General features: G+C 66.4%; 44 protein-coding genes and 2 pseudogenes (1 of these 46 cut by a window edge). 22 read left to right on the top strand and 24 right to left on the bottom strand.

Going from position 1 to position 53,769, the window contains the following annotated elements; genetic code table 11:
- Both bla and L810_RS03210 read right to left on the bottom strand, forming a co-directional pair.
- On the bottom strand, positions 1 to 726 hold a 726-nt coding region (gene bla / locus L810_RS03215), incomplete at its 3' end, for a class A beta-lactamase (protein WP_042973028.1).
- Positions 727 to 945: 219 nt separating this feature from the next.
- On the bottom strand, positions 946 to 1,803 hold the full coding sequence (locus L810_RS03210) for a peptidoglycan DD-metalloendopeptidase family protein (RefSeq protein WP_021156945.1): 858 nt from the start codon (positions 1,801 to 1,803) through the stop codon (positions 946 to 948).
- Positions 1,804 to 2,324: 521 nt separating this feature from the next.
- Here L810_RS03210 and L810_RS03205 point away from each other — a divergent pair.
- The 3 genes from L810_RS03205 to L810_RS03195 all read left to right on the top strand — a co-directional run bounded on the left by L810_RS03205 (position 2,325) and on the right by L810_RS03195 (position 6,318).
- Complete coding sequence (locus tag L810_RS03205; RefSeq protein ID WP_021156943.1) at positions 2,325 to 3,221, top strand: LysR substrate-binding domain-containing protein; 897 nt, start codon at positions 2,325 to 2,327, stop codon at positions 3,219 to 3,221.
- A gap of 46 nt (positions 3,222 to 3,267) precedes the next feature.
- Positions 3,268 to 3,654 carry an ester cyclase gene (locus L810_RS03200; RefSeq protein WP_021156942.1) on the top strand — a complete coding sequence of 129 codons (387 nt, stop codon included), beginning with the start codon at positions 3,268 to 3,270 and terminating at the stop codon, positions 3,652 to 3,654.
- A 501-nt stretch (positions 3,655 to 4,155) separates the two neighbouring features.
- Complete coding sequence (locus L810_RS03195; RefSeq protein ID WP_021156941.1) at positions 4,156 to 6,318, top strand: hypothetical protein; 2,163 nt, start codon at positions 4,156 to 4,158, stop codon at positions 6,316 to 6,318.
- A gap of 102 nt (positions 6,319 to 6,420) precedes the next feature.
- On the opposite strand, the gene L810_RS03190 is transcribed toward L810_RS03195, so the two are convergent.
- Entirely contained in the window at positions 6,421 to 7,161 is a 741-nt protein-coding gene (locus L810_RS03190) for a sulfite exporter TauE/SafE family protein (protein WP_021156940.1), read from the bottom strand.
- A 235-nt stretch (positions 7,162 to 7,396) separates the two neighbouring features.
- A complete protein-coding gene (locus L810_RS03185; RefSeq protein WP_042973001.1) occupies positions 7,397 to 8,389 on the bottom strand; it encodes an aldo/keto reductase in 993 nt (330 codons plus the stop codon).
- A gap of 138 nt (positions 8,390 to 8,527) precedes the next feature.
- Between L810_RS03185 and L810_RS03180 the strand changes: the two genes are divergently transcribed.
- Positions 8,528 to 9,439, top strand: a complete 912-nt coding sequence (locus tag L810_RS03180; protein WP_042973000.1) for a LysR family transcriptional regulator — start codon at positions 8,528 to 8,530, stop codon at positions 9,437 to 9,439.
- A 43-nt stretch (positions 9,440 to 9,482) separates the two neighbouring features.
- On the opposite strand, the gene L810_RS03175 is transcribed toward L810_RS03180, so the two are convergent.
- Complete coding sequence (locus tag L810_RS03175; RefSeq protein ID WP_021156938.1) at positions 9,483 to 10,637, bottom strand: porin; 1,155 nt, start codon at positions 10,635 to 10,637, stop codon at positions 9,483 to 9,485.
- Between the two features lie 380 nt (positions 10,638 to 11,017).
- On the opposite strand from L810_RS03175, the gene L810_RS03170 reads away from it, so the two are divergent.
- Together L810_RS03170 and L810_RS03165 are read left to right on the top strand one after the other, a co-directional pair.
- A complete protein-coding gene (locus L810_RS03170; RefSeq protein ID WP_042973026.1) occupies positions 11,018 to 12,115 on the top strand; it encodes an OpgC domain-containing protein in 1,098 nt (365 codons plus the stop codon).
- A 61-nt stretch (positions 12,116 to 12,176) separates the two neighbouring features.
- Positions 12,177 to 13,109: an alpha/beta hydrolase gene (locus L810_RS03165; protein WP_021156936.1), complete on the top strand. Its 933-nt coding sequence runs from the start codon at positions 12,177 to 12,179 to the stop codon at positions 13,107 to 13,109.
- A 123-nt stretch (positions 13,110 to 13,232) separates the two neighbouring features.
- Here the strand turns inward: L810_RS03165 and L810_RS03160 are convergent, their stop codons facing one another.
- Complete coding sequence (locus tag L810_RS03160; protein WP_042972998.1) at positions 13,233 to 14,447, bottom strand: FAD-dependent oxidoreductase; 1,215 nt, start codon at positions 14,445 to 14,447, stop codon at positions 13,233 to 13,235.
- Between the two features lie 166 nt (positions 14,448 to 14,613).
- On the opposite strand from L810_RS03160, the gene L810_RS03155 reads away from it, so the two are divergent.
- Together L810_RS03155 and L810_RS03150 are read left to right on the top strand one after the other, a co-directional pair.
- Positions 14,614 to 15,558: a LysR family transcriptional regulator gene (locus L810_RS03155; RefSeq protein ID WP_021156934.1), complete on the top strand. Its 945-nt coding sequence runs from the start codon at positions 14,614 to 14,616 to the stop codon at positions 15,556 to 15,558.
- A gap of 127 nt (positions 15,559 to 15,685) precedes the next feature.
- Positions 15,686 to 16,447 (top strand): SDR family oxidoreductase, encoded by a 762-nt coding sequence (locus L810_RS03150; RefSeq protein ID WP_042972997.1) that lies wholly within the window; start codon positions 15,686 to 15,688, stop codon positions 16,445 to 16,447.
- A 77-nt stretch (positions 16,448 to 16,524) separates the two neighbouring features.
- Here the strand turns inward: L810_RS03150 and L810_RS03145 are convergent, their stop codons facing one another.
- Positions 16,525 to 17,310, bottom strand: a complete 786-nt coding sequence (locus L810_RS03145; RefSeq protein WP_042972995.1) for an AraC family transcriptional regulator — start codon at positions 17,308 to 17,310, stop codon at positions 16,525 to 16,527.
- A gap of 219 nt (positions 17,311 to 17,529) precedes the next feature.
- Between L810_RS03145 and L810_RS03140 the strand changes: the two genes are divergently transcribed.
- The 6 genes and pseudogenes from L810_RS03140 to L810_RS44605 all read left to right on the top strand — a co-directional run.
- Positions 17,530 to 19,206 carry a cyclic peptide export ABC transporter gene (locus L810_RS03140; RefSeq protein WP_042972993.1) on the top strand — a complete coding sequence of 559 codons (1,677 nt, stop codon included), beginning with the start codon at positions 17,530 to 17,532 and terminating at the stop codon, positions 19,204 to 19,206.
- On the top strand, positions 19,203 to 20,033 hold the full coding sequence (locus tag L810_RS03135; protein ID WP_021156930.1) for an ABC transporter ATP-binding protein: 831 nt from the start codon (positions 19,203 to 19,205) through the stop codon (positions 20,031 to 20,033). The genes L810_RS03140 and L810_RS03135 overlap by 4 nt, the downstream gene beginning before the upstream one ends.
- The gene (locus L810_RS03130; RefSeq protein ID WP_021156929.1) at positions 20,030 to 21,004 is read left to right on the top strand and encodes an ABC transporter substrate-binding protein; all 975 of its coding nucleotides are present in this window, start codon (positions 20,030 to 20,032) and stop codon (positions 21,002 to 21,004) included. Before L810_RS03135 ends, L810_RS03130 begins: the two co-directional genes overlap by 4 nt.
- Entirely contained in the window at positions 20,997 to 23,021 is a 2,025-nt protein-coding gene (gene fhuB, locus L810_RS03125) for a Fe(3+)-hydroxamate ABC transporter permease FhuB (protein WP_021156928.1), read from the top strand. The genes L810_RS03130 and fhuB overlap by 8 nt, the downstream gene beginning before the upstream one ends.
- A gap of 191 nt (positions 23,022 to 23,212) precedes the next feature.
- Entirely contained in the window at positions 23,213 to 25,375 is a 2,163-nt protein-coding gene (locus L810_RS03120; RefSeq protein ID WP_021156927.1) for a TonB-dependent siderophore receptor, read from the top strand.
- Positions 25,376 to 25,438: 63 nt separating this feature from the next.
- Positions 25,439 to 25,684, top strand: a pseudogene (locus L810_RS44605) (IS3-like element ISBcen23 family transposase); the annotation flags it as partial.
- A gap of 196 nt (positions 25,685 to 25,880) precedes the next feature.
- Here the strand turns inward: L810_RS44605 and L810_RS03115 are convergent.
- The 3 genes from L810_RS03115 to L810_RS03105 all read right to left on the bottom strand — a co-directional run bounded on the left by L810_RS03115 (position 25,881) and on the right by L810_RS03105 (position 30,791).
- A complete protein-coding gene (locus L810_RS03115) occupies positions 25,881 to 28,979 on the bottom strand; it encodes an efflux RND transporter permease subunit (protein ID WP_021156925.1) in 3,099 nt (1,032 codons plus the stop codon).
- A complete protein-coding gene (locus L810_RS03110) occupies positions 28,976 to 30,097 on the bottom strand; it encodes an efflux RND transporter periplasmic adaptor subunit (RefSeq protein ID WP_021156924.1) in 1,122 nt (373 codons plus the stop codon). The genes L810_RS03115 and L810_RS03110 overlap by 4 nt, the downstream gene beginning before the upstream one ends.
- Positions 30,098 to 30,173: 76 nt before the next feature.
- Positions 30,174 to 30,791, bottom strand: a complete 618-nt coding sequence (locus tag L810_RS03105; RefSeq protein WP_021156923.1) for a TetR/AcrR family transcriptional regulator — start codon at positions 30,789 to 30,791, stop codon at positions 30,174 to 30,176.
- Positions 30,792 to 30,887: 96 nt separating this feature from the next.
- On the opposite strand from L810_RS03105, the gene L810_RS03100 reads away from it, so the two are divergent.
- The 5 genes from L810_RS03100 to L810_RS03080 all read left to right on the top strand — a co-directional run bounded on the left by L810_RS03100 (position 30,888) and on the right by L810_RS03080 (position 36,983).
- The gene (locus L810_RS03100; RefSeq protein WP_042973023.1) at positions 30,888 to 32,354 is read left to right on the top strand and encodes an efflux transporter outer membrane subunit; all 1,467 of its coding nucleotides are present in this window, start codon (positions 30,888 to 30,890) and stop codon (positions 32,352 to 32,354) included.
- A gap of 236 nt (positions 32,355 to 32,590) precedes the next feature.
- Positions 32,591 to 33,523: a helix-turn-helix domain-containing protein gene (locus tag L810_RS03095; RefSeq protein ID WP_021156921.1), complete on the top strand. Its 933-nt coding sequence runs from the start codon at positions 32,591 to 32,593 to the stop codon at positions 33,521 to 33,523.
- A gap of 376 nt (positions 33,524 to 33,899) precedes the next feature.
- Positions 33,900 to 35,369 carry a catalase gene (locus L810_RS03090; protein ID WP_021156919.1) on the top strand — a complete coding sequence of 490 codons (1,470 nt, stop codon included), beginning with the start codon at positions 33,900 to 33,902 and terminating at the stop codon, positions 35,367 to 35,369.
- A 66-nt stretch (positions 35,370 to 35,435) separates the two neighbouring features.
- Positions 35,436 to 36,077, top strand: coding sequence for an HD domain-containing protein (locus L810_RS03085; protein ID WP_021156918.1), 642 nt, complete (start codon positions 35,436 to 35,438; stop codon positions 36,075 to 36,077).
- A 159-nt stretch (positions 36,078 to 36,236) separates the two neighbouring features.
- Positions 36,237 to 36,983, top strand: a complete 747-nt coding sequence (locus L810_RS03080; protein ID WP_021156917.1) for an SDR family NAD(P)-dependent oxidoreductase — start codon at positions 36,237 to 36,239, stop codon at positions 36,981 to 36,983.
- Positions 36,984 to 37,366: 383 nt separating this feature from the next.
- On the opposite strand, the gene L810_RS43865 is transcribed toward L810_RS03080, so the two are convergent.
- Entirely contained in the window at positions 37,367 to 38,389 is a 1,023-nt protein-coding gene (locus tag L810_RS43865; RefSeq protein WP_155836104.1) for a hypothetical protein, read from the bottom strand.
- Between the two features lie 502 nt (positions 38,390 to 38,891).
- Between L810_RS43865 and L810_RS03070 the strand changes: the two genes are divergently transcribed.
- Positions 38,892 to 39,812: a LysR family transcriptional regulator gene (locus tag L810_RS03070; protein WP_021156915.1), complete on the top strand. Its 921-nt coding sequence runs from the start codon at positions 38,892 to 38,894 to the stop codon at positions 39,810 to 39,812.
- Between the two features lie 38 nt (positions 39,813 to 39,850).
- A pseudogene (locus tag L810_RS48885) lies at positions 39,851 to 40,106 on the top strand (integrase arm-type DNA-binding domain-containing protein); the annotation flags it as partial.
- A gap of 114 nt (positions 40,107 to 40,220) precedes the next feature.
- Here L810_RS48885 and L810_RS03065 read toward each other — a convergent pair.
- The 5 genes from L810_RS03065 to L810_RS03045 form a co-directional block, all read right to left on the bottom strand.
- Positions 40,221 to 41,600, bottom strand: a complete 1,380-nt coding sequence (locus L810_RS03065; RefSeq protein ID WP_021156914.1) for an LLM class flavin-dependent oxidoreductase — start codon at positions 41,598 to 41,600, stop codon at positions 40,221 to 40,223.
- A gap of 26 nt (positions 41,601 to 41,626) precedes the next feature.
- Positions 41,627 to 42,397 (bottom strand): ABC transporter permease, encoded by a 771-nt coding sequence (locus tag L810_RS03060; protein WP_021156913.1) that lies wholly within the window; start codon positions 42,395 to 42,397, stop codon positions 41,627 to 41,629.
- On the bottom strand, positions 42,394 to 43,128 hold the full coding sequence (locus L810_RS03055; RefSeq protein ID WP_021156912.1) for an ABC transporter permease: 735 nt from the start codon (positions 43,126 to 43,128) through the stop codon (positions 42,394 to 42,396). Before L810_RS03055 ends, L810_RS03060 begins: the two co-directional genes overlap by 4 nt.
- Before the next feature lie 4 nt (positions 43,129 to 43,132).
- Complete coding sequence (locus L810_RS03050; RefSeq protein ID WP_042972990.1) at positions 43,133 to 43,936, bottom strand: transporter substrate-binding domain-containing protein; 804 nt, start codon at positions 43,934 to 43,936, stop codon at positions 43,133 to 43,135.
- 175 nt (positions 43,937 to 44,111) lie between these two features.
- Positions 44,112 to 45,419, bottom strand: coding sequence for an NtaA/DmoA family FMN-dependent monooxygenase (locus L810_RS03045; protein ID WP_021156910.1), 1,308 nt, complete (start codon positions 45,417 to 45,419; stop codon positions 44,112 to 44,114).
- A gap of 333 nt (positions 45,420 to 45,752) precedes the next feature.
- On the opposite strand from L810_RS03045, the gene L810_RS48880 reads away from it, so the two are divergent.
- A complete protein-coding gene (locus tag L810_RS48880) occupies positions 45,753 to 45,875 on the top strand; it encodes a hypothetical protein (RefSeq protein WP_021156908.1) in 123 nt (40 codons plus the stop codon).
- Between the two features lie 110 nt (positions 45,876 to 45,985).
- Here the strand turns inward: L810_RS48880 and scpA are convergent, their stop codons facing one another.
- The 8 genes in view from scpA to L810_RS03005 are tightly spaced (at most 56 nt apart) and all read right to left on the bottom strand, a layout consistent with a single transcriptional unit that may run on beyond the window.
- On the bottom strand, positions 45,986 to 48,127 hold the full coding sequence (gene scpA, locus L810_RS03040) for a methylmalonyl-CoA mutase (protein WP_021156906.1): 2,142 nt from the start codon (positions 48,125 to 48,127) through the stop codon (positions 45,986 to 45,988).
- Positions 48,124 to 48,957: a Pnap_2097 family protein gene (locus L810_RS03035; RefSeq protein WP_021156905.1), complete on the bottom strand. Its 834-nt coding sequence runs from the start codon at positions 48,955 to 48,957 to the stop codon at positions 48,124 to 48,126. The genes scpA and L810_RS03035 overlap by 4 nt, the downstream gene beginning before the upstream one ends.
- A gap of 5 nt (positions 48,958 to 48,962) precedes the next feature.
- Positions 48,963 to 50,264, bottom strand: coding sequence for an MSMEG_0569 family flavin-dependent oxidoreductase (locus L810_RS03030; protein WP_042972986.1), 1,302 nt, complete (start codon positions 50,262 to 50,264; stop codon positions 48,963 to 48,965).
- A 56-nt stretch (positions 50,265 to 50,320) separates the two neighbouring features.
- The gene (locus tag L810_RS03025; RefSeq protein WP_021156903.1) at positions 50,321 to 50,605 is read right to left on the bottom strand and encodes an MSMEG_0570 family nitrogen starvation response protein; all 285 of its coding nucleotides are present in this window, start codon (positions 50,603 to 50,605) and stop codon (positions 50,321 to 50,323) included.
- 9 nt (positions 50,606 to 50,614) lie between these two features.
- On the bottom strand, positions 50,615 to 51,799 hold the full coding sequence (locus L810_RS03020) for an MSMEG_0565 family glycosyltransferase (RefSeq protein ID WP_021156902.1): 1,185 nt from the start codon (positions 51,797 to 51,799) through the stop codon (positions 50,615 to 50,617).
- The gene (locus L810_RS03015) at positions 51,796 to 52,779 is read right to left on the bottom strand and encodes a sll0787 family AIR synthase-like protein (protein ID WP_021156901.1); all 984 of its coding nucleotides are present in this window, start codon (positions 52,777 to 52,779) and stop codon (positions 51,796 to 51,798) included. Before L810_RS03015 ends, L810_RS03020 begins: the two co-directional genes overlap by 4 nt.
- On the bottom strand, positions 52,776 to 53,336 hold the full coding sequence (locus tag L810_RS03010) for an MSMEG_0567/Sll0786 family nitrogen starvation N-acetyltransferase (protein WP_021156900.1): 561 nt from the start codon (positions 53,334 to 53,336) through the stop codon (positions 52,776 to 52,778). Before L810_RS03010 ends, L810_RS03015 begins: the two co-directional genes overlap by 4 nt.
- Before the next feature lie 2 nt (positions 53,337 to 53,338).
- Positions 53,339 to 53,769, bottom strand: the 3' portion of a protein-coding gene (locus tag L810_RS03005) for an MSMEG_0568 family radical SAM protein (RefSeq protein WP_042973019.1). 640 nt of this gene lie beyond the right edge of the window; the window shows 431 of its 1,071 coding nt (coding positions 641-1,071); the start codon falls outside the window, past its right edge; its stop codon occupies positions 53,339 to 53,341.

Below are 53,769 nucleotides of genomic sequence, written 5' to 3'. Positions count from 1 at the left end.
GGCCTTGTCCGCGATGCGCCAGCCGGGCGGCACGCCGGCCGCGATGCCGGTCGCGCCGCGCGCGCCGCCGACCATCCATTCCGTCAGCTGCGCGCGCTGCGGGTCGGGCAGCGTGTTGCCGAGCAGCAGCCGCTGCAGCGTGTCGATCATTTCGACCGGTGTCGACGTGTCCCGCTCGTCGCCGGGCGCCGCGTGATTCAGTTCGGGTTCCCAGTGATCGAGGCGGAACGACGTGTCGCCGCTCGCGCGCGCGAACGACGTGACGGCCTGCGGGCCGCCCAGCACACCCATCAGCAGGTTGCCGGCCCCCTTGTCGCCCGACTGCAGCATCGCCACGCACAGCTGCTCGATCGTCATGCCCGTGTCGACGTGGCTTTCCGTGACCGGCGAGCCCGACACGATTTCATAGCGGCGGTAAAGAATTCGGCGCGGCAGCAGCGAAGCGTCGAGCGAGCCGCGCGCGAGCATCGCGGCAGCCGCGACGACCGCATATGTGCCGCACAGCGGGAAGCGTTCGCGCGCATGGTGAGCGATGCGCACGCCGTTCGACGTATCGAGCGCGGCGACACCGAGCCGGCCGTTCGACGCCTTCTCGAGCGCGGTCAATTCGGCCTGGGCGGTATGGGCGCGCCCCTGGTCGGCGACCGGCGCGGACGTGCACGCGGCGACGAACGGCGCGGCCACGGCGGCAAGCAACAGCGAGCGGCGTGTCGGAGAGTGTTCCATGGATGAGGTGTGTTCTGTCTTCTGTCGGAAACGGTGGCACGAAGCAACGCGGGCGCGCTTCAACGAAGCGCCCGCGTTCGCGCCGGCGGCCGGCCCGCGACGGCATTCACCGCGCATCCCCTGAAGATGGCCGTCGGCCCCGCGTGAAGCACGGGATTCGCATGAACAGGCCCTAGCGTAGCAGCGACCGCCGCCACGTTCCAGCGAAACGACCCTGCCTCACCCTTGCGACGAAGGCAGGTACGGCATCGGATTGACCGGCTTGCCGTCGCGCCGCACTTCGAACAGCAACGCGACACGCGAGTTGTCGAGGTCGCCCATCTCGGCGATCTCGTCGCCCTGGCGCACGATGTCGCCTGTCTTCACGAGCAGCCTGCGGTTATGCGCATAGGCGGTCAGGAAATCCGCGTTGTGCTGGACGATGATCAGGCTGCCGTAATCGTTCAGGCCGGTGCCGGCGTACATTACGCGGCCGTCGGCCGCCGCGCGGACCGGGTCGCCCGGCCGGCCGGCGATCTGGATGCCGCGGTTCTGCCCCGGCCGGAACCCGTCGACGATCTTGCCGTTGGCGGGCCACTTGAGCGCGACACCGCCTGCATGCCGCTTCGTTTCCTTGACGACCTGACGGTCGCTCGCGGTCGACGCGGTGGCCTGCGCCGATGCCGGGCTGCTCCCCGCGCCATTGCTCGCAGCCGACGACGCGGCCTGCATGCCGGCTGCGCCCGGCGGCGGCAACGGCTGCTGCCTGACGATGCGCAGCACCTGCCCCATGCGCAGCCTGCCGTTCGCGCCCAGCTTGTTCCAGGTGCGCAGGTCGGCAATGCTGCAGCCGTTCGCGGACGCGATGCCCGTCAGCGTGTCGCCGCGCTTCACGATGTACTTCTGCGCAACGAGAATCGGCGCGGGAGGCGGGGTGACGGCCGCCGGCGCAACGGCCGGCGGGCTCGACGGTAATGACTGTGCCGCCAGCGTATCGCTCGGCGGAACGGACTGCGTGCTTGCACAACCGGCCATGACGAGCACGGCGGCCAGGCCCGGCAGCCACGCCGCGTGACGGTGAATCTCGCGCGATTTCATGGACGATCCGACTCCGGTTTGACAATCTTTCAAGCATCTCAAAAACGGAACGGCCGACGTGTAACCGGATGAAAACAATGATGACAAACGATCACGAACCGGATGCCGGCCGGCATTCGCTACCGGTAATACGGTCCGATTCGGAAAAACTTGATGGTCTTTTCGCGCGGAAGCGGAAGAATTTTCGTTCTGTAAAACTATGGCGAACTTATTTTGATAGGCGTCGCAGCGTACCACTGCGGCGCGCCGCGACGCTCAACGCAGCCACGCGGCCAGTTCGGAACAGGCCCACGCGATGCCGATGCACAGGAACAGCACGTGCAGCGCGATCTTGAACGACACGCCCCACGATGGATCGATTCGCATGACAGGCTCCCCCGGTTGAAGTGCGGCCATGATCCGTCATCGATCGCGCCCCGAAAATTCGGAACCGGCGAATCGGGCCTCAGGCCAAGCCTGAGACCCCGGCCGCGGTTCCCTGCTAACTTATCGGCCATTCCAACACGATCGCCCCCACCCTCATGCGCTTCGACCTGACCGACCTGCGGCTCTTCCTGAACATCTGCGAGGCCGGCACGATCACGAGCGGGGCCGAGCGGACCCACATCACGCTGCAGGCCGCAAGCGAACGCATCCGCGGCATGGAGGACGAGCTCGGCGTACCGCTGCTGCACCGGACCAAGGCGGGCGCGCAGGCCACCGACGCAGGCCGCGCGCTCGAACACCACGCGCGCACCGTGCTGCAGCAGATCGACCACATGCGCGGCGAACTGCAGCAATTCGGCCAGGGGCTGCGCGGGCATATCCGGCTGCTGTGCAACACGGCGTCGCTGAGCGAATACCTGCCCGACGCGCTGGCCGACTACCTGCCGCATCACCCGAAGCTGTCGATCAGCGTCGAGGAGCGCTCGAGCCAGGAGATCGTGCATGCGATCCGCAACAAGACGGCCGAGGTCGGCATCGTCGCCGATTCGGTCGGGCTCGGCGGGCTCGAACAGAAGCCGTTCCGCGAGGACTGGCTGATCGTCGTCGTGCCGGCCGCGCATCCGCTCGCGTCACACGACAAGGTTGCGTTCGACACGATCGCCGACGCCGACTTCATCGGCCTCACCGACGGCAGCGCGCTGCAGGTGCATCTCGCCGACCAGGCGCGCGCGCTCGGCAAGCGGATCCGCTACCGCGTGCAGCTGAAGAGCTTCGACGCGATCTGCCGCGTGATCGCCAGCGGCGTGGGCATCGGCATCGTGTCGCGCCATGCGGCCGAGCGCGCGATGCAGACGATGGACGTGCGGCTCGTCGAGCTGTCCGATCCGTGGAGCCACCGCCGCCTGAAGCTGTGCGCGCGGTCGTTCGACGCGCTGCCGAAGTACACACGCGAGTTCGTCGCGTTCCTGTCGGGCGACGCACCGCCGCCGTAACGCGCGCCGCGCCCGACTCGCCCCATCGACAGACGGAGACTTGGCCATGACCGATACCGATCTCGCCACCCGCTATCGCGCGTATATCGACTGCCTGAACCGGCAGGACTGGACGTCGCTCGGCGAGTACGTGTCCGACGACGTGATCCACAACGACCGGCCGCTCGGCCTCGCCGGTTACCGCGCGATGCTGGAACAGGATTTCCGCGACATTCCCGATCTGCGTTTCGAGATCCGGCTGCTCGTGTGCGAGCCGCCGCGCGTCGCGTGCCGCCTTCGCTTCGCGTGTTCGCCGAAAGGGACGTTCATGGGGCTCGCCGTCGACGGCCGCAAGGTCACGTTCGCCGAGAACGTGTTCTACGAGTTTCACGCAGGCAAGATCCGCCAGGTGTGGTCGGTGATCGACAAGGCGGCGATCGAAAAGCAGCTTTGAACGTCGTCGATACGACGGGTCGTGGCGTGCGGTGGCCGGTGGTCAGGGGTGACTCCATGCACTTCGATTCTTATGGATAACGTTTTCTCTCATTACGTGTCGAGAACCCGTTTCCGTGTCATGCTCCGCCCGCCACGCCAACGCGCGATCGCTCTCGCGCGATGACCGCTCGACCATCAGGAAAATCCCGGCGATTCACGCGTCATTCCGATTCCCCACCCACGCCCTCTGCTCCCGCCATCCGGGTTTCTACCGGCGCATCCGATGTGAAAGTTCATTGACATCACGCCGGTCGATGCCTAAATTTGGAAAACGTTTTCCATTGCTTGCGCGCGAGGCCGGCCACGGCCCGTGCAGGGGAAACGCTTGCCCGCTCGACCGTGAATCAAGGCCGTCCGTCCCCAGGGAATCAGGTGGCAGGACGACGGCCGGGTACGGGCATCGAGCGCGGTATCGGCCACACGTGCCCGTGCTTCACCACTATTCAAAACTGGAGACACCATGCATTCGCGCAGCAGATTCGCGCTCGGCGCCGCGCTCAGCGCCCTTTCCGTCGTGCTCGTCAGCGCGTGCGGCGGCAACGACGTGACCGCCACGCCGTCGCCGCCCGCTTCGTCCACCCCGCCCGCGCTCGCGGCGAACTCGCTGCAGGCGCTCGTCTACGGCGCGGCCGACACGAGCGTGCCGGCCGGCACGGACACGCCGATCACGATGATGGGCCAGATGCGCGCGCTGTTCGACCTGATCCGGAAGTCGCCCGACTTCACGCAGGTCGTGATGGATCTCGGCGACGGCACGCCCGTCCACGTGCTCGACACGAACACCGGCGACAAATTCCTGCCCGGCAAGCTCGCGCTCGGCCTGTCGTACATCCTGATCGACATGAAGTCGAAGAACGATCCGCAATACGCGAGCTACCTCGCGACCTACCAGAAGATCACGACCGCGATGATGGCGCAGTCGGGCGGCAACTATACGTATGCGAATACATCGTGGGGCGAGTACTACTATCTCGTCGCGCTGAACAACCTCCAGGCGCACGGGATGCTCAACGAAGTCTTCAGCGACGCGATGCTCGCGACGCTGCAGCAGCGGCTGCGGTTCTGCGACATGTTCGGCCCCGACGCGAGCGGCAAGGTCGACACGTGCCCGGCCGCCGGCACGCCGATCGACATCGCGTCGCTCAACACCGCACAGAACTACTATGCGGTGTCCTACGGAATCGCCGGGCTGCGCCAGAAGCTCGGCTGGAGCAGCCCGTCGTTCGCATCGAAGACCGATCCGTCGGTCGCGACGATGGGCGCGCGCGACGCGTTGCTGTACACGCTCACGAACCATATCCGCAACGACTCGTCGGGCGGGTTCTCGGACGAAGCGTCGAACACGCACACGACCTACTACGACCAGGCGCGCTTCGACCGCTACAGCACGCTGCTGATCGGCGAAGTGACCGAGCGCACGTTCGAGATGGGCAACGAAGCGAATTTCACGCCGGAACTGAAGGGGTATCTGCGCAAGTCCGTCGACCTGATCCTGCCGCAGCTGAACGGCGACGGCGAAGGCTTCAACTACGGCCGCTCGATCGGCCCGTACGGCGATTCCGCGTTCATGGAAGTGCTGACGGCCGCGGCCAACGCAGGCGTGCTGTCCGACCAGGAGAAGCAGGTCGCCTACACGTTCATCACGAAGGCGGCGCATCGCTTCGATACGTTCTGGTACGACCCGTCGCTGCCGACGCCTTCGGTGAACATGTGGGTCAAGGGTCGCGGCACGGACGCGTATCGCGGCAAGCCGCGCGTGATGGGCGAAAACTTCAGCCTGCTGCACCAGTACCTGTACGTAAACGCATGGTGGAACAAGCTCGGCTTCGGCGGCAAGGCACCGATGGCCGACGCCGACTACAACACATGGCTCGACGCGCGCCCGCACTACACGCTCACCTGGTACAACCAGCCGAACGACCCCGCGCATCCGTACAGCGCGGCGCTGGTAACCGTGCGCGACGGCCGGCGCGTGATCAACCTGAACCTCAGCCAGGCGCCCGACTACAACTCGTTCACGCCGTACTACCCGGTGCCGTCCTCCGACAAGCTCACCTACGGCACGACCGATCTCGGCTACGCGTTGCTGATTCCGCAGGTGTCGTACAACGGCAAGACCTACATTCCCGTCACGTACTACAAGAACCTGAATGTCCAGCAAGTCAACGGGCAGGTGATCGTGTCGTTCGATACCGCGAAGTTCCGGCTCGCATCGAAGAACGCGGCGTACACGACGGATCTCGACCTCCAGGTGCACACGGTGCTGACGTTCGCGCACGGCTCGGTGGCGCGCAGCGACACGCTGAGCACCGGCACGCTCACCGGCAACCTGTCGGTCGAAACGGACTTCACGTCGTTCGCGGATTTCGCGTCGACGCAGGCCAACGGCGACGGCGTGTCGGTCGCGTACGCGAACAGCCCCGCGACCGGTTATGCGGCGACCGGGTTCGACAACTGCGCGCTGTCCGCCTTCGATACGGTGAACGGCACGACGAATCCGCTGTCGACGACGCCGATCGGCCAGTTGCATTCGAACTTCGCGTGCACGACGAAGCCGTTCGCACTCGGCACGGGCGCGACCCGTACGTTCGGATGGACGCTGAAGTACGCCGACCCGGCCTGACCGGGGTGACCCGCGCCCGGTGAATGCGCCCGAAGCCGGTTTCGTCAGCCGGCTTCGGGATCGTCACGGACAGCGGGCATCACGCTCGCCGGCGATGCCCGCTCACCGCCACCCCGAAGCCGCCATGTACGCGCCGAGTGTGATCAGCCCGACGAAGAAGCAGCGCTTGAACGCCTTCTCGCTCATCACGCGCCGTGCATACTGCCCGCCGGCCATACCCGCCAGCGCCGGCACGAGCGCGAGCGCCGACACGCCGAGATCGACCGTCTCCAGCGCACCCGACACGCGCAACTGCAGGCCGAGCACGATCGTCGAGGCGGTGAACGACAGCCCGAGCGCCTGGATCAGGTCGTCCTTCGACAGCCGCAGCGCCTGCAGATACGGCACGGCCGGCACGACGAACACGCCGGTCGCGGCCGTCACGACACCCGTCAGGTAGCCGACCACGGCCGACAGCCATTTTTCGTGGCGCCCCGGCGCGGGCAGCCGCGCGGCGGCAAGCCCCCACAGTCCGTAGAGGATCAGCACCACGCCGAGCGCCGCATGCGTCCAGGTGCTGCCGGCCGCGAGCGCGGGCAGCCCGCCCGTCAGCGTGCCGATCGTCAGGCCGGCGAGCAGCGGCCACAGCCGGCGCAGCAACGGCCCGAACGACGGGCCGAGCCACAACTGCCACACGTTGGTGATGAACGACGGCACGAGCAGCAGGCTCGCGGCGGCCGACGGCGGCATCGCGAGCGTCAGCAAGCCCATCGCGATGGTCGGCAGGCCGAGCCCGATCATTCCCTTGACCGCGCCGGCCAGCAGGAAAACCACTGCGACGATCGTCAGCGTGTGAATGTGCATGAAAGGCATTCCGTCCGGTTGAGTACGGCGCCGATGGTGAACCCCGATCGCGCCGCCCGCCATCTGGCTTTGCCTGAGGCTGGCTCGGGCCTGCCGCGCGGAGCCGGCGCGGCCGGCGCACGCGCGCATTCGCATACCGCGCCGCCGCCGTCCGGCGCACGCCGGCCTTCGTTCAACGCAGGTCGCGTGCGCCGGCTACCGGCCCGACCGATCCGTCCCCGTGAAATGCCCCCCGTCACTGCTCGCTGTCGAGGTGAGCCATCTGTGCGGCCGGATAGCGCTCACCGGCAGCCGCCCCGGCGGGAACCGCCGCTTCGATGCGCATGATGTCATTGACCGTTAGTTGCATCTCTGCCGCCTGCAGCGCGTCCTGAAGCTGCGTGCGCTTGCGCGCGCCGATCAGCGGCACGATATCGCCGCCGCGCGACAGCACCCACGCGATCGCGACCTGCGCGGGATTGCTGCCCTTCTCGTCGGCGATGGCGCGCAGCGCATCGACGAGCGCGAGGTTGTGCGCGAGGTTCTCGCCCTGGAAGCGCGGGCTCGCCGCGCGGAAATCGCGCTCGCCCTGCCGCGCCGTGCTCCAGCGCCCGCCGAGCAGCCCGCGCGACAACACGCCGTAGGCCGTCACGCCGATCCCGAGTTCACGGCACGCGGGCAGGATCCCGGCCTCGATACCGCGCGACAGCAGCGAATATTCGATCTGCAGGTCGGAGATCGGTGCGACGGCCGCCGCGCGGCGGATCGTGTCGACGCCGGCTTCCGACAGGCCGATATGGCGCACGTACCCGGCCTTCACGAGATCGGCGATCGCGCCGATCGTCTCCTCGATCGGCACCGCCGGATCAACGCGCGCCGGCCGGTAGATGTCGATGTAGTCGGTGCCGAGCCGTTTCAGCGAGTACGCGACGAAGTTGCGGATCGCCGCCGGCCGCGCGTCGTAGCCCGCAAACCCGCCGGCCGGATCGCGCAGCGCGCCGAATTTCACGCTGATCAGCACCTGGTCGCGCGCCCGGCCGCGCAGCGCATCGCGGATCAGCATCTCGTTGTCGCCCATTCCGTAGAAATCGCCGGTGTCGAGCATCGTGATGCCGTGGTCGAGCGCCGCGTGCAGCGTCGCGATGCTCTCGGCGCGATCGGCCGGCCCGTAGAAGTCCGACATTCCCATGCAGCCCAGCGCGAGCGCCGATACCCGCGGGCCCGACCGGCCCAGTTCACGCCTATCCATGTCCGTTTCCTCGAGTGATGAATCAACAGGCAGGATTCTGGGCGCATCGCGACGCGCGATAAATGCGAAACACTCCACCAAACCATTCGACGCTGATTAACAATGGAGCCTGTCCATCCGCCCACACCCCCGCCCCGCATGGATCATCTGCATGCAATGCGCATCTTTGCGCGCGTCGCCCATCTCGGCAGCTTCACGAAGGCGGCCGAGCAGTTGCAACTGCCGCGCCCGACGGTCAGCAACGCCGTCCAGTATCTGGAAAAGCACCTGAAGGTCCGCCTGCTGCAGCGCACGACACGGCGCGTCGCGCTGACGGCCGAGGGTGCGACCTACTACGAGCGCTGCATGCGGTTGCTGGCCGATCTCGACGATGCGGAAACGCTGTTCGAGGACGCGGGCGCGACGCCGCGCGGCGCGATCCGCGTCGACCTCCCCGAGCGCTTCGCGGTGAACCAGATGATTCCGGCGCTACCGGATTTCCACGCACGCTACCCCGACCTGCGCGTCGTGATCGGCACGACCGACCGCTTCGTCGATCTCGTCGCCGACGGCATCGACTGCGCGGTGCGGGTCGGCACGATGTCCGACACGTCGCTCGTCGCGCGGCGCATCGGCGAGCTGGCGCAGATCAACTGCGCGGCGCCCGCGTATCTGGCGCGCCACGGCACGCCGCGCTCGCCGGACGAGCTGCCGGACCACGTCGCGGTCGGCTATTTCTCGAGCCGAACGGGCCGTGAGCTGGACTGGGAATATGCGGACATGGATACGGGCGAGCTGCACGCGGTCAAGATGCGCAGCATCGTGTCGGTCAACAGCTCGCAGGCGTATCTCGCGTGCTGTCTCGCGGGCCTCGGGCTGATCCAGGCGCCGCGCGAAGGGCTCGGGCCGCTGCTGGCGGACGGCTCGCTGGTCGAGGTGCTGCCGGAATGGAATGCCGAGCCGCTGCCCGTGTCGGTGGTGTTTCCGACCGGGCGGCATCTCGCGCCACGCGTGCGGATCTTCGTCGACTGGCTCGCGGAGACGCTCGGCGGCCCGTACCGGGCGGGCTGACGCGGGCTCGGGCCGGGGCGCCGGCCCCGGCCGGTCGAACCGCTCAGAACTTGTGGCGGATCGCGGCGCGCACCGCGAACTGGTTCGACGACGCCGACGGCCCGTCCGTCCCGACCACGTAGCCGCCGTCGGCCGCGGTGCCGGTCTTGTCGCCGGCAACCTTCTGCCATGCGCCCTGCAGGTAGACGTCGGTGCGCTTCGACAGACTGTAGTCGGCCATCAGGCCGACCGTGTGATATTTCGGCTTGAACGATCCGGCCGCGGCATCGAACTTGCCGTCCGTGTACACGTACTGCGCGCCGAGATAGAAATCGGGCGTGAGCTGGTACTTGCCGTTGATCTCGAAGTTCTGGAACTTCGTCGCGGTCAGCCCGAGGCCGGCGAACGTCGAAGCCGGCAGGTAGACCGTCGATACCGGATTCTTCACGTCCGTCTTCGTGTAGACGAAACCGACCGTGGCCTGGCCGAACGTGTAGTTGACGCCGCCGCCGAAGATCCGCAGGCGGTCGGCGACGAAGTTCGCGTCATCCGCGGCGATCGCGCCCGCGTTGCCGACCCCCGGGTTGTTCGCCTGCAGGTACGCGGCCGCGACCTGCAGCCCGGCCAGCGAATACTGCGCACCGAGGCTGTACTGCCGATTGTTCGAGAAGCCGGTGCTGTTGCTGAAGCTGTACGTGCCGCCGAACGTCAGGCCGTTCCAGTCGGCGCTCGCATACTTGACCGTGTTGTTGACGCGGAACGAGTTGTCCGTGTTGTCGTTGTCGAACGGGTGCGAGAACAGCGTGCCGCCCCAGTTGCCGTTGGCCGTGAGCGGCGCCAGGTAGTCGACGACGGAGTCGTACTGGCGGCCGAAGGTCAGCGTGCCGAAGCGCGACTCGGAGAGCCCGACGAACGCCTGGCGGCCGAACATGCGGCCGCCTTGCCCGAGCCGGCCGTTGTTGACGTCAAAACCGTTTTCCAGCGTGAAGATCGCCTTCAGCCCGCCGCCGAGATCCTCGCTGCCCTTCAGGCCCCAGCGGCTGCCCTGCGCATAACCGCTCGCGAGCTGGTAGTTCGACTTTCCGACCCCATTCACATTCACGTTGTTCGTGTAGTTGAAGCCTTCGTCGATCACACCGTACAGCGTCACGCTGTTCTGGGCGAAGACCGGCGCGGCGAAAGCGGCCAGCGCGGCGGCAAAAATGACGTGCTTCTTCATGACGGATCTCCGGAGCCGGGGCCGGGCGAGTCGCGCGCCCGGCGAATGTTTGATCTGTTGTATGGGTGGCCCGCAGGGCGGACGACGCGGTGTGCGGCCGCGTGAGGACAAAATGGTGTCACGTCGCAAACCGTCCGTCCATCGGGGCATGTGAACCCTGCGCAAAACGTTGCGCTCGTCCAACTGCCCCACCGCGCGGACGGCCTGACCCGGCTTATCGGCAGCGGCGGGACGCGCCGCCATCCGCGTAAACCCGGGGCCTGGCGCATCGGTGGCACAATGCGCATCCGTTCGTCATTTCTTCACGAAGTCATGCTTCACCCCGATTCATGCGCGGCGCGTACCGGCCGTGCACGCGGCCCGCGCCGGAAGGCGGCCCGATGACCGCGCCGGCCCGGGCCGGCCGCTACGCCGAGCTCGATTTCTTTCGCGGCCTCGTGCTGCTCGTCATCGTCGTCGACCACATCGGCGGCAGCATCCTGTCGCGCGTGACGCTGCACGCGTACGCGCTGTGCGACGCGGCCGAGGTGTTCGTGTTCCTCGGCGGCTTCGCGACCGCGATCGCGTACAACTCGCTCGCCGAGCGGCACGACGAAGCCGCCGCGCGCCAGCGCTTCATCCGGCGCGCGTTCGAGATCTACCGTGCATTCCTCGTGACGGCCGGCCTGATGCTGCTGATCACGGCCGTGCTGAACGCATTCGCGATCGACGGCCCGAACATGCCGACCAACGATCTCGACGGCCTGCTCCACAAGCCGCTCGCCGCGCTGCGCGACATCCTGCTGTTCCGCCGCCAGCCGTACCTCGCGTCGGTGCTGCCGATGTACGCGTTCTTCGCGCTGCTCGTCCCGCTCACGCTGCCGCTCGCACGCACGCAGCCGTGGCTGCTGCTCGCGTTCAGCGGCTCGCTGTGGTTCGCGGCGCCGCACGTCGCGCGCTTCCTGCCGACCGTCGAAGGCGCGCCGTGGGACTTCAACCCGTTCGCGTGGCAGTTCCTGTTCGTGCTCGGCGTGATCGCGCGCTGCCAGCCCGTCTACCAGACGCTCGCGCCCAAGCCGCAGGGCTGGCTGCTGACGGCCGTGTCGCTCGCGATCGTCGCGGCCGGCGCGTACTACCGGCTGCGCATCGAACCGTTCCCGACCGATCCGTCGATCAAGCAGAACCTCGGCGCGCTGCGGCTCGCGAACTTCCTCGCGATCGCGTGGCTCGCGGCCAAGCTCGTCCACCTCGGCTGGATGAAGAAGGTCGCGCACGCGATGCCGTGGATCGGCACGATCGGCCGGCAGGGGCTGCTGTGCTTCGTCGCGGGCACCGGCATCTCGCTCGCGGTCGATTCGCTGCTTTACCAGGCGACCGAGGGCTATCTCGACGTGAAACTCGGGCTGACCGCCGACGTCGTCGCGATGGGCCTGCTATATCTCGTCGCCAAACTCTACGGGCCGCTCGTCGCGCGGCTGCCGTTCCGATCGCGGCGATGACGCGCCGCGCCGTCATGCGCCGCTGCTACGATAGCCGGCGCCTCTCCTGAAACGATTCGACATGCGCCGACTCGCCCTTCCGTTCGCCCTCGCCCTGATCGCCGGCTCCATCGCCACCGCCCGCGCCACGCCGCCCGCGCAGGCGGCACCGCCCGCGCCGCCGCCGGCCGTCCAGACCGCGACGACCCCGTCGGCCGCCCAGGAGCCCGCGCTCAATCCGGGCAGCAGCGTCGTGCTGCGCACGTTCCGGTCGGCGTCGCTGAAGCGCGACTGGTCGTACACGGTCTACCTGCCGCCCGGCTACAACCCGGAAGGCGCGCGCTACCCGGTGATGTACCTGCTGCACGGCAATGCCGGCAACGCGAACGACTGGGTCACGCAGGGCCGGCTGCAGGCCACCGCCGACACGCTGATCGAGCGCCGCGAGATTCCGCCCGTCGTGATCGTGATGCCGCAGGGCGGCACCGACTGGTACGTCGACCGCAAGGAGAAGATGCAGAGCGCGTTCCTCAACGACCTGCTGCCCGAAGTCGAAGCGCACTTCGCGGTGTCGAACCAGCGCGCGGGCCGTGCGATCGGCGGCGTGTCGATGGGCGGCTTCGGCGCGCTGCGCTTCTCGCTGCTCGAGCCCGGGCTGTTCTGCGGCGCGATGCTGCTGAGCCCCGCGATCTACGCGAACGAGCCGCCGCTCAATTCCGCCGCGCGCTACGTCGGCGTGTTCGGCGACCGGCAGTTCGACCCGCGCGTGTGGCACGAACTCAACTACCCGGCGCTGATGCGCGGCTATTTCGCGCGCAGCTGGCGAATCCCGATGTTCATCGCGGCGGGCGACGACGACCTGACCATCCAGGCCGAATCGAGCGTGCTGTACACGCACCTGCGCCGCGCGCAGAACCCGGCCGAACTGCGCATCGTCGACGGCGGGCATACGTGGGACGTCTGGCGCGGGCTGCTCGGGACGGGGCTGAAGTACGCGCTCGAGTGCGTGAAGTGATCGCGCGCGGGCGCGACCCCGCTCGTTTTCACCCGGCCCGACGGTGACCGGCCGGCCGCAGGCCGTCGCCCCGTCCCATGCGCTGCGCACGCCGTCCCGGCGCGCCCGGGCCTGACGGCGGGCTCAAAGCCACGTGCCGCCCTGCCGCTCGTCCGGCTCCCCGGCGAGCGCATCGAAATCGTGAATCCAGTCCAGGTGATGCAGCACGCTGTCGCGCTCGGCCAGACGCGCGTTGCGTGCCTGCGCGGCCGGCCCGTCGGGCAGGTGAAGCACGTCAGCCACGGAAATCGACGCGTACTGCACCTTGCGCGTGCGGCCGCGACGCAGCCGCTCGTACGCTTCCTGCGCTTCGCGCCAGTTGCCCGGCCCGGCCTGCGCCAGTTGCGCCGCCAGCACCACCGCATCCTCGATCGACTGGTTCGCCCCCTGCCCGTGGTGCGGCACCAGCGCATGCGCGGCGTCGCCGATCAGCGTCACGCGCCCGCGGCTCCAGCGGCCGAGCGGCGGCCGATGGAACAAGCCCCAGCGCTGGCTGATCGGCACCGCGGTGATCATCTGCACCACCGCCGGATGCCAGTCCCTGAATACACGCAGTTGCTCGCCCTCTTCCGACGGCATCACCCAGTCGCGCGACGGCCACGGTGACGGATGACGCTCGACCAGCAGGAAATTCTGGTCGCCGTCGTCGCCGATCGGATAGTGCAGCAGGTGCCCGTGCGGCCCGATCCAGTACTGCAGCGTTTCGGGATCGGGCAGCAGGCTCAGCCGCGCGGCCGGCACCACGCCGCGAAACCCCGAACAGCCCGAATACAGCGCATCGTCGTAGCCGAGCATCCAGCGCCGCGTGATCGAGCGCGCGCCGTCGGCGCCGACCACGAGATCGGCGTCGATGCGCACGCCGTTGTCGAACGCCAGCGTGACGCGATCGGCGTGCTGCACGAGATCGGTCAGCCGGTGGCCAAGATGGATGCTGTCGAGGCCGACCGCCTTCGACAGCACGGCCTGCAGATCCGCGCGATGCACGCCCCAGTACGCGCCGCCGAATTGCCGGCGATAGTCGGGCTCGCCGCGATGATGGCCGATCACCGCGCCGCTGCGGCCGTCGCGATAGACGAGCCCCGGGATGTCCGCGCACACCGCGTCGAAGGCCGCACGCAGGCCCATGCGTTCGTAGAAGCGCGTCGCATTGGCCGACAGCGCGACGGCCGCGCCGACTTCGCGCAGCACCTCCGTCTGTTCGTAGATCTGCGCGTCGATGCCGTGCTCGCGCAGCGCGAGCGCGAGCGTCAGGCCGCCGATCCCGGCGCCGACGATCGCAATCTTCAGGTTCGTCTGCATGATGAAGGTGTCTCCGATATTCCGATGTGGGGTGTGCGACGTGCGCAGCGGCCATGCCGATTGCATGGGCCGTATCGGTATTCTCGGGAGCCGACTTTCATTCCACAATAAAATGAAATGAATCTGCATCATCACCGGATGCAATGAACCGGGCGAGGCAAAACCTATGGAACTGAGCGATATCGACCTCAACCTGCTGCTGCTTTTCCAGCGGCTGATGCAGGAACGGCGCGTGTCGAGCGTCGCCGAGCAGATGAACATGAGCCAGCCGGGCGTGAGCAACGCGCTCGCGAAGCTGCGCCGCCGGCTCGGCGATCCGCTGTTCGTGCGCGGGCCGGGCGGCGTGGTGCCGACGCCGTTCGCGCTGCGCCTGGCGGAACCCGTGTCGCACGCGCTCGCGACCCTGCACGCCGCGCTCAATCCCGAGACCGGTTTCGATCCGCTGCGCGCCACGCGCACGCTGACGATCGGCATGACCGACATCGGCGAAGTGGTGTTCCTGCCCGCGCTGCTCGAACACCTGTCGCACGCGGCGCCGGGCATCGCGCTCAATACCGTGCGCAACACGAGCATCAACCTCGGCGACGAAATGGCCGACGGCCGCGTCGATCTCGCGATCGGCCTGCTGCCGCAGCTCAAGGGCGGCTTCTATCAGCGCAGGCTGTTCGATCAGCGTTATGTGTGCCTGTTCCGGCGGGGGCATCCGCTCGAGGACGCGCCGCTGACGGTCGACGCATGGCGCAATGCCGAACATCTGGTCGTGGTGTCGGCCGGCACCGGTCACGGGCAGGTGGACGAATGGCTGAAGCGCCGTCGCGTGACGCGACAGGTGCGGCTGACGGTGCCGCATTTCATGAGCGTCGGCTACATCCTGCAGCGCACCGACCTGATCGCGACGGTGCCCGAGCATCTCGCGCAACAGCTCGCCGCACCGTTTTCGCTGGGCTGGCGCGCACTGCCCGTCGCGCTGCCGGGTACGCCGATTCACATGCTCTGGCATGCACGGGTCAACCAGGACGAGGGGAACCGGTGGCTGCGCGACGTCGTGGTCGATCTGTTTGCGCAGACCGGCACGCGGGCACGCAGGGCCGTGCCCGGCCGGACGAAGTAGTCAGCCGAGCGTGCGTTGCGATGTCGCCCGGACATGCGCGCCGCGCATTTCGACTACATTGCCGAATGCGGCGATGATCCCGGTCACCGGCCGCCTCGTCCTCTTTCAACCAGCAGGAAATCAAGCCATGTCTGTCTCGATGAAGAAATTCGCAGCCGTCACCGGCGCCGGCTCCGGCATCGGTCGCGCAGCGGCCGTCGCGCTCGCCCAGGCGGGATTCACCGTCGCGCTGCTCGGTCGCACGGAGGCCTCGTTGCGCGAAACGCAGGACGCGATCCGCGCCGCCGGCGGCGACGCGCACGCGTTTCCTGCGGACGTCACCGACGAAGCATCGGTCGACCGCGCGTTTGCGCAGATCGCGCAGCAGTTCGGCCGGCTCGACGTGCTGTTCAACAATGCCGGCCGCAACGCGCCGCCAGTTTCGCTCGACGAATACGAATTCGACGTGTGGAACGGCGTCGTCGCGACGAACTTGACCGGCGTCTTTCTGTGCGCGCGGGCCGCGTGGCGCCTGATGAAAGCGCAAACGCCGCAGGGCGGCCGCATCATCAACAACGGCTCGATCTCGGCGCATGCGCCGCGCCCCGATACGATCGCGTACACGGCCACCAAGCATGCGGTGACCGGCATCACCAAGGCGCTGGCGCTCGACGGCCGCCGGTACAACATCGCGTGCGGCCAGATCGACATCGGCAACGCCGCGACGTCGCTCACGGAACGGATGACGCAAGGCGTCCCGCAAGCCGACGGCAGCCTCGCGCCCGAAGCGCGGATGGACGTCACGCACGTCGCGAACGCGATCGTCCAGATGGCGAACCTGCCGCTCGACACCAACATCCTGAACATGACGATCATGGCGACGGCCATGCCGTTCGTCGGGCGGGGGTAAGCGCGCGGCGGGGAATCCCGATCGGGCCGCACGCGTCCGGAGCGCTGCATCGCCGGGCCGGCCCGAATCAGCCCTGCTCAGGTCGCCGCGAGATATCGCTGCGGCGATTCGCCCGTGATCCGTCGGAACATGACGATGAACGCGCTCGCGCTGCGATACCCGAGGTCTTTTGCCACCTGCGCAACCGACTGGCCGAGCGCGAGGCGCGTGATCGCTTCCGCGACGCGCATCTGCTGCCGCCAGGCCACGAACGTCAGCCCCGTCTCGGCATGCAGCCGGCGCGCGAGCGTACGGCCGCTCGCGCCGAATTGCTCGCCCCAGAAGTCCAGCGTGAGATCGCTCGCGGGGTCGTTCATCATGTGCTCGCACAGCTTGAGCAGGCGCTCGTCGCGCGGCAAGGGCACACCCGGCTCCGCGAGGCTCGGCGTTTCCGCCAGCACTTTCATCAGCAACGACGCGGCGAGCCCGGCACGGCTCGTGGCCGTATAAGTGTCCGCCCCGTCGACCACCGTGAGCGCGAGTTCCCGCAGCAACACCGACACGGCGATGACCGCCGGCTCTTCCCAAGGCCACGGAAACACTTCGGGTTCCACATAGACGCTGCATAGCGCGGTGTCGCCCACCGCGTGCAGTTCGTGATCGACGTCCGACGGCAGCCACACCGCCCGCGACGGCGGGAGCGTCCACGTTCGGGCCGGCGTGAGCACGCGGACGACGCCCTTGGCTGCAAAGACGAGCTGGCCATGGCGATGCTGATGCCAAGCCACGCGTTCGCCTTGACGGTAGTTCACGAGGGTCGCCGCCACTTGGCGCGGCAGCGGCACCCGCGCCAGCGGATAGCGCTTGAGCAGGAAGGCCTTCATCGGAGATGGTCGAAAGGAAGTGCGCCATGATATTTCAAATTCACCAAATTCTGTCAAAAATTCGATATCGCGTGTCTACCTTTCGGCTGCGCGAGGCATTAATCTCCTTATCCATCAATGGTTACGGCCAAACCCCGTTCCTCAAATTTAATACGTCTCATTCTTATCTATGAGACACAACACGTGCAGCCAGCACGTCCGCACGACCTCCGACGACTTATGCCTCCGATTGCCTCATTGCTCCGCTACTCACGCTGGTTGCTGCCGGTCGCGCTGCTCGCGAGTCTCGCGAGCGGCTTCGCGAACGCGGCGCTCGTGGCACTCATCAACCAGGCGTTGCAAGCATCGGGCGCACAGCTGACGCACCTGGGCATGCGCTTCGTACTGCTCGCCGCGCTGGTGCTCGTGACGCGCATCGGCTCGCAGGCGCTGTTCATGTATCTCGGTCAACGCGTCAAGGCTCAACTGCGCATGCAGACGATCGGACGCATTACCGCCGCGTCGTTCCGCGACCTGGAGCGGTGCGGCGCGGCCCGCGCGGTGGGCGCGCTGACCCAGGATCTCGACAGCATCGTCGTGTTCTTCGTGAGCCTGCCCTCCATTGCGATGCAGGGCGCCGTGATCGTCGGCTGTCTCGCGTACCTTGGCATGCTCTCGCTGCCGATCCTCGCGGTCGCGCTGGGCGTGCTCGGGGCCGGCACGCTCGGCACGCAGCTGGTGAGCGCCCGTGCGCTGCGTCATCTGCGCGCATCGCGCGACCGCGAGGACACGCTGCTGAACCAGTTTCGCGCGTTGTTCGACGGCGCCAAGGAACTCAAGCTGCATCGCGCACGCGCGAACGCGTTCGTCGGCAGCGAGCTCGCACCGCACGTGGAAGCGGTGCGCGTGCAGCGCACGCGCGGCTATGTGCTGCACGCGCTCGCGGCAAGCTGGGGCAATTTGCTGCTGTTCGGCTTCGTCGGCCTCACGACTTTCGTGCTCGCGCATCTGTTCGGCGCCGACGCACACGTCATGTCGGGCTACGCGCTCGTGTTCCTCTATCTGATCATGCCCGTCGAAGGGCTGCTCGCAGCGCTACCGTCGCTCAACTCGGCACGCGTTGCGTTCGAGCGCATCGGCGCGCTCGAAGCGGCGCTGCCTGCCGAACCTGGCAATCACGCCGATTCCGCCCCCGCCCCGGCCGAAGGATTCTCGCGCATCGCGTTCGAAGGTGTCGAACATCGCTATGTGCGCGAAAGCGACGACGGCCTGTTCACGCTCGGGCCCATCGATCTGACGTTCGACGCCGGAGAGCTCGTGTATCTCGTCGGTGGCAACGGCAGCGGCAAGACCACGCTCGCGAAGCTGCTCGTCGGCCTTTACGCGCCCGAGCGCGGCCGTCTGCTCGTCGACGGCGTCGCCGTGGACGACACGACGCGTGCCGCGTATCGACAGCGATTCTCGGTGGTCTTCAGCGATTTTCATCTGTTCGATTCGCTGCTCGGCCTGACCGGCGAACGCGAAGGGATGGCGCGTACGTTGCTCGTCGCGCTGCAACTCGACCACAAGGTGCGCATCGAGCGCGGCACGTTCTCCACGCTCGCCCTTTCGCAAGGTCAGCGCAAGCGCCTCGCGCTGCTGGTCGCATTCCTGGAGGATCGACCGTTCTACGTCTTCGACGAATGGGCGGCCGATCAGGACCCGGCCTTCAAGGACGTGTTCTATCGCACGCTGCTGCCCGCGCTGAAGGCGAACGGCAAGACCGTGCTGGTTATCACGCACGACGATCGCTACTTCGACCTCGCCGACCGGCTCATCAAACTCGAGAACGGACGCATCGCCGCGATGACCGCGGACACGGCCGGCGCGGACAACGCGCGGCGTACGGGCGGCAACGACATGGCGAGCGCGGCATGAGCGATATCGTGCGCGACGAAGCAGCCCGCTCCGCATGCGGCGACACCGGCAATGCCGCGACGTTCTCGCTCGAACGCGTGTCGTACGTCGCCAGCGGCCGTCCCCTGCTGCAATCGATCAATCTCGCGATCGAACCCGCATGCGTGACCGGGCTGGTCGGGCACAACGGTTCGGGCAAATCCACGCTCGTCAAATTGCTCGCTCGTCAGCTCGCCCCCACTGCCGGCACGATTCGCTATGCGGGCAAGCCGCTCGCCGACTGGGGCGCACGCCAGTTCGCGCGCGAGGTCGCGTATCTACCGCAGCAGACGCCGCCCACCGACGGCATGACCGTGCACGAACTGGTCGCCCTCGGGCGTTATCCGTGGCATGGCACGCTCGGACGCTTCGGAGACGAAGACGCCGCGCACGTCGAGCGCGCGATGCGTGCAGCGGATGTGCTCCGTCACGCCGATCGCCCCGTCGACGTACTGTCGGGCGGCGAGCGTCAACGTGCATGGCTGGCGATGCTGGTCGCACAGGACTGCCGCTGCATGCTGCTCGACGAACCGACGTCGGCGCTCGACCTCAACCATCAGCTCTCCGTGCTCGAACTCGTGCGCACGCTCTGCGCGACGAGGGCGATGAGCGCCGTCGTCGTCCTGCACGACGTGAACATGGCCGCGCGGTTCTGCGACCGTATCGTTGCGCTGCGCGAGGGCCGTCTGCTGATGCGCGAGCGCGCCGCCGACATCATGGACCCGGTACACCTCGAATCGATCTACGGCGTGCCGATGCGCGTGAGCGCCGATCCGGTCAGCGGACGGCGCCTGGGGTTTCCGGCATGAACCTGCTCGTCGCGAATCCGCGCCGCCGGCAACTGCTCGTCGCGCTCGCCGCGCTCGCCGGCTCAGGCCCATGGTTCTCCGCGCGATGCGCCGCTGCCGCGGTCGCACGATTCCCGCACCGCATCGTGGTGCTCAACTGGGAACTGACGGAAACGCTGCTCGCGCTCGGGCGCGCGCCCGTCGGCATTCCGTTGCCCGACTGGTATGCGAGCGGCATCGTGACGCCGCCGTTGCCGCCCGGCGTCGCCGATGTCGGCCTGCTCTATCAGCCGAATTTCGAGGTGCTGCTCGCGCTCGCGCCGGATCTCATCATCGTCACGCCGGCGCATGCGGCGCTGATGACGCCGCTCCGACGCATCGCGCCGACGCTCACGCTGGGCACATACATGAGCGCTGCACGGCCGCTCGAAGTGCTCTGCGACGAAACATCCGCGATGGGGCGCGCGATCGATGCGCCGCTATGCGCCGCCGAGCTGATCGCCGCCGCGCAACGGGAATTCGCGTCGGCGGCCACCCGGATCGCGAGCACCGGGGCTCACCCGGCGCGCGCCGTGATCGTCGCCGAAGCACTCGACGAGCGACATTTTCGCGTCTATGGCACGGGTAGCCTGTTCGACGACGTGCTCGCGCGCATCGGTGTCGACAATGCCGCCCATCCTCGCGACGCGGCGCGCCGCGCGTCCTCCACGCCATGGCGCACCTCCGTAACCGGCTCGGCCACCGTCGCGCTGGAACGCCTGTTCGATGTCCCGCATGCGGACATTCTGCGGATCGGGCCGCTGCGCGCCGACGTGCGTGCCGCGCTGAACCGGAGCCCGTTGTGGCGTGCGTTGCCTGCCGTGCGCGAGAAACGCGTCGCAGTACTGCCGGTGATCGCGGCCTTCGGCGGACTCGTGTCGATGCAGCGCTTCGCCGCGGCCGTCTCGATCGCCCTCACCACACTCGAGCACGGCGGAGGCGGCCTTGCGTAACCTCGTGCTGGCCGGACGCGTCGCGCGGACAAGCGATCGGCGCCTGGCGCTGGTCGGCGCCATGGCCGTACTCGCCGCCTGCCTCACCGCCACGGACGTGCATCGCGTATTCGCGGGCGCATCCTTTTGGCACGCGCTCGCGGCCACCGCCGATACGCAGGACGTGGGGGCCTTGCTCGTCCACTACAGCCTGCTGCCGCGCGTCGCGATGACGCTGCTGTGCGGCGCCGCACTCGGTCTCGCGGGCACGCTGATGCAACAGGTGCTGCGCAATCCGCTCGCCGAACCCATGACGCTCGGGGTGTTCCCGGGCGCGTATCTCACGCTGTCCGTCGCGACGATCTGGATGCCCGGCTGGTTGGCCATGGGTCGAAGCACGCTGGCGCTGGCGGGCGGCGCGGCCGCGATGCTCGTCGTGTTCGCGCTGGCATGGGCGCAACGTATGTCGCCGCTCGGCGTGATCCTCGGCGGCATGGTGGTGAACCTGTACTGCGGCGCAATCAGTCTCGCGATCTCGGTGGTGCATTTCGACAGGCTTGCGGGCTTGCAGATCTGGGGCGGCGGCGCGCTCGACCAGAACGGCTGGCAACCGACGCTGCATCTGGGCATGCAGCTCGCCGCCTGCGCGGGCGGCGCCGCACTGCTCTATCGTCCGCTGAATCTGTTCGACGCAGGCGACACGACGGCGCGCCATCTCGGTGTCGCGGTCGGATGGGTGCGCGGCGCCGCGTTGTTCGTCGCGGTCGCGCTCACGGCGTTCGTGGTCGCCGAAGTGGGCGTCATCGGCTTCATCGGCCTGGCCGCACCGTTGCTGGCCCGCCTGGCCGGCGCGCGGCAATTGCGCGCGCGGCTCCTGTGGTCACCGCTCACCGGCGCGGCGCTGCTGTGGCTCACCGATGAAATCGTGCGCACGGCCGCGCGGGCCGACCTGTTTTCCGCGCACGTGATCGCAACCGGAAGCGCGACCGCGATCGTGGGCGTGCCGCTGCTCGTCGGGTTGCTGCCGCGTTTGCGCACGCGGCCCGATGCGCATGCGGCAGCGGGCCCCCGGCAGGATCGCCGCGCGCCTCGTGCGATCGCGCTGGTGTGGGCCATGCTGCTGCCGCTCGCCTGCCTGCTGTCGCTGGCGGTCTCTCGCGGCCCCACCGGCACGAGCGTCGCAACGCTCGCGCAAATCGAAAGCCTGCTGTTCTGGCGCGGCCCCCACCTCGTCGCGGCGCTGGCGGCGGGCGCCCTGCTGGCAGTCGCGGGAACATTGCTGCAACGCATGAGCGCGAATCCGATGGCGAGTCCCGACGTGCTCGGTGTGGGTTCCGGCGGCATGTTCGGCATGGTCGCCGTGCTGTTTCTCGGTCACCGCCTCGTTCCCGCCGCGCTGGTGGCTGGCTGCGTGGCCGGCACGTTCGCGACGTTGGTGCTGCTCGTCTGGTTCGGACGGCGCGCGCGATTCGCGCCCGAGCGCCTGCTGCTCGTCGGGCTGTCGATCAGTGCGCTGTTCAACGCGGTAGTCGGCGCGCTGATGTCGAGCGGCGATCCGCGCGCGGGCGTGCTCGTCGATCTGCTGATCGGATCCACCTACTACGTCGCGCCTGGCATCGCATGGAGCGTCGCGGCACTGGCGCTCCTCACGCTCGCCGTTGCACCGCTGACCGGACGCTGGCTCGCCGCTCTGGCGCTCGGCACGGACGTCGCGGCGAGCGTCGGCGTGCCCGTGGGTCGCGCGCGCTTCGCATTGCTGCTGCTGGCGGCCATGTCAACGGCGGCGGCTACCGTGATTGTCGGGCCGTTGTCGTTCGTCGGGCTGATCGCCCCGCATATCGCACGGTTTTCCGGTGCGCGCCGCCCCGTGCCGCAGCTCTATCTGGCCGCAACCCTCGGCGCGCTGCTGATGGTGACGGCGGACTGGCTCGGGCGGCAGATCGCTTTTCCGCAGGAAATCGCGACCGGCCTCGTCGCCACGCTGCTTGGCGGACCGTGGCTCGTCGCGCTCGTGATGCTGCGCGGGTTGCGGCGGTAATTGCGTCACGGGTCGCGGGATCGACCACGATGTCGGTCCGGCGATTGTTCGGTAGTGCATGGATTCAAGACAGACGAGGCCGTCAGATGCCCGTCGATAAAGATCGTCCCCCCCATTTTTCAACCCGCCGCTGGCGGGAGGAAGCAGTTCGACGTTTTTCAACATCGGGATGATCAACCATGACAACGAGAATGGACCACCCTCGCGCGCGGCGCGTGACGACGGGACGATGCAGCGGTGCCCCGCTCGCCTTTTCGGCGCTGTGCCTCGCCTCCTCGTGGGCGAACGCGCAAGGCTCGCCCGCCCCGGTCGGCGACACGCTGCCCGTCTTGACGGTGGTGGGCACAAAGGACGCCGACGCGACAACCGAAGGCAGCGGCAACTACGCTGCAAAGTGGGCCACCATCGGCGGAAAAGTCGCGCAATCGATCAAGGAGACGCCGAACTCGGTCTCGGTACTCACGCGCGAGCGGATGGACGACCAGAACGTCACGACCATCCAGCAGGCGTTGCGCTCCGTGACCGGCGTCAGTTCGATCGACTACGGCGACGGTACCGCGTACTTCCGCGCGCGCGGCTCGCAGCTCGGCATTGAATTCGATGGGGTCCCGACACTGAGCGGCCTGCAGTACCAGTTGCAATTCGATCTGGCGATGTACGACCGCGTCGAAATCCTGCGCGGCCCGGCAGGCTCGATCGATGGCATGGGCGAGCCGGGCGGCGTCGTCAATCTCGTGCGCAAGCGCCCCCAGGATCAGTTCCACCTCGGCACGGAAACGCAGGTCGATTCGTTCGGCAGCGTGCGCCAGATGATCGACGTCACCGGGCCGCTGAACAAGGACGGCACGCTGCGCGGGCGCGCCGTTCTCGTGGGCGGCACCGGTACGCAATCCATAGAGCGCACGCGCAGCAAGGAGCTGATGGCCTATGGTGCGCTCGATTGGGACCTCACGCCGCGCACGACGCTGTCGTTCTCGGGCGGCTATCAGGTCTCGCCGATTTCCGGCATCGACTACGGTGCGGGCGGCGTGCTGAACAGCACGCGTACCGCGCTCACCGGGCGCGTGCCGAGCGAATATACGCGGAACTTCAGTCCGAGCTGGAACTACGCGTACACCTCGTTGCAGGAGGTCAACGCCAACCTCGTGCATCGGTTCGAAAACGCGTGGCAATCTTCGACCACGCTGTTCTACCGCCACGAACTCTCCAAGGCCTACTACGCGTACTCCGGCCCCGGTGCGACCGCAAACGGCCTCGCGCGCTTCGGAGACCAGCGGCAGCGCACGAGCTATGACTGGTTCGGCGCGGACACCAACGTATCCGGCCCGGTGCGCCTCTGGGGGCAGACGCATACGCTGACCATCGGCGCGAACTACGCCGTGATGACATCGGGCGCGCAGTCGGGTTACCGCGCGTTGAGCGGCCCGTACGGTGGCGCCTACAGTCTCTACGATCCCAATGCGGTCCCCGCCGTGGACGTACCGTACACGTTCGGCACCAATCACCGCACCGTTCAATACGGCGTCTATGCGCAGGCGCGTATCAAGCTCGCCACGCCGCTGACGCTCGTGCTCGGCGGCCGCGAGGCGTTCCTGCAGGACCGCACGCAGTCGACGTTGCCGAGCGTCGCGGACTGGACGACCAACGCACAGGTCAATCATCGCTTCCTGCCGTCCGCCGGCTTGCTGTGGGACATCGTGCCGTCGCTGACGGCCTATGCCAACTATGCGCGTTTCCTCGATGCGCAAACACAAGGCACGTACTCGGGGCCGGGCCTGCCGCCGCGCTCGGGTGAGCAGTACGAAGTAGGCGTAAAAAGCAGCCTGCTCGATGGCCGCCTGAATGCGAACGCCGCGCTGTTCCGCATCAACGACGACAACCGCGCCGTTGCCGATCCTGCCCATCAGTTCTATTACGTGGCCGCAGGCAAGGCACGCAATCAGGGTATCGAACTCGAACTCACTGGCCAGCCGACGCCGGACTGGAATCTCTATGCTGGCTACACGTATCTGAACGCCCACTACGAGAACGACTCGCCCGATCTCACCGACGGCACGGATCCGAAGCATTTGTTCAAGCTGTGGACCCGATATACGCTCTCGCAAGGCCCGTTACGCGGATTCTCGATCGGGGGCGGCATGCTCGCTCAAACGCGGATTTCGCGTGGCGTCGAACAGGGTGCCTATGCGGTTTTCGACGCACAAGCGGGATATCGTTTCAACAAGCACGTGACGGCGTCCTTGCAATTGAATAACGTGTTCAATCGCAGGTACTACATTCGTCCGCCCAGCACCTACTACAGCGTATTCGGCGATGCGCGCAACGTGATGTTGACCGTGCGTTCGGATTTCTAGGGGCCGCCGCGCGACGAATGCGTCGCGCGACGCATGGTGACCCTGCGCCCACGGAATAGTCTGACTTCTTCAAAAGTCACCCGCCTTCAAACATCCGGATCCGGACCGGTTCTTCGAAACGGATTCGTCGAAATCCTCAACGGCAAACTGCGAGCCGAATTGCCAAACCGCGAACGGTTTCGCAGTCGCGCCGAGGCCAAGGTGCTCATCGGACGCCGGCCCCACAGCGCTCATCGCTACCGACCTCCGGCCACGGTCCGTCGAGCGTGGCTGGATTCCGGCAATATCGACGCGAAACTCACTGCCTGATTGATCACGGAATTCCGCCGCAGGTCACATTGTTCGTGCACGGCATTTCGCGCCAAGCGGCGCGCGAAGCATGCGCCATTGCCCGGAAAAATGAATCGTGGCCATTGCGCGAAGTTGCTTTCCGGCCGGACGCGTCGTGTTGCTGCTTCACATCGACGGCCCCGGGCAAGACCATCATCGCCCGGGGCGCACATGTCTACGTAGTCACGCTGACGCTGGGTTCGAGCGCAGAGTGACTTTCCCCTGCCCCAGGCCGGATCTTGAACCAGATCGAGTACATGGCCGGCAAAAACACCAACGTAAGAATCGTTCCGGCGAACGTTCCTCCGATCAGCGTATAAGCCAGCGTGCCCCAGAACACGGAATGGGTCAGTGGAATGAACGCCAGCATCGCGGCAACCGCCGTCAGGATCACGGGCCTCGAGCGCTGCAGGGTGGCCTCCACTACCGCATCGAACGGCGCCATGCCCGCACGCGTGTTCTCTTCGATCTGGCCGATCAGGATCAGCGTGTTTCGCATCAGGATGCCGGAGAGCGCAATGAGCCCCACCAATGCGTTGATGCCGAAGGGCTGATTGAACAGCAGGAGTGTCGGCACCACGCCGATCAAACCCAGCGGGCTGGTCGCGAACACCATCATGGTCGCGGCAATCGAGCGCGTCTGGAAAATGATGATGAGCAGCGTCAGCGCAATCATGATCGGGAACAGCGGCGCGAGCGCATGGGTCGCCTTGTTGGCCTCCTCGATGGAGCCAGCCTCCTCGATCCGGTAGCCGCCCGGCAGCTTCGCGATGATCGGTTGCAATTGCGCGAGCATCGCGGTCGATACGTCGGGCGGTTGCAATCCTTCAGCGATATCGCCGCGCACGGTGATCGTCGGCGTTCGATCGCGACGGCGCAGGATCGGATCCTCCATGCGGATGTCGACCTTGCCGACCTGCGAGAGCGGCACCCGCTGCCCTGCGTTACCGATCAGCGTGAATCCCTCGATCCGTTGCGGGTCGAGCCGGGTGTCTCCCGCCGAACGCGCGACCAGTTCCACCGAACGAATGTCCTCGCGCACGTGCGTGACGGGAATGCCGGTCAGCAGGAATTGCAGTTGCTGCGCGACCGAGCTGGACGTCAGCCCGAACGACCCGAGACGCGTTTGATCGAGCGTGAAATGCACGGTGGGAACGCGCGGCCCCCAGTCGGCGTTCACCGTTCGCATCATCGGGCTGGCGTTCATGTTCCGCTCGACCTGCGCGGCGATGGTGCGCAACGTCCCCGCGTCCGGGCCCATGACCCTGAACGCGACGGGGTAAGGCGAGTAAGGGCCGAACACCAGCTGCGTGACGCGAACCTGCGCGCCGGGCACCAGACCTTCGGCGACGACCTTGCGCAGACGGAACTTGAGCGCTTCCCGCTGGTGCTCGTCGTTCGTGCGGATCACGATCTTCGAGAAGGACGAATCCGGCAGTTCCGGAGACATGGCCAGATAGAAGCGCGGCGCGCCCTGCCCGATGTACGAGGTCACGATCTGCGCTTCCGGCTGCTTCGCAAGCCAAGCCTCGACCTTTTCCGTTGCCGACGCGGTCTGCTCGATCGAAGTCCCGTAGGGCATCTGCACTTCGACGAGCACCTCCGGGCGATCGGACGTCGGGAAGAACTGCTTCTTCACCAGCCCCATGCCCATCACGGCGATCACGAACGATGCCACCACGATCCCGGCGACCATCCACTTGCGTCCGATCACGCGCCCGAGGAAACGGCGAAAGCGCTGGTAGTTCCGCGTGTTGTAGATCGCTGCGTGGCCGCCTTCGATCACGGCAATGTCGGGTAACAGCTTGACGCCGAGGTACGGTGTGAAGACGACGGCCACGACCCACGACGTGATCAGCGCGATGCCGACGATCCAGAACATGTTGCTCGTGTATTCGCCGGCCGTCGAGCGCGCGAAGCCGTTCGGCATGAAACCGACCGCCGTGACCAGCGTGCCCGACAGCATCGGCGCGGCCGTATGGCTCCACGCGTAAGCCGACGCCTGGACGCGGTTGTAGCCCTCCTCCATTTTCACGACCATCATTTCGATGGCGATGATCGCGTCGTCGACGAGCAGGCCCAGCGCGAGAATCAGCGAACCGAGCGTGATGCGGTCGAAGCTCTTGCCCGTGGCGGCCATCACGACGAAGACCCCCGCGAGCGTCAGCGGCACCGCCGCCGACACGACGATGCCGACGCGCCATCCCATGCTCGCGAAGCTCACGACCATCACCACGAGCAGCGCGACGAAGAACTTGACCATGAATTCGTCGACGGCCGAATGGATATTGACGGCCTGGTCGGTCACCTTCGTGAGGCTCATGCCCAGCGGCATCCCGGCATTGATCGATGCGACCTCCGCGTCGAGCGCCTTGCCGAGGTTGAGCCCGTTCCAGCCGTCCCGCATCACGACGCCGAGCAGCAACGCCGGTTCGCCGTTGTTGCGAATCTGGAACGTGGCCGGGTCTTCGTAACCGCGTTCGACGGTCGCCACGTCGGAGAGCTTCAACGTGCGGCCCTGAACGACGATCGGCGTGTCACGAATGGTCTGCAGCTTGTCGAACGCGCCTTCGACACGAATGAATACCTGCGCGCCCGCCGTATCGATCGAACCGGCCGGCGTCAGAACGTTCTGGTTGTTCAACGCGGCAAAGATCTCCTGGGGCGTCACGCCGAGCGTCGCGAGGCGGTCATGCGAAAACGAGACATAGATCCGTTCCGCCTGCTCGCCGATGATGTTCACCTTCTTGACGCCCGGCACATGCAGAAGCCGCTGGCGCAAGCCTTCGGCGTCGCGCACCAGCACTCGTTGCGGCTCGCCTTTCGCCTTGAGTGCGAACAGCGCGAACGTTACGTCGGAGTACTCATCGTTGACGAGCGGGCCGATCACGCCGGGCGGCAGGTTGCCCGCTTCGTCATGCAGCTTCTTGCGTGCCTGATAGAACTCCTCGGGCACGTCCGCGGGCGGCGTACTGTCGAGCAAGGTCACCGTGGTGAAGGCCAGCCCCGGACGCGTATAGGTCTCGGTCCGGTCGTACCAGCGCAGTTCCTGCATGCGCTTTTCGAGCGGCTCGGCCACCTGGTCCTGCATTTCCTGCGCGGTCGCGCCGGGCCATGCCGTGATGACCGTCATCGACTTGACGGTAAAGGGCGGATCTTCGGCCCGCCCCAGTTTCAGGAAGGCAACCACGCCGGCGATCGAGATCAGGATGATCAGAAACAGCGTGACCGAGCGCTCCCGCACCGCGAGCGCCGACAAGTTGAAGCCGCTCATTGCGCCGCTCCTTGCGCGGAGACGGATGCCGCGATCATCTTGTCGTTGGCGAGACGTACATGCTCGCCGTCGTGCAACAACTGGGCTCCGAGCGCGACGACCTGGTCGCCGTCGCGAAGGTCGCCCGTCACCGTCGCACTGTCGTCGCTCAACGCGATGACACGCACCTTGCGCCAGGTCACGCGCGACTGGGCCCGGTCGACCGCCCAGACCCCGGTGCCCGTGCCCGGATCGAACACGGCGCCGACCGGGACCACCATGCCGGCGGGTGCGTGGCCGGCATCGCCGGCAAGATCGAGCGTCACGGTCGCGCCGAGCGGCGCATTCGACAGCGCGCCCTGGAGGACGTACCGCGCCTCGTAGGTCCGTGTCAGCCGATCGGCGGAGTCGGAGAGCTGACGCAGGACGGCGGGAACAGGCTTCTGGGCCGCGCCGTACAGCGTCGCCTCGGCGATCGAGCCGGATGCGGGACGCAGCGTCTCGGGAAGCTGGACGACGGCCTCGCGGGGGCCGGCATGCGCGAGCCGCACGACGATTTGTCCCGGCGCGACGACCTGGCCGGGCTCCGCCAGCGTCTCGACCACCACGCCGTCGGCGTCCGCCATGACGACAGCGTAGCCGGACGCATTGTTGGCGAGCACGGCCTGCGCCTGCGCCGCGACGAGCTGGGCCTTGGCGGAGTCCGCGGCTGCCTTCAGCTGGTCATAGGTCGACGCCGAGACCGCGCCTGCCGCGACGAGATCCCGATAGCGCGCCTCATCGGCGGCGGTCTGCGTCGCGCGCGCCTGCGCCGCATCCACGAGCTTCTGCTGCGCACGGGCCTGCAGCCCCAGGTCGATCGGATCGATGCGCATCAGCGGCTGGCCGCGCTTGACCGTCTGGCCCGCGTCGACCAGCCGCTCGATGACCTTGCCCTGAACCCGGAAACCGAGATCGCTCTGAACGCGGGCGCCCACGACACCCGAAAACGACCGGCTCGCCCCTGCCGCGCCGTGAACGGCGCTCATACGTACAAGTGGCGCCTCGGTACGCGGATCGGCGGCCGGATGCTCGCCGCATGCCGCGAGCGCAAGCGAAGCCACGCCCAATGTGTAGACAAAATGATGGCGCCGGAACATGAGGTCCCCTCTCGCAAAGAACAGGAGCCCTCATTCTGATACCAGTGACCAATTCAGTCAACAGTCACAACACGATTCATGGAGCGAGACTTCTGAGGACCAGGTTCGCAAGCTGGGTCGTCGCCTCTTCCGCACCCTCGAGGTTGTACTGGAGCAGCAGCGGATTGAAATAGGGCTTCATCACCAGGAAGATCGCGTTCACCGCCTCGTCCTGCGGGGTCTTGCGTTCGAATTCGCCGGTTTCGCGCCCGAGCCGCAGGATCTCGGCGACGAGTTGCCGGATCTGGTCCTCATAACCCTGGACCGATGGCCACGGTGATGCGGCCGACACGGCGGCGATGTCGTAAAGCTTGCGATCCTGGAAGAAGAGCTCGCTTCCGGATGAAAGCAAGGTCTTGAACATACGGCGAAATTTTTCCGTCGCACTGTGTACGCCGTCGATGTTTTCCCTGACGGCGGTGATCATCGCCGCGAGGCGATTCGCGCAGATGACTTGACCGATCGCCTGTTTGGAATCGAAGAATTTGTAGATATAGGCTTTTGAAAACCCGATTTCCTTCGCGAGGTCGGAAACGGTGGTCTTTTCGTAGCCGTAGCGGCTGAAGTATTCCGTTGCGGCGTCGACGATCTGGGCGCGAACTTCGTGGTCCGAGGGGCCGCGGGACGGGGAGGCGGAGGGAGTCGGTTTGTTCATGTCTCAAGCTTAGCCCCTCACTCGCGAGTTGACAACTTGTGACCATATTGTATATTGGTCACACCATCCGCCCTCCGTTGCGCTCCCGAAATGATCATGCCCCTGCACCGTTCACTTGTTCTCCTGACCAGCGTCGCCGCCCTTTCGGCGTGCGCCGTGGGTCCCGACTACCACCGCCCGGATGCGCCGCTGGCGCAGCACTACATGACCCAGCCGCCCGCCGGCACGGCAAAGGCTCCGGTTGCCGATCTGTCCGCGTGGTGGGAAAGCTTCAACGACCCGCTGCTCACGCGTTACGTTTCGCAGGCGCTGGCGCAGAACCTGGACCTGGCCCAGGCCGTTGCGCAAATTACTCAGGCGCGTGCGCGCCTCGGCACGGCCAACGCGGCGCTCCTTCCGTCGGCTTCGGTTTCCGCGTCGGCGGCCCGTGCCTATCAGTCCGTCGACACGCCGTTGGGGCAGTTGCTCAATGCCACGCCGGGTTACGCGCGCTGGGGCACCGAGTACGAAACCAACCTGGAGGCCGGTTGGGAGATCGACATCTTTGGCGGTCTGCGCCGTCAGCGTGAAGCCGCGCTCGCCGATTACTCTGCGACGCAGGCGGCGGCGGTCGCCACCCGCCTTGCCGTCGCGGCCCAGACCGCTGATATCTACGTGACGATCCGGGGGCTTCAGACTCGCCTGGACATCGCGACCCGGCAGGTGCAGACGCAGCAGGCGCTGCTCGCGGACGTGAAACTCCTGTATTCGAAGGGTGCGGCGGCCGACTATCAGGTTCAGCAGGCGCAAGGCGCGCTCGACCAGGTTCAGGCCGGCGTGCCCGTCCTGCTCGCGGCGCTCGATGCAGCGTCGAACGCCCTCGACGTGATGCTCGGCTCCCCTCCCGGCACGCACCGCGCGGAGCTGAGCCCGCCGTCCGTGATCCCCGTTGCGCCGTCGCTCGCGGAAATGGGCACGCCGGCCGATCTGCTGCAAAGACGTCCCGACCTGATCGCCGCCGAACGTCACCTCGCCGCGGCCAATGCGCGCATTGGCGCCGCGATCGGCGAGTACTACCCGACGGTCTCGCTGAACGCCTTCCTCGGCAGCGCGACCGCCGCCGCCACCGGCACGTTGTTCTCGGGCGGCGCCAACCAGGCGGCCGGCCTCGTCGGGCTGCGCTGGCGCCTGTTCGATTTCGCACGCATCGGCGCCGATGTCGAAGCGGCGAAAGGCGCCGACGCGCAAGCGCTCGCGGCCTATCGGCAGGCCGTGCTCCGCGCGTCCGAGGACGTCGAAAACTCGCTCTCGTCATTGGTGAACCGACAGGCGCAGGCGGCCACGCTGTCGCATGCCGAGTCGTCGTTTTCCCGCGCCAAGGATGCGTCGATGACCGCGTACCGCAGCGGTGCGGCGAGTTTCATCGACGTATTGCACGCCAACGAGACGCTGCTCCAGGCCGCCGACGCGCGTGCGCAAGCACAAACGGAATCCGCACGTGCGGCGATCTCGACGTTCAAGGCGCTCGGCGGCGGCTGGGATCCGGCAGCGCACGTCGGGCAGACATCGCTGACTTCACGCTGACGAAGCCGCCCAGCATTGGCGCGCGCGACGAAACCCGCGCACTTTCCGGGTTCGCGCGAGTGCGAACCGCACCATTGCCGTGCGCGTCGCGCCCGCAATCGAGCAGCGTCTCGCGCGTCACAGCACCCATCGCGCGGCCGTCATCGAATTGCGCTAAATTGGGCCTGATTTCGTTTGAACCCGCCGTCGGGTAAAGGCACGCAATGCCCGTACGGGCGCACTCCAGGGCGCGAAGAATGAACGACAAGGATCCTGTCGATTTCGGGCAACCCGTTGCAGACGACACGCTCGCCAGACGGTTTCTCCTGCGAGATGCGCCCACCGTACGGGCCGGCGTTTTCTCCCACGGGCAACCGATCTCGTTCACCCGGTTGATCAACCCGCGGCCCCAACCGGGGCGCTCGCTCACGCCGCAGCCGGAAGAAGCCTTTGTCTTCCAGATGCCGCTGATACTCGGCCCCGATCCCGGCCTCCGTTATTCGAGCGGCAACCTCGATGCTTCCGCATCGTGCAGTCCGGGCAGTTGTTATCTGCTCGACCTGCGCGCGAGCCCGACGCGCCGTCTCGACATGCCGTTCGATACCATGCGGCTCTATCTGGCCCAGGGCGCGATCGAGGAGTTCACCGATCAAAAAAGGCGCCGGCGCATAGGCGGGCTCGTGCAGCCGCATCTCGGCGCCAGCGACCCGGTGCTGTTCAGTCTGTCGCATACGCTGCAGGCGGTCCTGCAGCAGCCCGACCAGACGAGTGCGCTGTTCATCGATTACCTCGCGCTGGCGTTTTGCGAACACGTGGTCACACGCTATGGCCGAGCCGATCCGGCACTCCGGCCACGCCGCTCCGGACTCGCTCCGTGGCAGATGCGGCGCATCGAGGATTATTTCGCGTCCCACCTGCACGACAATCCGTCGATCGCCGATCTCGCGCGCGAGTGCAATCTCTCCACCAGCTACTTCGGCGAAGCCTTCAAGCAGACCACCGGCAGCACGCCCCATCAGTGGCTGCTCAAGCGCCGTATCGAGCGCGCGAAATCGCTGTTGCGGGAAACCGATGCGAGCCTGGCCAGCATCGCATCGGACTGCGGATTTTTCGACCAGAGTCATTTTTCGCGCGTGTTCTCGCGTCTCGAGGGATGCGGGCCGAAAGACTGGGCGCAGCGGAACCGATAGCACCGGACAAATGCAAACGTCGTGAGCGGCGCGCGTGCGCCCGCTCGATACGCGTCGACTCACCACGCCCCCCCGCCTCCCGATCCGAATTCAGCCACTGCCCCCGGTATTCGACGGTCGTCCGCGAATCGTCCAACGAATCGTTGTTTTATACAAGATCGCGCGGGCACCCCGCAGGTACGCTTCTCTCACATCGAATCGCCGATGCCTCCGTGGCTCGTCACTCGTTGATCGGGTGGCCATCGCGGTCCGGCCGTTTCATTTCGGCGCACCTGCCGAGACAGCACGTAGGTTTTCCCGTAAAGCCCCGCGCGGCCGCCCGCCCCGAAACGGCATGGCGCTGCGCCGGTCCGCCCAACCCTCCTGGAGTCGACGCATGAAGAATCGCGATACGTCTACGCGTCTTGATCACGCAACGGGTGCGCCCGTCACCGACAATCTGAACATCGAAACGGCCGGCCCGCGCGGTCCCGCGCTGCTGCAGGATATCTGGCTGATCGAGAAACTCGCGCACTTCGACCGCGAGGTCATTCCCGAACGACGCATGCACGCCAAAGGATCGGGCGCGCACGGCGTATTCACGGTGACGCACGACATCTCGCGCTACACCAAGGCAAAACTCTTTTCGGAAGTCGGCAAGGCAACGCCGGTATTCATGCGCTTCTCGACCGTCGCCGGCGAGCGCGGCGCCGCGGATGCCGAGCGCGACATCCGCGGCTTCGCGGTGAAGTTCTATACGGAAGAAGGAAACTGGGACATCGTGGGCAACAACACGCCCGTGTTCTTTTTCCGTGACCCGCTGCGTTTTCCCGATCTCAACCACGCGATCAAGCGCGACCCGCGCACGGGACTGCGCAGCGCAAACAGCAACTGGGACTTCTGGACGCTCCTGCCGGAAGCGCTTCACCAGGTCACGATCGTCATGAGCGACAGGGGTATCCCGCGCACCTATCGCCACATGCATGGATTCGGCAGCCATACGTTCAGCCTCGTCGATGCCGACAACCGGCGAACGTGGGTGAAATTCCACTTCCGTACACAGCAAGGCATCGCGAATCTGACCGACGGCGAAGCCGAACAGCTCGTGGGCAAGGATCGCGAAACGCATGGCCGCGACCTTTACGAAAGCATCGAACGCGGCGACTTCCCGCGCTGGACCCTCTTCATTCAGGTGATGAACGACGATGAAGCCAGGGCGCTGCCGTTCAACCCGTTCGACCTGACCAAGGTCTGGCCGAAAAGCGATTTCCCGTTGATCGAGGCAGGCGTGCTCGAATTGAACCGCAACCCGGGCAATTATTTCGCCGAGGTCGAGCAGGCGGCGTTCTCGCCCGCGAACGTCGTGCCCGGCATCGGCTTTTCGCCGGACAAGATGCTGCAGGCGCGGCTGTTCTCTTATGGCGACACGCAACGTTATCGGCTGGGCGTGAACTTCAATCACATTCCCGTCAATGCGCCGAAGTGCCCCTTCCACAGCTACCACCGCGACGGCGCCATGCGCACCGACGACAACCTCGGCGGCACACCGTCCTACTACCCGAACAGTTCCGGCGAGTGGGAAGTGCGGCCCGATCTTCACGAGCCGCCGCTGCGGATCGAAGGCGACGCCGCACATTGGGACCACCGCGTGGACGTCGATCACTTCGCGCAGCCCGGAAATCTGTTTCGCCTGATGAGCCAGGCGCAACAACAATTGCTGTTCGATAACACCGCTCGCCAGATGGCCTCCGTCCACGCGCATATCCAGGAGCGCCACATCGTCAATTGCGCGAAGGCCGACCCCGAGTACGGCGCGGGCGTTCGCGAGGCGCTGGCAAGAATCGGGGCAACGACTGCGACGAAGTAGCCGGCCATTCGCGTGCGGCGTCCGCCACGACGCCGGCATCCGCTCACATTTCGATGGAGAACCGTCATGTCGCAGGTCATTCAGGATGTCGCCGTGCCCGACAGTCAGCTTGCGCGGGAAATTACCGAGTTCGTGCGCGACACGTCCACCCCGCTGCTCTTTCATCATTCGAGCCGCGTCTATTTGTTCGGCGCCCTGGAGGGCGCGCGCCGCGGCCTGAAATTCGATCCGGAACTGTTGTACGCGGGCGCCATGTTCCATGACATCGGCCTCACCGGCGCGTACAGCAGCGCCACCGAACGCTTCGAAGTCGACGGAGCCAATGCGGCCCGCGAGTTTCTCTCGGGCCGGGGCATCACCGCGGCCGACATCGATCTCGTCTGGACGGCCATTGCGCTGCATACCACGCCGGGCATTCCGCGCCATATGCACCCGGTCGTTGCACTGGTAACCGCCGGGGTCGAGATGGATGTGCTCGGACTTTCATACCACGCGTTCTCGCACGAGGAACGCGAAGCCGTGACGCGTGCGCATCCGCGTCCGCCGCACTTCAAGGAAGAGATCATTCAGGCGTTCTACAACGGCATCAAGCACAAACCGGAGACCACGTTCGGCAACGTGAAAGCCGACGTGATCGCCGACAAGGAGCCTCATTTTCATCGGGGGAATTTCTGTTCCGTCATCCGCAACTCGGCATGGCCGGGTTGACGATGCGGTGTCCCGCGCATCGATGCCCGGCCAGTCGCGCCGCGCCAACCGATCGCGACCGCATGCTGGTCCGCATAGGCAGAAAACACCGGCGATCGCATCGTGCGAGACGGCAGGCCGGTGTCCATCAACGGAATCATTCACACTGAGGTGAACATCATGGGCAAGCTTGCAGGGAAAGTGGCCGTTGTAACCGGTGCATCGAAGGGTATCGGCGCCGCCATCGCCAAGGCGCTCGCGGCAGAGGGCGCGTCGGTCGTCGTGAACTACGCAAGCAGCAAGGCCGGCGCGGACGACGTCGTGTCCGCCATCACCACGGCCGGTGGGAAAGCCGTTGCCGTGGGCGGCGACGTGTCGAAGGCGGCCGACGCGAAAGGCATCGTCGATGCGGCGATCGAAACGTATGGCCGCCTCGACATCCTCGTCAACAACTCGGGCGTCTACGAGTTCGCACCGATCGAAGCGTTCACGGAAGCGCAATACCGCAGGCAGTTCGACATCAACGTGCTCGGGGTCCTGCTCACGACACAGGCCGCCGTCCAGCACCTCAGCGAAGGCGCCAGCATCATCAATGTCAGCTCGGTCGTCTCGACGCTCACACCGGCGACGACCGCCGTCTACAGCGGCACGAAAGGCGCGGTGGATTCCATCACCGGCGCGCTCGCACGTGAACTCGGGCCGCGCGGTATTCGCGTGAACACGATCAATCCGGGCGTGATCGTGACCGAAGGCGCGCAAAGCGCCGGGGTGATCGGGTCGGAATTCGAGCATTCGGCGGTCAGCCAGACGCCGCTCGGGCGCGTGGGCAGACCGGACGACGTCGCATCGATTGCGGTTTTCCTCGCCTCCGACGACGCAAAGTGGCTGACGGGCGAGCACATCGTCGCCAGTGGCGGCATGCGCTGACGCAGGTTCGCGAAACCGCGGGCGTACGGTCGACATCGACAAACAGAAATGTGACGGTCGTTCCGGATCGCCCGCAGTTCAGTGGGTTGCCGCGTGAAATCGAAGCGTGACGACTGCAGTCGCTGAAACGAAACGACGATGCCCACACTTCCAGAAGCGTGACCCGCCTGCGCGGGTCGCTGCTCGCCGCCACGCTGCAAACCGGCGGACGCCGGTGCGACGAGCCGTTTGCGATCGCCAGCTCGACACGATGCTCCGTATGCCCTGCCGCCACAAAGCAGCCATTCGAATCGCGGCTTAAAGCTTCAACTTTCTATTTGCCCACTCAGCGCACGTACGCTTTATCCAGACGCATGCTGCATTGCCAAATGCCCAAGCGGGATTCATGTCAAAGGCAAAACGCGCCGGGCAACGGTATAACCAAGCGAAATTTCCACATCAGGTGCATGTTGACAGACATCGGGATCGTTCCATGCACTTGCCAGCGGTAGCCAGCCTGACAGAAAGCCTGCTCCGCCGCAGATGGCGCCCCCACCGTCGCCGCCGAACGTCAGTCCCGCCTGGGTCGTCAACTCCATCTTGTACGGATCGGAGGCAATGTGCAGACCGAATGCGTTCGCGACGCGATGGAATTCCCAGTCACGACGAAAGCCAGCCTCCGGCCGTTCAAGCTGGCCGGAGGAGAGAGCCCACTGGCGTCGCCACGTGGCTTCCTCGGGGCTGATGTCGGTTGGATAGCGATCGCAGGGCACATGATCGCCCCACCGAAACAGCGTGGTCGCGCCAGTACCGCAGAGATATTCCCATTCGTCCGGAGTCGGCAGACGGAATCCCGCTTCGATGAAGTTCGTCGCAATTGCCGCATGTGACAGGTCGTTCTCATCGGCCCGCTCAGCGATGATGTGACCGCTATCGGTGACTGTCACACGGGTGGTGACGTCACCGAAGCTGGTCACGCCGCGCGGATGCTGCTGCAACAGCGCCTGCACTTCTGCATCTGAGGAATCGATCTGCCGCCAGCCCACCTCCGCGTATTGATTTTCGACCAGTAGCGGAGCCACTGTTGCGATCCTGATCTCGCTGGTACGGGCGTCGACATAATCGTGCAACGATTCTTCGATGCCGTACTCCCGAGCGGTATCCCGCCAGCTTTCGATCATGTCGGGTGTCGGTGTCCAATTGGCTACATCAAAGCCTAATTGGACGGTGTTGCCCGGAATTAGCGAGAAACGTGCTGCCCCTAGAGTGAACTGAGCTATTTCACATTGTCGGCCCGCGAGCTCGAATGAGCGAACCGCGTCGAAAGCAAACCCAGTGGGCAACACTTGTGCAAGTTCGTACGATGCGCGCTCTCTTTGAGAAGGCGCTGCATGCTGCCATTCGGAAAAATTGTCATACAAAGCCATCTCGGAACTCTCTTGGTGAAGTGACTGTGTCTTTTGCCGTGAAACGGTATGACTCTAACTCGGCCCCAGAAATAATAAATCGCAATCGCGGGCGAGACTGCCCAAAACTGTCACGAATGGTGTTCGTTGCGGGTCGAATTGTCGGCGATGTGGAGCGCAATGGCGGATGTCCATAACTGGCCGAATAGCGCCAGACGTTCGCCACGCTGCTACCGCCCTTCGAATCCGAACGGATTGACCTCCGGCATTGATAGACTTGTGCCCGACGTTTTCGTCCCTGAACACCTCGTATCGATGCCCCCAAAGTCCAGCCAGGCTGACGTGCGTGATTTGAGGAACCAGTGGCAAAGCGTCTTGGCGGCTGCCAAAATGGCGCCCCCCGCAGCCGCCTGCGCCACGACGGCGAGCGTGCCAAGTAGCCGCAGCCGCGCGGGAAGTCTCGACCAAGCGGCATCCCAAGCCCTGCGTCGATCATCAGAGGCGTATCTAACAGGTCATCGCTTTGAAATTGTCATTTGAAGTTCTCGAAGTGCTCGATGCCATAGACCGGACCGGCACGTTCGCGGAAGCGGCCTCGCTGCTTCATCGCGTACCGTCTGCACTGACTTACCTGGTGAAAAAGACAGAGGCTGATCTTGGCGTCGCGCTGTTTGATCGCAACGGCCGGCGTGCGCAGCTGACGGAGGCTGGGCAACTGCTCGTCGAGGACGGTCGTCGTTTGCTGCGAGCCGGGCAGAATCTGGAGAGCAAGGTTCGAAGCGTCCATGCGGGTTGGGAGGCTGAGCTCAGGCTGTGCGTCGACGAAATACTTCCGTTGCCTTCGTTATGGCCGTACGTGCGTGCTTTCTACGAACTGAATATGACGACACGGCTCCGTTTATCGACCGAAGTGCTCGGCGGCGTATGGGACGCGCTCGTGACGGGGCGTGCGGATATCGCGATTGGCGCCGCGGGAGAGCCGCCACACGCGCCCAACATTGCAGCAAGGCCCATCGGCCTGTTACGTCACGCTTTCGTCGTGGCGCCTGATCATCCGCTTGCCGTGAACGAAAAGCCACTCGACAGCGGCACAATTTCAAGTCACCGCGGCGTCATCATCAGCGATACGTCGCGTGACCTCGAGCCGAGATCGGTGGCCATTCGTGACGGACAACCGGTCATCGTCGTACCGAACCTGGCCGCCAAAATCGACCTCCTTTGCGAAGGCATGGCCGTCGGCATGCTGCCCGCGCCCGTCGCCGAGGAGTTGATACGCCAGGGCAAGCTCGTGGAGTGCCAGGTAACAGGCGTGCGGTCGCACACGAACTGCTACCTCGGCTGGCGCGAGGATAAGACAGGGCGTGCGTCGAGATGGTGGATCGAACAACTGGATCAGGTCGATCTGATATCCAGGCTTTTCAGCGCGGGCCGCATCGCTACCTGAAGCAGATGCCCGTCTCGCACCTCGGCGCCGACTCGCCGGATGCGAAAGCACCCGGCCCCGGACTTCGCGTCACGGCCGCACGTGCACGATCCTGCATCTTCGAGTCGCGTCTGTTCGGCAAAACGGTTCGCCCGACCATCGGGAATATCCGGACCCGGGATTTGGGCCGGGGCACGCACCGAAGCCACCCGGCTCAAGACGTTGGTCGACGACGGTAAAGATCCGCGCGAATCGCGGGCAGAACAGCAAGCTGCCCACGAAGCCCGACAAGTTGAAGCGCGACGTCGAGACGTTCCAGACGCTTCCAATGGCGGGCACGGCGCGGTTACAACCGGAACGGCACGTCGTGGTTCACATCGCGCCCCTCCCCTGATAGTCGGTCCGTAACGACCGGCGCGTCACCGTCCGTCAGATGGGGATGGCGGATTGCCGAAACGACGCGCCATACGCGGTGTCCGGCAGGCGGTCGCGGCCGCTCAGCCGCGAGCGGAAGGTGCCGGCCGGCGCCGTCGTGCGGTACAGGCCGCGCTTTTTCAGTTCCGGCACGATCAGCTCGGCGAAATCGTCGAGCGTGCCCGGGCTGATCAGCGGATTGAGCATGTAGCCGCTCGTCGTCGACTGGCGCGCATGCTCGGCGAGTTGATCGGCGACCTCGCTGGGCGACCCGACGAGGATCAGGTCGGTGCCACGCGTGACGCTCGCGAACTTGCGCCGCACGTCACCGGCTGTGAGCGGCTTGCCGCTGCCGTCGGGCCGCACCACATAGGACGTGAGCCCTTCCGTGTGCGTGGTCAGCGGTTCGTCGTCCGCATAGCGGTCGATGTCGATGCCGGTATCGCCCGCATAGCTGACGAGTTGCGCGTGCTGGTGGTAGTGCTGCTGCAGCGTGTGGTATTTCTCCTTCGCGTCGATCGACGAACGCGCGGTCACGATCCGCAGCACGGTCAGCGACTTCACATCGTCCGCCGCGCGGCCGCGCTCCGTCGCCAGCCGGCGAATCTCGTCGAGGCCCGCACGAATCTCGTGCGGATTCGACTTCGCGACGAACACCACCTCCGCGTGCTTCGCCGCGAATTCGCGCCCCCGCCCGGACCAGCCGGCCTGGATCAGCACGGGCGAGCGCTGCGGCGAGGGCGCGCAGACGTGCGGCCCCTGCACGCGATAGTGCGTGCCTTCGTGCGAGATCGGCCGCACGCGGTCGCCGCGCGCATAGCGCGGCGCTTGCTTGTCGGCGACCACCGCATCGTCCGCCCAGCTCCCTTCCCACAGCTTGTACACGACGTCGAGGAATTCCTCCGCGCGCGCATAGCGTTCATCATGGCCGATCATCCGTTCGAGCCCGAAGTTGCGCGCAGCGCTCGTCAGGTAGGACGTCACGATGTTCCAGCCGATCCGGCCGTTGCTCAGATGATCGAGCGTGCTGAAGCGGCGTGCGAGCGCGAACGGATGCTCGTAGGTCGTGCTCGCGGTCACGCCGAACGCGAGCCGCTCGGTCTGCGCGACAAGCGCCGGAATCAACATCATCGGATCGTTCGCGGGCGACTCGACCGCCCACTGCAGCGCGGCATCGGCCGACCCGCCATAGACGTCGTACAGGCCGAGCACGTCCGCGAAGAACAGCATGTCGAGGTCGGCCTGTTCGGCCGTGCGAGCGAGGTTCGACCAGAACGCGAGCGTATTGGCGCGCAGCCGTTCATCGGCGGGGTGGGTCCACAGGCTTGGTGCGCCACCGCAACCGACACTGGCTTGTTCATACAGGGAAAACAGCAACGGGCGAGGATCGGACATCGTAGAAATCGGTATCAGGAAAGGAATCAGTTGGTCGCGGCCCGCGCACCCGACGACGCGCGGCGGCGGCGCCGTGCTGGCGTGCGCTCGTCCGGCGCGCGCGTAAGGTAGCGATTGACGTGCTGCTCGAAACGGCCCGCGGGAATGATCAGCAGCGCGACCAGTACCACATAGACGATCGCCGCACCGGCCAGCGGTTCGTACACGCGCAACGTCTCGAAGCGCAGCGTATTGGCCGTTCCCATCACATCGAACACGGTCACGGTCGACGCGAGGACGGTCGATTTCAGCAGCAGGATCGCCTCGCCGGTGAGCGCGGGCAGCGCGAGCCGCCATGCGCGCGGGCCGACGATGCGGCGCAGCACCTGCGCGCGCGTCATGCCGTATGCGTGCCCGGCTTCGATCTCGCCGGCCGGCACACCGGCGATCGCGCCGCGCAGGATCGTCGCGACATACGCGCTCTCGTTCACGCTCAACGCGACGATCGCGTACCAGAACGCGTCGCGCAGCAGCGGCGATGCCCAGCTGTCGCGCATCCATTCGCGCGGCACGATTTGCCCGAATCCGTAGTACAGCAAATAGAGCTGAACGAGCAGCGGCGTGCCGCGAATGAGCATGATCCAGCCGCGCGCGGACCAGCGCAGCGGCGCATGGCGCGCGCCGGCGGCGAGCGCGAGCGGCACGCCCAGCAGCACGCTGGCCGCGCCCGACACGAGGGTCAGCGCGAGCGTCGTCGGCACCGCGGCGAGCAGCTTCGGCATCACCGTGTCGAGCAGGAATGGCAGCGAGAAGATCATGCGGTTGCGCGCCTCGTGCCACGGTTCGCGTGGCGCTCGAGCGCCGCGAAGAGTCCCGTCGACGCGATGCTCAGCAACAGGAACAGCGCGGCCGTGACGAGATAGAAGAATACGTAGTGGCGCGTCGCGCCGGCCGCGAGCTGGCTCGCCTTCAGCAGATCCGTGAACGAGCCGAGCACGCTGATGAACGACGCATCCTTGGTCGCGTTGAGCCACACGTTGCCCGTGCCCGGCAACGCGAGCCGCGCGGCGGCCGGAAGCCGGATGCGCGCGAACGTCTGCCACGGCGTCATCCCGTACGCATGCGCGGCTTCGATCTGCCCGGCCGGCACGTTGACGAGCGCTGCGCGGAAGATGTCGGTCAGATACGCACCCTGGATGAACCCGAGCGACAGCGCCGCGACGAGGAACGGCGGGAACGCGAAGCCGTCGGGCACGAGGCCGCCGCGGTGCAGCGCGGCCTCGACGGCGGGCGCGAGCGCATAGAACGCGAGCAGCAGGCACAACAGCTCGGGCAGCGCGCGCACCAGCGTCGTGTAGAGCCGCGCGAGCCACGCGAGCAGCGCGTGGCGCGACAGCTTGCCGAGTGCGCCGGCGATGCCGAGCAGCACGCCGGTGCCGAACGACGCTGCCGCGACGCCGAACGTCAGCGCGAACGCGCCCGCGAACACGCGGCCATAGCCGCCGTCGCCGAATGCGAGCAACGCGAGCAGCGAATCGTCCGCGGCCATCGCGTCAGCGGCCCTTCTCGATCGTGCCCTTCAGGTTCGGATAGCGGGCGGTGATCGCATCCCACGTACCGTCCTGCTGCAGTTGCGCGATCGCGGCCGACAGCTTGCCGCGCAGCGCATCGCCCTGGCGCACGCCCGCGCCGATGCCGAGGCCCAGCACCGGATTGTCCGCGCAGGTCGCCTTGACCTCGAAGTCCTTGCCGTCGCGCGACGCGAGGAATGCCGTAAACAGCCCCTTGCCTTCCTGCACGTAGTCGACCCGGCCGGACACCAGATCCGCGAGCGCGTTGTCGAACTTGTCGAAGGCCTTGATCTGCGCGTCCGGCTTGAAGCGGGAGTCGAGGAACGCCGAGAAATTCGTGCCGGCCTCGACGCCGATCACGCGACCCTTGAAGCTCGCGGGCACCGCGCAATCGACGCGGCGCCGGTCGCTTTTCGCGCCGACGAACACCGTCGGCGACTCGTAATAGGCACGGCTGAAATCGATCGCCTTCTGCCGTTCGCCGGTAATCGTCATCGACGACCAGATCACGTCGATCTTGCGGTTCTGCAATGCCGGAATCAGGCCGTCCCACGCAATGTCGGTGAGCTCGCAGCGCACGTTCAGTTTGCCGCAAGCGGCATCGAGCAGGTCGATTTCCCAGCCCTTCCACTTGCCGGCCGCGTCCTTCGAGAAGAACGGCGGATACGACTCGGCGTCGATGCCGACGCGCAACGTCGGCTGGGCTGCATGGGAAGCCGGCACGAGGCCGAGTACGAACAGCGCGGCCGCGGCACGGCGGACCCTGGAACGCATCAAACGATTCATGTGGCGAATTTCTGAAATAACGTCGAAACGACCGGCGTTGCAGCCGGCAGGAGGCCAGACTGTAAAGCGCGCGCAAGCGTGTACCAAATGGTTATTTTTTCGATGGATATCTGATCGCGCGATATGGCGCAACGGCGCACCGCCGAACGCGAAGCACGGTGCACCGTTCGGCCGCTCACGCCAGCGCCGTTTCGCGCCGCAAAGCCGGCAACTCCAGATTCGCGCGGAAATCGCCGCCCACGTAGTCGGTATCGAGCAGGCCGCGACGCCGCAACTCGGGCAGCAAGCCGTTGAGCAGCAGGTCTTCCTGGTCCGGCTGGCCGAGCCCGTGCAGCGACAGCACGTCGACGAGCCCCGCGCGATAGCGCGCTTCGATCGCATCGGCGAGTTGCTCCGGCGTGCCGGCGACGAACCAGTGACCGGTCTCCTGCGCGCGGACGATCAGCTCGCGCAGCGTCAGCCGCTGGCGCGCATAGCCGACGAAGATCGCAACCCGCCCGCGCCGGCGATGCACGCTGTCGATGGCCGGCAGCAGCGACGCCGGCAACGGCTGGTCGAGCGGCAGGTCGCGCAGGTCGACGACGCCGCCGAGCATGTCGGCGAGCTTCAGCCTGCCTTGTTCGTAATCGATACGTTCATGCTTGTCGCGCAATCGTCGCGCGACGTCGGCATCGGATTCGCCGATCACCGAATGGAACGAGTTCATCACGAGCGGCAGCCGGTCGCCGCGGCCGAATGCGATGGCCTGCCGATGCAGTTCGGCCACGAATGCGCGCGCATCTTCGTGCGTCGGCTGCGACGTATACACAACCTCCGCGTACCTCGCGCCGAGCGATACGCCGCTGGTCGATTGACCCGCCTGAAACAGCACCGGCCGGCGCTGCGGCGACGGCGGCACGTTCAGCGGCCCCTGCACCTGGAAGTGCTCGCCGTGATAGTCGATCGCGCCGAGCTTGCGCGGATCGACCGAGATGCCACCGCCCTGCCCGCGCCGCGTCGCGCCCGGATCGTTCGCGTCAAACAGCGCGTTGACGACTTCGACGAATTCGGCCGCACGTGCGTAACGCCGTTCGGGGTCGGGCAGCGCCGCATCGCCGAAATTCTCCTCGCCGACCGACGACGTCACCGCGTTCCACGCAGCACGGCCGCCGCTCACGTGGTCGAGCGTGCCGATCAGCCGCGCGAGGTTGTACGGATGGTGATACGTTGTCGACACCGTCGCGACGAGGCCGATCGCCGACGTCGCCTGGCTCAGCGCCGCCAGCGCGACGATCGGCTCCTGGCTGCCCGTCGTGCCGGCGAGGCCGGCCGAATCGGCCTGCAGCAGGTCGGCGGTAAAGAGGCCGGTGATCTTCTCGGCTTCCGCCTTGCGTGCGAGCGACGCCGCACGTCGCACACCGTGTACGACATCCGCATCGCCGGGTGCGTACAGCACGCTCGCCGCGCCGACGAGCGTCTTCAACCGTCTACGTGCGCCGCTCATGACGCGGCTCCGTTCGTCGCGCGATGGCGCGTAGCGAGGGTTCGCGTCTCACGCAGTACGCTTTTGTTATTCATCTGCATTCCTCTTTATTCCGTTCGATCTGACACTTCGTGTCGACATCGTGGCCCCGCATCGCCCGGCAGGCACCGGGCGCACGCCGCGAGGCGACGCGCAGTCAACGACCATAATGCAAGCCCCCCGGTCGGCCGGAACGAATATTTTCGGCTTTCGATATTCTTCTTGATTGTTTGACCGTGCGAACGGCGCCGCAAAATAATTCGGCATGCCAAACCCGTTGATCAGGCCGTTTCGACCCGCGCCGATCGCTTCATCATGACGTTCGACGCCATCCGCTCAGACTCCGATTCGTCCGTTTCGACCGCGTTGCCGTTCCGCTTGAGCGTGCTCGACAAGAGCCCGGTCGCGCCATTCGGATACGTTTATCTGCTGCGGTGATAAAGATCGCTGCTCGCGCATACGACGCCGGCGAGCAATACCGTGTGCAGTTGCGCGCCGAAATCGCGCACGCATTCCATCACGGACTTGTTGCGGCGCACGAGGAAGCGTCAGCTGGCGCCCGCCGCCAGGTGTCCACACCGAGCCCGCTCGACACATGCGCACAGCGCTTCGGCGATAGCGTCGATCGGTGTGCCGGGCCCGAACGTCGCCGCGACACCCTTCATCTTCAGGTGTCGCGCATCCGCCACGGGAAAGATTCCGCCCAACACCACCTGAATCGCGGCGTCATACGACGCCAGTGCGTGGACTAGCCCTTCGACCAGTTCGAGGTGGGCACCCGACAACGACGAAATGCCCACGATGTCGGCGCCATATGCGTGCGCGGCTGCCGCCACACATGCCGGCTGCTGAAACAGCGGCAGGCGCAGGACGTCGAATCCGGCGTCCTCGAGCGCAGCTGCGACGACGGCCGCACCGCGGTCGTGTCCGTCCTGGCCGAGCTTGGCGATCATGATGCGCGGCCTGCGTCCCACGCGTTGCGCCAGCCGGTCGACGCAGTCCTTCGCCGCCCGCCATGCAGCGTCGCCTCGCCGATGTTCGCCGTAGACGCCCTCGCCGTCCGCTTCCACCGCCACGACATGCCGCGGCCATACCGATTCCAGCGCGCGCGTACACTCCCCGACGGTCGCACGTGCCCGCATGCAGTCGATCGCCAGTGCCAGCAGGTTTCCGGTGCCGTCGCGCGCGGCATCGGCCAGCCGCTGCAACGCCGTCGCAACCCGCGCCGGATCGCGCGCGGCCTTGACGGCTGCGATTCGCCGCGCCTGCCCGGCACGCACGTGACGGCCGTCGATCTCGCACACCATGAATTCGCCAGTCGGTTCGTCCGCGACGAAACGGTTCACGCCAACCACGGTTCGACACCCGGAATCGACCTGCGCCTGCGTCGCGGCCGCGGCGCGCAGCAAGCGCCGCTTGACCCAGCCGGACTCGATCGCGGCGATCACGCCGCCCTGCGCGTCGATGGCGGTCAGCTCGGCGCGCACGCGTGTCGCGATGTCGTCCGTCAGCGACTCCATCATGTACGAGCCGGCCCACGGATCGACCGTGTCGCACAGTCCCGTTTCATGCTGCAGAATCAGCTGCGTATTGCGCGCGAGGCGCGCCGCCGCCGCGGAAGGCAGTGCAAGCGCTTCATCGTACGCATTCGTGTGCAGCGACTGCGTGCCGCCGAACGCCGCGGCCATTGCCTGCGCCGTCACGCGAACGATGTTGTTTTCCGGCTCCTGTGCCGTCAACGACCAGCCCGACGTCTGGCAGTGCATGCGCAGTGCGCACGCCCGGGGCGAACGCGCGCCGCACGCGTGTGCGATCTCCGCCCACAGGAGGCGCGCCGCGCGCAGCTTGGCGATTTCCGTATAGAAATCGCTGCCGACGCCGAAGAAAAAGCTCAAACGGGAGCAGCCTTCATCGGCAGGCATGCCGCGTGCGGCCAGCGTGTCGACGTACGCGCGGGCGTTCGACAGCGTCAGCGCGAGCTCGAGCACGGCATCGGCGCCGGCTTCCTGGAAGTGATATCCCGACACCGACAGCGCATTGAAGCGCGGCGCATGCCGCGCGAGCCACAACGCCACATCGGCGACGATCCGCATCGACGGCTCCGGCTCGAAGATCCACGTATTGCGGACCATGTACTCCTTCAGGATGTCGTTCTGAATCGTCCCGCCGATCCGCTCGGGCGGCACGCCCTGCTCCTCGGCGGCCACGACAAACGCCGCCATGATCGGCAGGACCGCGCCATTCATCGTCATCGACACGGTCGTCGCGTCGAGCGCAATGCCGTCGAACAACCGCACCATGTCCTCGACCGTATCGATCGCGACGCCGGCCACGCCGACGTCGGCCCGCGCCTCGGCACAGTCCGAGTCGTAGCCCCGCTGCGTTGCCAGGTCGAATGCCACGGACAAACCCTGCGCGCCCTGCTCGAGTGCCGTGCGAAACGCGAGATTGGAATCCGCGGCGTCGGCATGCCCCGTGTATTGCCGGATCGTCCATGGGCGATCGGTATACATCGACGCGTACGGCCCGCGCACATAGGGCCACGCTCCGGGCATGCCGTCGAGATGCGCGACGGCGTCGAGATCGCTGCGCGTATAGAGTTTCCGCAGCGGCACCGCGCGCGCGCCTCGATCGTTCCGAGTGACGTTCTCCACGCCGGTGCCCGGCTCCATGCATGCCGCTTCGTTCATGCCCGACTCCAGCGCTTTTGCGTGATCACATCGGCAATCTTCGTCCCGTCGTCGTCGCGCACGATTTCGCTCCAGTGCAACAGGCCATCTGCATCGGATCGAGCACGCGCGAAACGCACGGTCAACGAATCGCCGATGTCGAGATTTCCGTGAAAGTACAGTTGACGCGCCGCCAGCACGGGGGCTTGCTCGAAGCGGTAATGCTGCCATTCCGCGCGGTCGACGAATGCCTGGAAGCTGGCGAAGTAAAGCAGGTCCGCGCCATTGAAATCCATGTTCGGGCACGGCAGAAACGAGACGCTTGCGCCGTTGCCCTCCGCGAGGCCTGCGAGCGCCGGCACGATCGACGCATCCCGCACGCGCAACTTCTTCGCACGTTCCGCCATCGCCAGCGCATCGGCCGGGACGGGTCCGGTGCGGCCGTCGATGCCGGTCATGCGCGCCTTCGCCACCGAGCGGTTGCTGCCGGCGTGTTCGCGCGTCACGAACGTCGACATCATCCGCACGATACCGGCTTCGTCGTCGCCGTGCCGGATCCGTTGCTCGCTGAAATGGCGAATCGGGCCGACCCTGCGAAGCGCGACATGAAGCGCGAACGTGTCGTTCTCGCGAATCACGTGACGGCGGTTCATGTCGACGTGCACTGCAACGAACGACGCATAGGCACGCCGCCCCTCGTCGTCGAAGAACTCGGGGACGTCGCGGCCGCCGCGCGCGGCCAGCGCGTCCCAGTGACGCTGCCCGCACTCCTTGAGCAGCCAGTTCTCCGCGAGCCCCGTGTGCGCGAGTTGCGGCATGCCGGCCCGATAGCGATGGATGGCGGTATGCATCGGCGTCAGGCGGCCAGGCTTTCGGCCGAGCGCCGCGCGGCCGTCGTCCCGGCCTGGATCTGGTCGACGATATGGGCGGCATCGCGCGCCACCCCGGAGAATCGCCCGGAACCCCACGTATATAGCCAGGGCAGCCCGACGAAGTAGAGCCCCGGAACCGGCGTCACACCGCGCCGGTGCGCGGGATAACCGCGGCCGTTGAATACCGGCGCATCCAGCCAGCTGAAATCCGGGGTGAAGCCGATGCACCAGACGACCGATGCGATGCCGCTGGCCGCGAGATCGAGCGCCGTGCGCTCACCGGCCGGACGCCACACGGGCTCGTAGCGCGTCGCCGGCGGCGCCGCGATCCCGTTCTTCTCGATATGGGCATCGATGCCGGCATTGATCCGGTTGTACGTATCGTCGGCGCTGTCGAGCTGCGCCGACAGATTCGCGGAGAAGCGCAACTGCCCGCCTGCGAAATCCTCCAGCCGGCCGTACAGTTCCATCCCTTCGGCCGCAAAGCGGCGCAGATCGATATCGCGCCCGCCATCGCGGCCGGTCACATAGTGGTTGGTATTGTCGCGCACGCCTTCGCGCAGCGGATGTGCATCGACCGGCATGTCGTAGTACTGCATGTCGGCAAGCCAGTCGACGACGTCCCTGCCCCGGTAGAAACGCGCACAGCGCGGTGCATCGCCCACCGCGAGGAACACCTTGCGCCCGGCGAGGTGGAGGTCTTCCGCGATCTGCGCGCCCGACTGCCCCGATCCGACCACGAGAACCGGCCCGTCCGGCAATGCGGCCGGATTCCGGTATTCCGACGACTGGATCTGCACGATCGTTGCCGGCAACCGCTCGGCCATCCGCGGCACGATCGGCCGATGGTAGCCGCCCGATGCAACGACGACCTGATCCGCCGTGTACGCGCCGCGCGACGTCGCGATGCGATAGCGTCCGTCCGCGTCGCGCGTCACACGCTCGACGGCGGTATTTTCCAGCACCGGTGCATCGACGCTGCGGATGAATCCGTCGAGATACTCGACGATCTCGTCCCTCGTCATGAAGCCGTGCGGATCGGCACCGCGATACGGATAGCCCGGCAGCGCGCACTGCCAGTTCGGCGTCACGAGACAGAACGCGTCCCAGCGCTGCTTGCGCCACGTGTGCGTCACGGTCTCCTTTTCGAATACGAGATGATCGATACCTGCCTGCTTCAGGTAGTAGCTGATCGACAACCCCGCCTGCCCGCCGCCGATGACGGCTACGCGCAGATGGGAATCTGAATCCGGGAGGCTGGATGAAACAACGGGTTCGCTTGACATGATGCAGTCCTGAATGTGTGTTGAAGAAGACAGTGGATTCCTGCGTGCCGTACGCCTCAAACGAGTTCGATGACGGTCACGGTCGCGTCGCCCTGCGGCGCAAATCGTTCCGCGTTCGCTTCGATCCGTGCCAGCTCGTCCATCGCGGCCGAGCACGCGAATCCGTATTTCTCGCGGACGCGATCGGACGCGATACCCAGTGCGCGTCGGGCTCGCTCGACGAAGTCGTCGAGCGCGTACTGCGTCTCGGGCGTGAAGAATTCCGACACGACGGTCGAAGGCGAATAGCAATTTGTTTCCGACTGATCGGGCCAACGAACCCGAAAATGCATGACCGGCATGATTCCTCCTCATTCAGTGGACACGACTCGCGCACGCTGCGCCAGCCGGGCCCGGTAGATATCCAGATGCCTTCGCGCACTCGCTTCCCATGAGTAGCGGTTCAGCACTGCGGGGACGGCATGTGCGAAATCGGGAACACGCCGTCCCGAGAGCGCGTCGTGCAGCGCGTCGGCGATCGAATCCACATCGGCTGGATCGGCCCACACGCACGCGTGCTCGTCCAGATACTCGGTAAAGGGTTCGATTTCGGACACGACGACCGGCTTTCCGCAAGCAAGCCCCTCGAGCACGACCAGGCCGAATCCCTCTCGGACCGACACCATCGACACCACGTCGGCACAGTGCATCAGCGCGACCAGCGCCGCGTCGTCGAGCGGCCCCGTCGACACGACGGGTTCGTCGACGCCGATCCCCAGCCCGAGGGCAGCGGCGCGCGCGACGAAGCGGCGCGCGTATGCGTCGTGATCGAGAAGGCTCGCGCCGCCCGCGATCACGAGCCGTGCATCGGGCATCGTGCCGCGCAATCGGGCGAACGCCTCGAGCAACGCGATCGAGTTTTTTCGCTCCTCGATCCCGCCGATCGCCAGGGCAATCGGGCCGCCGTGCAGGCCATACCGCTGCCGCACCGCCTGCATGTCCGTCTGGTCCGCACGAGCGAACCGGTCAACGTCCACGCCGTTGGGCACCACGCTTGCGTCGACCCCGAACGTCTTGCGCATCGTGGCCGCCCACACGGCGCTCACGCACAGCACCTGGTCCGCCGCGCGCCACGCACGTTCCTGCCAGCGTTCGAGCTGCGGGTCGTCGAATACGTCGAGGTGATGCAAGGTCCGTACGAAGCCGTCTATTGCGCCTGACTGCCGCAACTCGGCCAGCGCATTGCCCGTGATGCTGTCCTGTGCATGCAGGACGTCGAACCCGCCCGCCTCGTGCTCCTGCAATGCGCGCCTGATCGCGGCAATCCGCGCGGACACCATTTCCGCGATGCTGCCAGGGCGGCCATCGACGCGCGCCAGCACGACGCGGCACGGGACATCCCGGAACATCGCCTCGCCCGGCGCGGCCGGCGCGAACACGGTGACGTCGTTTCCCGCTTCGTGCAGCGCACTGGCGAGTTCAAGTGCGTGCACGACACCGCCGCGCGGATTCACCGAATGGGTCAGCAGCGCGATGCGCAACGCGTCGCCACTCATCGGACACCTCCGCCGCCGGTCATAAGCGCTTCGATCCCGAAATCCCACAGCACCGCCGTTTCGCCCGCTTCTTCGACGACGACCTCGCGCGTTGCGTCGATATCGCCGATCACGGCACACGCGAGCCCGCGCGCCGCGAAGCGTTCCACGATCGCGTCGGCATGCGCCGGCCGGACCGACATCAGGAACCCGTAGCTCGGAAAGGCCGTCAGCCAGCGATCGAAGTCGACGCCGGGCGGGCGCGGGATCGCGTCGAGTTCGATGCGCGCGCCGACGCGCGAGCATTCGACGAGCATCAGCGCCGTCCCGAGCATGCCCGCCATCGAGATATCCTTCGCGGCATCGCACAGCCCGTCTTCGGCCAACGCCGGCAGGATCTCGAGATCGCCGCGCAGCCGGGCCGGCGGCGCGCCGACCGACGCATTCCAGAACGGATACGGATCCTCGAATGCGCCACGCAGGTCGACCGCCATCATCAGGCGATCGCCCGGCCGCGCACTGAAGCTCGACAGCAGCGCGCGGGCCCGGCCCAGGATCGATACGGCCAGTTGCCCCTGCGCGCTGCGCGTGTTGCTGTGGCCGCCGACGATCGGCACGCCATACGCCGACGCAGCCGCGGCCATCCCGGCGAGCACCGGCCGCGCGGCGTCGATTCCGTCGCTCCACAGTGCATCGACGACGGCGATCGGCCGCCCGCCCATCGCATAGATGTCGCTGACGTTCGCCATCACGCCGCTGTACCCCGCGAACCACGGCATCGACTCGACGAAATCGCCGACCATGCCCTCGATCGCGAACAACAGGTAACCGTCCGCATCGGGAATCGCCGCGCAGTCGTCGCCGAGTGCCACCGCCTGTGCAAGATCCCGCTCGCCGTTCGGCAATGACGCCGCGAGCGATGCGACCACGCCGGAGATGTCGTGCTTGTGCTGGAAGCCGCGACTCGCGCGCAGCGTCGCGATGCGATCGTCGACACTCATGGCCGCACCTCCGAGCGCAGGACGAAACCCTCGAACGGCGTGCCGCACGGCGGATAGTGCGCCAGCCGGGCCTGCATCAGTTGATGAGGACGCCCGAACAACGTTTCCTCGCCGAGCGCATCCCAGTGAAGCCGACGAAACAGCGGCACGTTCTGCGATTGCACGTGTGCGACGAAGGTCCGGCAACCTTCGGCATGCGCGCTGCTGACGGCAAGTGCGATCAGCATCGAGCCGATCCTGCCCTGCCCGCGAAACGCCGGATGCACCGCCAGCCGCGAGCCCATCCAGGTGCCGGGCACGGTTTCATGAATCCGCACCGTGCCGACCACCTGCTCGGGCAGCCCCGCGCAGCAGCTGACTGCGACCAGCAGTTGCGCGTGGCGATCGATATCGTCGCGATCGTCGCCGGCGAAGATCCCCTGCTCGATGCAGAACACCGCCCGGCGCAGTTTGTACGCTTCGTCGATCTCCCACGGAAGTGCCGCCCATTTGATCCGGTATTCGGCGGGCCGGTAGGTGTCGCGGCAGTCGGCCAGTCCCATCTCTGCGCAGTACATGCTCACCCCTCGTAGGTCGAAAGCGACGAGCAGGCGCCGCACTTTCCGCAGCCTGCCTTGATGTCGGCGGAGCGCATGCCGGCGTCGCGCAGCATGGCGCCGAGCGGTTCGAGCACCGCCCGCATGAAGTCCGGCGACGGCGCGGGATGACTCTCCAGCGGCGTGCCGCTGATCGGGACGAACGGCACGACGAACGGATACACGCCAAACCCGATCAGTTCGCGCGACATGTCGAGGATCGCGGCCGCGCTGTCGCCGAGCCCGGCGAGGATGTAGGTGCTGACCTGGCCGCGGCCGAACACGCCGACGGCCGCGCGGAATGCCGCCATGTATCGGGACAGCGGCACGCTCGCCTTGCCCGGCATGATCCGTTCGCGCACCGCCGGCGTCACGGCTTCCAGATGCATGCCCAACGTATCGATCCCGCTTGCCT

Source organism: Burkholderia sp. AU4i (genome assembly GCF_000466765.1).
Taxonomy (GTDB): Bacteria; Pseudomonadota; Gammaproteobacteria; order Burkholderiales; family Burkholderiaceae; genus Burkholderia; species Burkholderia cepacia.
This window is presented reverse-complemented; position numbering and strand designations above follow the sequence as displayed.

Excerpts from the sequence above, each read along its gene's own strand:
- L810_RS03210 (WP_021156945.1), bottom strand. The coding sequence starts at position 1,803 with ATGAAATCGCGCGAGATTCACCGTCACGCGGCGTGGCTGCCGGGCCTG.
- L810_RS03205 (WP_021156943.1), top strand. The coding sequence starts at position 2,325 with ATGCGCTTCGACCTGACCGACCTGCGGCTCTTCCTGAACATCTGCGAG.
- L810_RS03200 (WP_021156942.1), top strand. The coding sequence starts at position 3,268 with ATGACCGATACCGATCTCGCCACCCGCTATCGCGCGTATATCGACTGC.
- L810_RS03195 (WP_021156941.1), top strand. The coding sequence starts at position 4,156 with ATGCATTCGCGCAGCAGATTCGCGCTCGGCGCCGCGCTCAGCGCCCTT.
- L810_RS03190 (WP_021156940.1), bottom strand. The coding sequence starts at position 7,161 with ATGCACATTCACACGCTGACGATCGTCGCAGTGGTTTTCCTGCTGGCC.
- L810_RS03185 (WP_042973001.1), bottom strand. The coding sequence starts at position 8,389 with ATGGATAGGCGTGAACTGGGCCGGTCGGGCCCGCGGGTATCGGCGCTC.
- L810_RS03180 (WP_042973000.1), top strand. The coding sequence starts at position 8,528 with ATGGATCATCTGCATGCAATGCGCATCTTTGCGCGCGTCGCCCATCTC.
- L810_RS03175 (WP_021156938.1), bottom strand. The coding sequence starts at position 10,637 with ATGAAGAAGCACGTCATTTTTGCCGCCGCGCTGGCCGCTTTCGCCGCG.
- L810_RS03170 (WP_042973026.1), top strand. The coding sequence starts at position 11,018 with ATGACCGCGCCGGCCCGGGCCGGCCGCTACGCCGAGCTCGATTTCTTT.
- L810_RS03165 (WP_021156936.1), top strand. The coding sequence starts at position 12,177 with ATGCGCCGACTCGCCCTTCCGTTCGCCCTCGCCCTGATCGCCGGCTCC.
- L810_RS03160 (WP_042972998.1), bottom strand. The coding sequence starts at position 14,447 with ATGCAGACGAACCTGAAGATTGCGATCGTCGGCGCCGGGATCGGCGGC.
- L810_RS03155 (WP_021156934.1), top strand. The coding sequence starts at position 14,614 with ATGGAACTGAGCGATATCGACCTCAACCTGCTGCTGCTTTTCCAGCGG.
- L810_RS03150 (WP_042972997.1), top strand. The coding sequence starts at position 15,686 with ATGTCTGTCTCGATGAAGAAATTCGCAGCCGTCACCGGCGCCGGCTCC.
- L810_RS03145 (WP_042972995.1), bottom strand. The coding sequence starts at position 17,310 with ATGAAGGCCTTCCTGCTCAAGCGCTATCCGCTGGCGCGGGTGCCGCTG.
- L810_RS03140 (WP_042972993.1), top strand. The coding sequence starts at position 17,530 with ATGCCTCCGATTGCCTCATTGCTCCGCTACTCACGCTGGTTGCTGCCG.
- L810_RS03135 (WP_021156930.1), top strand. The coding sequence starts at position 19,203 with ATGAGCGATATCGTGCGCGACGAAGCAGCCCGCTCCGCATGCGGCGAC.
- L810_RS03130 (WP_021156929.1), top strand. The coding sequence starts at position 20,030 with ATGAACCTGCTCGTCGCGAATCCGCGCCGCCGGCAACTGCTCGTCGCG.
- L810_RS03120 (WP_021156927.1), top strand. The coding sequence starts at position 23,213 with ATGGACCACCCTCGCGCGCGGCGCGTGACGACGGGACGATGCAGCGGT.
- L810_RS03115 (WP_021156925.1), bottom strand. The coding sequence starts at position 28,979 with ATGAGCGGCTTCAACTTGTCGGCGCTCGCGGTGCGGGAGCGCTCGGTC.
- L810_RS03110 (WP_021156924.1), bottom strand. The coding sequence starts at position 30,097 with ATGTTCCGGCGCCATCATTTTGTCTACACATTGGGCGTGGCTTCGCTT.
- L810_RS03105 (WP_021156923.1), bottom strand. The coding sequence starts at position 30,791 with ATGAACAAACCGACTCCCTCCGCCTCCCCGTCCCGCGGCCCCTCGGAC.
- L810_RS03100 (WP_042973023.1), top strand. The coding sequence starts at position 30,888 with ATGCCCCTGCACCGTTCACTTGTTCTCCTGACCAGCGTCGCCGCCCTT.
- L810_RS03095 (WP_021156921.1), top strand. The coding sequence starts at position 32,591 with ATGAACGACAAGGATCCTGTCGATTTCGGGCAACCCGTTGCAGACGAC.
- L810_RS03090 (WP_021156919.1), top strand. The coding sequence starts at position 33,900 with ATGAAGAATCGCGATACGTCTACGCGTCTTGATCACGCAACGGGTGCG.
- L810_RS03085 (WP_021156918.1), top strand. The coding sequence starts at position 35,436 with ATGTCGCAGGTCATTCAGGATGTCGCCGTGCCCGACAGTCAGCTTGCG.
- L810_RS03080 (WP_021156917.1), top strand. The coding sequence starts at position 36,237 with ATGGGCAAGCTTGCAGGGAAAGTGGCCGTTGTAACCGGTGCATCGAAG.
- L810_RS43865 (WP_155836104.1), bottom strand. The coding sequence starts at position 38,389 with ATGGCTTTGTATGACAATTTTTCCGAATGGCAGCATGCAGCGCCTTCT.
- L810_RS03065 (WP_021156914.1), bottom strand. The coding sequence starts at position 41,600 with ATGTCCGATCCTCGCCCGTTGCTGTTTTCCCTGTATGAACAAGCCAGT.
- L810_RS03060 (WP_021156913.1), bottom strand. The coding sequence starts at position 42,397 with ATGATCTTCTCGCTGCCATTCCTGCTCGACACGGTGATGCCGAAGCTG.
- L810_RS03055 (WP_021156912.1), bottom strand. The coding sequence starts at position 43,128 with ATGGCCGCGGACGATTCGCTGCTCGCGTTGCTCGCATTCGGCGACGGC.
- L810_RS03050 (WP_042972990.1), bottom strand. The coding sequence starts at position 43,936 with ATGAATCGTTTGATGCGTTCCAGGGTCCGCCGTGCCGCGGCCGCGCTG.
- L810_RS03045 (WP_021156910.1), bottom strand. The coding sequence starts at position 45,419 with ATGAGCGGCGCACGTAGACGGTTGAAGACGCTCGTCGGCGCGGCGAGC.
- L810_RS48880 (WP_021156908.1), top strand. The coding sequence starts at position 45,753 with ATGACGTTCGACGCCATCCGCTCAGACTCCGATTCGTCCGTTTCGACC.
- scpA (WP_021156906.1), bottom strand. The coding sequence starts at position 48,127 with ATGAACGAAGCGGCATGCATGGAGCCGGGCACCGGCGTGGAGAACGTC.
- L810_RS03035 (WP_021156905.1), bottom strand. The coding sequence starts at position 48,957 with ATGCATACCGCCATCCATCGCTATCGGGCCGGCATGCCGCAACTCGCG.
- L810_RS03030 (WP_042972986.1), bottom strand. The coding sequence starts at position 50,264 with ATGTCAAGCGAACCCGTTGTTTCATCCAGCCTCCCGGATTCAGATTCC.
- L810_RS03025 (WP_021156903.1), bottom strand. The coding sequence starts at position 50,605 with ATGCCGGTCATGCATTTTCGGGTTCGTTGGCCCGATCAGTCGGAAACA.
- L810_RS03020 (WP_021156902.1), bottom strand. The coding sequence starts at position 51,799 with ATGAGTGGCGACGCGTTGCGCATCGCGCTGCTGACCCATTCGGTGAAT.
- L810_RS03015 (WP_021156901.1), bottom strand. The coding sequence starts at position 52,779 with ATGAGTGTCGACGATCGCATCGCGACGCTGCGCGCGAGTCGCGGCTTC.
- L810_RS03010 (WP_021156900.1), bottom strand. The coding sequence starts at position 53,336 with ATGTACTGCGCAGAGATGGGACTGGCCGACTGCCGCGACACCTACCGG.